The sequence below is a fragment of the Kineococcus sp. AC630 genome (assembly GCF_979255925.1).
Map to the genome: position 1 here is coordinate 56,131 of NZ_CEEDMJ010000001.1, position 57,671 is coordinate 113,801.

48 protein-coding genes (2 of these 48 only partly in view) are annotated in these 57,671 nt (G+C 72.7%); 23 read left to right on the forward strand and 25 right to left on the reverse strand.

What is annotated here, in order from left to right:
- Together AC0I8G_RS00295 and AC0I8G_RS00300 are read right to left on the reverse strand one after the other, a co-directional pair.
- A protein-coding gene (locus AC0I8G_RS00295) for a sensor histidine kinase (protein WP_471728181.1) crosses the window boundary here: on the reverse strand, window positions 1–1,614 show its 5' portion. 900 nt of this gene lie to the left of the window's left edge; the window shows 1,614 of its 2,514 coding nt (coding positions 1–1,614); its start codon is at window positions 1,612–1,614; its stop codon lies off the left edge, out of view.
- A gap of 170 nt (window positions 1,615–1,784) precedes the next feature.
- Window positions 1,785–2,948, reverse strand: a complete 1,164-nt coding sequence (locus AC0I8G_RS00300) for an ROK family transcriptional regulator (RefSeq protein WP_471728182.1) — start codon at window positions 2,946–2,948, stop codon at window positions 1,785–1,787.
- A 207-nt stretch (window positions 2,949–3,155) separates the two neighbouring features.
- On the opposite strand from AC0I8G_RS00300, the gene AC0I8G_RS00305 reads away from it, so the two are divergent.
- From AC0I8G_RS00305 to AC0I8G_RS00335, 7 genes are all read left to right on the forward strand, one after another.
- Window positions 3,156–4,208, forward strand: a complete 1,053-nt coding sequence (locus AC0I8G_RS00305) for an ABC transporter permease (protein ID WP_471728183.1) — start codon at window positions 3,156–3,158, stop codon at window positions 4,206–4,208.
- A 29-nt stretch (window positions 4,209–4,237) separates the two neighbouring features.
- Entirely contained in the window at window positions 4,238–5,221 is a 984-nt protein-coding gene (locus AC0I8G_RS00310) for a sugar ABC transporter substrate-binding protein (protein ID WP_471728184.1), read from the forward strand.
- A gap of 135 nt (window positions 5,222–5,356) precedes the next feature.
- A complete protein-coding gene (locus tag AC0I8G_RS00315) occupies window positions 5,357–6,856 on the forward strand; it encodes a sugar ABC transporter ATP-binding protein (protein ID WP_471728185.1) in 1,500 nt (499 codons plus the stop codon).
- A 13-nt stretch (window positions 6,857–6,869) separates the two neighbouring features.
- Complete coding sequence (locus tag AC0I8G_RS00320) at window positions 6,870–7,865, forward strand: ROK family protein (protein ID WP_471728186.1); 996 nt, start codon at window positions 6,870–6,872, stop codon at window positions 7,863–7,865.
- Complete coding sequence (locus tag AC0I8G_RS00325) at window positions 7,862–8,848, forward strand: Gfo/Idh/MocA family protein (RefSeq protein WP_471728187.1); 987 nt, start codon at window positions 7,862–7,864, stop codon at window positions 8,846–8,848. The genes AC0I8G_RS00320 and AC0I8G_RS00325 overlap by 4 nt, the downstream gene beginning before the upstream one ends.
- Complete coding sequence (locus tag AC0I8G_RS00330; RefSeq protein WP_471728188.1) at window positions 8,845–9,897, forward strand: Gfo/Idh/MocA family protein; 1,053 nt, start codon at window positions 8,845–8,847, stop codon at window positions 9,895–9,897. Before AC0I8G_RS00325 ends, AC0I8G_RS00330 begins: the two co-directional genes overlap by 4 nt.
- Window position 9,898: 1 nt before the next feature.
- Complete coding sequence (locus AC0I8G_RS00335; RefSeq protein ID WP_471728189.1) at window positions 9,899–10,354, forward strand: 6-phosphogluconolactonase; 456 nt, start codon at window positions 9,899–9,901, stop codon at window positions 10,352–10,354.
- A gap of 383 nt (window positions 10,355–10,737) precedes the next feature.
- On the opposite strand, the gene AC0I8G_RS00340 is transcribed toward AC0I8G_RS00335, so the two are convergent.
- Complete coding sequence (locus AC0I8G_RS00340) at window positions 10,738–12,306, reverse strand: ROK family protein (RefSeq protein WP_471728190.1); 1,569 nt, start codon at window positions 12,304–12,306, stop codon at window positions 10,738–10,740.
- A gap of 430 nt (window positions 12,307–12,736) precedes the next feature.
- Window positions 12,737–13,339, reverse strand: a complete 603-nt coding sequence (locus AC0I8G_RS00345) for a hypothetical protein (RefSeq protein WP_471728191.1) — start codon at window positions 13,337–13,339, stop codon at window positions 12,737–12,739.
- Window positions 13,340–13,496: 157 nt separating this feature from the next.
- On the opposite strand from AC0I8G_RS00345, the gene AC0I8G_RS00350 reads away from it, so the two are divergent.
- Together AC0I8G_RS00350 and AC0I8G_RS00355 are read left to right on the forward strand one after the other, a co-directional pair.
- Window positions 13,497–16,559 carry a DEAD/DEAH box helicase gene (locus tag AC0I8G_RS00350; RefSeq protein WP_471728192.1) on the forward strand — a complete coding sequence of 1,021 codons (3,063 nt, stop codon included), beginning with the start codon at window positions 13,497–13,499 and terminating at the stop codon, window positions 16,557–16,559.
- Window positions 16,559–17,353, forward strand: coding sequence for an SWIM zinc finger family protein (locus AC0I8G_RS00355; protein WP_471728193.1), 795 nt, complete (start codon window positions 16,559–16,561; stop codon window positions 17,351–17,353). The genes AC0I8G_RS00350 and AC0I8G_RS00355 overlap by 1 nt, the downstream gene beginning before the upstream one ends.
- Here the strand turns inward: AC0I8G_RS00355 and AC0I8G_RS00360 are convergent.
- The 4 genes from AC0I8G_RS00360 to AC0I8G_RS00375 all read right to left on the reverse strand — a co-directional run bounded on the left by AC0I8G_RS00360 (window position 17,317) and on the right by AC0I8G_RS00375 (window position 22,370).
- A complete protein-coding gene (locus AC0I8G_RS00360) occupies window positions 17,317–18,072 on the reverse strand; it encodes a glutamine amidotransferase (RefSeq protein WP_471728194.1) in 756 nt (251 codons plus the stop codon). The genes AC0I8G_RS00355 and AC0I8G_RS00360 overlap by 37 nt on opposite strands.
- A 91-nt stretch (window positions 18,073–18,163) precedes the next feature.
- The gene (locus AC0I8G_RS00365) at window positions 18,164–19,870 is read right to left on the reverse strand and encodes a glycerol-3-phosphate dehydrogenase/oxidase (RefSeq protein WP_328292560.1); all 1,707 of its coding nucleotides are present in this window, start codon (window positions 19,868–19,870) and stop codon (window positions 18,164–18,166) included.
- An 88-nt stretch (window positions 19,871–19,958) separates the two neighbouring features.
- Window positions 19,959–21,491, reverse strand: a complete 1,533-nt coding sequence (gene glpK / locus AC0I8G_RS00370) for a glycerol kinase GlpK (protein WP_471728195.1) — start codon at window positions 21,489–21,491, stop codon at window positions 19,959–19,961.
- Between the two features lie 36 nt (window positions 21,492–21,527).
- Window positions 21,528–22,370 (reverse strand): MIP/aquaporin family protein, encoded by an 843-nt coding sequence (locus tag AC0I8G_RS00375; RefSeq protein WP_471728196.1) that lies wholly within the window; start codon window positions 22,368–22,370, stop codon window positions 21,528–21,530.
- 161 nt (window positions 22,371–22,531) lie between these two features.
- On the opposite strand from AC0I8G_RS00375, the gene AC0I8G_RS00380 reads away from it, so the two are divergent.
- The 4 genes from AC0I8G_RS00380 to AC0I8G_RS00395 all read left to right on the forward strand — a co-directional run bounded on the left by AC0I8G_RS00380 (window position 22,532) and on the right by AC0I8G_RS00395 (window position 27,995).
- The gene (locus AC0I8G_RS00380; RefSeq protein ID WP_471728197.1) at window positions 22,532–24,163 is read left to right on the forward strand and encodes an EAL domain-containing protein; all 1,632 of its coding nucleotides are present in this window, start codon (window positions 22,532–22,534) and stop codon (window positions 24,161–24,163) included.
- Between the two features lie 64 nt (window positions 24,164–24,227).
- Entirely contained in the window at window positions 24,228–25,454 is a 1,227-nt protein-coding gene (locus AC0I8G_RS00385; protein ID WP_471728198.1) for an MFS transporter, read from the forward strand.
- An 11-nt stretch (window positions 25,455–25,465) separates the two neighbouring features.
- Window positions 25,466–26,296, forward strand: coding sequence for an SDR family NAD(P)-dependent oxidoreductase (locus AC0I8G_RS00390; protein ID WP_471728199.1), 831 nt, complete (start codon window positions 25,466–25,468; stop codon window positions 26,294–26,296).
- Between the two features lie 49 nt (window positions 26,297–26,345).
- Window positions 26,346–27,995: an ATP-binding SpoIIE family protein phosphatase gene (locus tag AC0I8G_RS00395; RefSeq protein ID WP_471728200.1), complete on the forward strand. Its 1,650-nt coding sequence runs from the start codon at window positions 26,346–26,348 to the stop codon at window positions 27,993–27,995.
- Here AC0I8G_RS00395 and AC0I8G_RS00400 read toward each other — a convergent pair.
- A complete protein-coding gene (locus AC0I8G_RS00400) occupies window positions 27,992–28,783 on the reverse strand; it encodes an aminoglycoside 6-adenylyltransferase (RefSeq protein ID WP_471728201.1) in 792 nt (263 codons plus the stop codon). The two genes, AC0I8G_RS00395 and AC0I8G_RS00400, sit on opposite strands and share 4 nt — an antisense overlap.
- Before the next feature lie 59 nt (window positions 28,784–28,842).
- Between AC0I8G_RS00400 and AC0I8G_RS00405 the strand changes: the two genes are divergently transcribed.
- Complete coding sequence (locus tag AC0I8G_RS00405) at window positions 28,843–30,423, forward strand: S53 family peptidase (protein ID WP_471728202.1); 1,581 nt, start codon at window positions 28,843–28,845, stop codon at window positions 30,421–30,423.
- 66 nt (window positions 30,424–30,489) lie between these two features.
- Here the strand turns inward: AC0I8G_RS00405 and AC0I8G_RS00410 are convergent, their stop codons facing one another.
- Window positions 30,490–32,154 carry an FAD-binding oxidoreductase gene (locus AC0I8G_RS00410; RefSeq protein WP_471728203.1) on the reverse strand — a complete coding sequence of 555 codons (1,665 nt, stop codon included), beginning with the start codon at window positions 32,152–32,154 and terminating at the stop codon, window positions 30,490–30,492.
- 47 nt (window positions 32,155–32,201) lie between these two features.
- On the reverse strand, window positions 32,202–32,642 hold the full coding sequence (aroQ, locus tag AC0I8G_RS00415; protein WP_380161246.1) for a type II 3-dehydroquinate dehydratase: 441 nt from the start codon (window positions 32,640–32,642) through the stop codon (window positions 32,202–32,204).
- Between the two features lie 50 nt (window positions 32,643–32,692).
- Between aroQ and AC0I8G_RS00420 the strand changes: the two genes are divergently transcribed.
- The 6 genes from AC0I8G_RS00420 (at window position 32,693) to AC0I8G_RS00445 (ending at window position 36,537) form a co-directional block, all read left to right on the forward strand.
- Window positions 32,693–33,280 (forward strand): DNA-3-methyladenine glycosylase I, encoded by a 588-nt coding sequence (locus tag AC0I8G_RS00420; protein ID WP_471728204.1) that lies wholly within the window; start codon window positions 32,693–32,695, stop codon window positions 33,278–33,280.
- A complete protein-coding gene (locus AC0I8G_RS00425; protein WP_471728205.1) occupies window positions 33,277–33,741 on the forward strand; it encodes a VOC family protein in 465 nt (154 codons plus the stop codon). The genes AC0I8G_RS00420 and AC0I8G_RS00425 overlap by 4 nt, the downstream gene beginning before the upstream one ends.
- An 81-nt stretch (window positions 33,742–33,822) precedes the next feature.
- Entirely contained in the window at window positions 33,823–35,205 is a 1,383-nt protein-coding gene (locus AC0I8G_RS00430) for an NAD(P)/FAD-dependent oxidoreductase (protein ID WP_380161243.1), read from the forward strand.
- An 11-nt stretch (window positions 35,206–35,216) separates the two neighbouring features.
- A complete protein-coding gene (locus AC0I8G_RS00435; protein WP_471728206.1) occupies window positions 35,217–35,729 on the forward strand; it encodes a hypothetical protein in 513 nt (170 codons plus the stop codon).
- Window positions 35,730–35,734: 5 nt separating this feature from the next.
- Complete coding sequence (locus tag AC0I8G_RS00440; RefSeq protein ID WP_471728207.1) at window positions 35,735–36,115, forward strand: VOC family protein; 381 nt, start codon at window positions 35,735–35,737, stop codon at window positions 36,113–36,115.
- Window positions 36,112–36,537: a hypothetical protein gene (locus tag AC0I8G_RS00445; protein ID WP_471728208.1), complete on the forward strand. Its 426-nt coding sequence runs from the start codon at window positions 36,112–36,114 to the stop codon at window positions 36,535–36,537. The genes AC0I8G_RS00440 and AC0I8G_RS00445 overlap by 4 nt, the downstream gene beginning before the upstream one ends.
- Before the next feature lie 3 nt (window positions 36,538–36,540).
- Here the strand turns inward: AC0I8G_RS00445 and recD are convergent, their stop codons facing one another.
- Genes recD through recC form a run of 3 tightly spaced genes read right to left on the reverse strand, consistent with a single transcriptional unit; the run spans window position 36,541 to window position 45,139 of the window.
- Entirely contained in the window at window positions 36,541–38,385 is a 1,845-nt protein-coding gene (gene recD / locus AC0I8G_RS00450; RefSeq protein WP_471728209.1) for an exodeoxyribonuclease V subunit alpha, read from the reverse strand.
- Window positions 38,382–41,735, reverse strand: a complete 3,354-nt coding sequence (locus tag AC0I8G_RS00455; protein ID WP_471728210.1) for a UvrD-helicase domain-containing protein — start codon at window positions 41,733–41,735, stop codon at window positions 38,382–38,384. Before AC0I8G_RS00455 ends, recD begins: the two co-directional genes overlap by 4 nt.
- Complete coding sequence (gene recC / locus AC0I8G_RS00460; protein WP_471728211.1) at window positions 41,735–45,139, reverse strand: exodeoxyribonuclease V subunit gamma; 3,405 nt, start codon at window positions 45,137–45,139, stop codon at window positions 41,735–41,737. Before recC ends, AC0I8G_RS00455 begins: the two co-directional genes overlap by 1 nt.
- 57 nt (window positions 45,140–45,196) lie before the next feature.
- On the opposite strand from recC, the gene AC0I8G_RS00465 reads away from it, so the two are divergent.
- Window positions 45,197–46,156 (forward strand): MsnO8 family LLM class oxidoreductase, encoded by a 960-nt coding sequence (locus AC0I8G_RS00465; protein WP_471728212.1) that lies wholly within the window; start codon window positions 45,197–45,199, stop codon window positions 46,154–46,156.
- Here the strand turns inward: AC0I8G_RS00465 and AC0I8G_RS00470 are convergent.
- From AC0I8G_RS00470 to AC0I8G_RS00520, 11 genes are all read right to left on the reverse strand, one after another.
- Window positions 46,140–47,537 carry a threonine/serine exporter family protein gene (locus AC0I8G_RS00470; protein ID WP_471728213.1) on the reverse strand — a complete coding sequence of 466 codons (1,398 nt, stop codon included), beginning with the start codon at window positions 47,535–47,537 and terminating at the stop codon, window positions 46,140–46,142. The two genes, AC0I8G_RS00465 and AC0I8G_RS00470, sit on opposite strands and share 17 nt — an antisense overlap.
- Window positions 47,538–47,583: 46 nt before the next feature.
- Window positions 47,584–47,964, reverse strand: coding sequence for a hypothetical protein (locus tag AC0I8G_RS00475; protein ID WP_471728214.1), 381 nt, complete (start codon window positions 47,962–47,964; stop codon window positions 47,584–47,586).
- 121 nt (window positions 47,965–48,085) lie between these two features.
- On the reverse strand, window positions 48,086–49,879 hold the full coding sequence (gene ggt, locus AC0I8G_RS00480) for a gamma-glutamyltransferase (RefSeq protein ID WP_471728215.1): 1,794 nt from the start codon (window positions 49,877–49,879) through the stop codon (window positions 48,086–48,088).
- A 51-nt stretch (window positions 49,880–49,930) separates the two neighbouring features.
- Window positions 49,931–50,545, reverse strand: a complete 615-nt coding sequence (locus tag AC0I8G_RS00485; protein ID WP_380259081.1) for a nucleoside/nucleotide kinase family protein — start codon at window positions 50,543–50,545, stop codon at window positions 49,931–49,933.
- Window positions 50,545–51,219 carry a histidine phosphatase family protein gene (locus AC0I8G_RS00490; protein ID WP_380259082.1) on the reverse strand — a complete coding sequence of 225 codons (675 nt, stop codon included), beginning with the start codon at window positions 51,217–51,219 and terminating at the stop codon, window positions 50,545–50,547. The genes AC0I8G_RS00485 and AC0I8G_RS00490 overlap by 1 nt, the downstream gene beginning before the upstream one ends.
- Before the next feature lie 40 nt (window positions 51,220–51,259).
- On the reverse strand, window positions 51,260–51,673 hold the full coding sequence (locus tag AC0I8G_RS00495) for a hypothetical protein (RefSeq protein WP_380259083.1): 414 nt from the start codon (window positions 51,671–51,673) through the stop codon (window positions 51,260–51,262).
- Window positions 51,674–51,836: 163 nt separating this feature from the next.
- The gene (locus tag AC0I8G_RS00500) at window positions 51,837–52,274 is read right to left on the reverse strand and encodes a nitroreductase family deazaflavin-dependent oxidoreductase (protein ID WP_471728216.1); all 438 of its coding nucleotides are present in this window, start codon (window positions 52,272–52,274) and stop codon (window positions 51,837–51,839) included.
- Between the two features lie 10 nt (window positions 52,275–52,284).
- Window positions 52,285–53,286 carry a Gfo/Idh/MocA family protein gene (locus AC0I8G_RS00505; RefSeq protein ID WP_471728217.1) on the reverse strand — a complete coding sequence of 334 codons (1,002 nt, stop codon included), beginning with the start codon at window positions 53,284–53,286 and terminating at the stop codon, window positions 52,285–52,287.
- Window positions 53,287–53,304: 18 nt separating this feature from the next.
- The gene (locus tag AC0I8G_RS00510) at window positions 53,305–54,246 is read right to left on the reverse strand and encodes a ribokinase (protein WP_471728218.1); all 942 of its coding nucleotides are present in this window, start codon (window positions 54,244–54,246) and stop codon (window positions 53,305–53,307) included.
- Complete coding sequence (locus AC0I8G_RS00515; RefSeq protein ID WP_328292601.1) at window positions 54,243–54,941, reverse strand: metal-dependent transcriptional regulator; 699 nt, start codon at window positions 54,939–54,941, stop codon at window positions 54,243–54,245. The genes AC0I8G_RS00510 and AC0I8G_RS00515 overlap by 4 nt, the downstream gene beginning before the upstream one ends.
- Window positions 54,942–55,282: 341 nt before the next feature.
- A complete protein-coding gene (locus AC0I8G_RS00520; protein WP_471728219.1) occupies window positions 55,283–56,089 on the reverse strand; it encodes an NAD-dependent epimerase/dehydratase family protein in 807 nt (268 codons plus the stop codon).
- Window positions 56,090–56,160: 71 nt separating this feature from the next.
- Here AC0I8G_RS00520 and AC0I8G_RS00525 point away from each other — a divergent pair, with 71 nt between their 5' ends.
- Entirely contained in the window at window positions 56,161–57,282 is a 1,122-nt protein-coding gene (locus AC0I8G_RS00525) for an aminotransferase class V-fold PLP-dependent enzyme (protein ID WP_471728220.1), read from the forward strand.
- A gap of 63 nt (window positions 57,283–57,345) precedes the next feature.
- Window positions 57,346–57,671: the 5' portion of a YtxH domain-containing protein gene (locus AC0I8G_RS00530; protein WP_471728221.1), read on the forward strand. It continues 7 nt past the right edge of the window; 326 of the gene's 333 nt are visible here — the first part of the coding sequence; the start codon lies at window positions 57,346–57,348; the stop codon falls past the right edge of the window.

The window sequence follows — 57,671 nt, forward strand, 5'->3', positions numbered from 1 at the left end:
GGCGGACGTGGGTCCCTCGCGTTCGAGCAGCGACACCGAATCGACGGCGAACGTCTCGCGGGTGTGGCGCAGGGCCTCGGTCAACGGATCGGCCGCGAGCAGCGCGGTGCGGGTGAGCACGGACAACGCCTCCGACTCCGCCCGGCTGCGGGTCGCGTCCCGGGTGCGGCGCGCGGCCGTGTCGACCGTGCTGGACACGGCGACGGCAACCAGCAGGAAGACGACGAGGGCCACCGCGTTGGTGGGCTGGGCGATGGCGAGCTGGTGGTAGGGCGGGGTGAAGAACCAGTTCACCGCGAAACTCCCCAGCAGGGCCGCGGCCAGCGCGGGCAGCAACCCGCCGACCAGGGCCGCGGCGACCACGACGACCAGGAAACCCAGCAGGTCCGTCGCGAGGTCCTGCGTGGGGACGGCGAGCAACAACCCGGTGACCACCACGGGCCCGGCCACGGCGAGCACCCACCCCCACGCCCGCCGCCCCGCGGGCAGCGTCGCGCGGGGGCGTCCGGGCAACCGCAGCGGCCGGGCCTGCGCCTCGTGGGTCACGACGAGCACGTCGATCGCCCCCGAACCGCGCACGACGGCGTCCCCGACCCCGCGACGGACGAGCGAGGCGATCGGCCGGTGCCGACTGGCCCCCACGACGAGCTGGGACGCGTTGACGCCGCGGGCGAACTCCAGCAGGGACGCGGCGACGTCGTCCCCGACGACCTGGTGGTAGGTCCCGCCGAGGCTCTCGACGAGGGTCCGCTGATCGGCGAGGCGCGCCGGCGAGGTCCGCACGAGTCCGTCACCGCTCGCGACGTGGACGGCGTGCAGTTCCCCACCGGCGCCCCGGCCCGCGATCCGTGCGGCCCGCCGCACCAGCGTGGCCCCCTCGGCCCCGCCCGTGAGGGCCACGACGACCCGTTCGCGAGCGGACCACGTCGCCTCGATCCCCTGCTGGGCCCGGTAGCGTTCCAGCCCCTCGTCGACCCGGTCGGCCAGCCAGAGGAGCGCGAGCTCGCGCAGCGCGGTGAGGTTCCCCGTGCGGAAGTAGTTCGACAACGCCGCGTCGACCCGGGCCGGGGCGTAGACGTTGCCGTGCGAGAGCCTGCGCTGCAACGCCTCGGGGGTCATGTCGACCAGCTGGACCTGTTCCGCGGCACGCAGGACCGCGTCGGGCAGGGTCTCGCGCTGCTGGATCCCCGTGATGTTCTCGACGACGTCGTTGAGGGACTCGAGGTGCTGGATGTTCACGGTGGAGACGACGTCGATCCCCGCCTCCAGGAGTTCCTGGACGTCCTGCCACCGTTTCGGGTTCCGCGAGCCGGGGGCGTTCGTGTGGGCCAGTTCGTCGACGACCGCCACCTGCGGGTCGCGGCGCAGGACGGCGTCGACGTCGAGTTCCCCGCACTCGACACCGCGGTGCACGACGGTCCGGCGGGGCAGGACCTCCAGGCCGCGCACCGCCGCCGCGGTGTGCTCGCGGCCGTGGCTCTCGACGAGGGCGACGACGACGTCCGTCCCCCGCGCGGCGCGGCGGTGCGCCTCGTCGAGCGCGGCGTAGGTCTTGCCCACGCCCGGCGCCGCGCCGAGGAAGACCCGGAGTCGTCCCCGGCGGTTCTCGTCCACCCCGACAGTGTCACCGACACGGCGGTGCTCACCACCCTCTCCACCGCCGGCGACCGGCGCGAGCACCCGGGTGGGGGTCTGCCCCGGAACGCGTTCAGGTGGACCACGGTGAACACGTGCTCGTCACCGTCGTGCGGGCTCGTCGGCCCGGACTCGAGCGACTCCCGAGCCTAGGCCACGACCTGCGTGAAGATCTCCTGTTCGACCCGGCTCCGCGCCTGCACCAGAGCCCCGGTGACGACGGCCTTGTCCCCCAACGCCGACAGCCGCACGTCCGGCGGGAAGAGCAGGTGCTCCTCGAACTCGGCTTCCAGCGCTTCCTGCAGGACGGGACCCGCCAGCGACATGCCGCCGCCGACCACGACGGTGGCCGGGTTCAGGACCAGCAGGGCGGGAGCGATACCGGTCACCAGAGTGCGCGAGATCCTCCGGACCGCTGCGATCGCCGCGACGTCGCCGGCGCCGGCCGCCTGAGTGATGATCTCGGCGGTCACCGGGACGGCACCGTCCGCGTAGGCGGCACCCAGTCGCGACTCGGGGTGCTGAGCGACCGCCTGACGCCCCGCCTCCACCAGCGCGGGAGCGTTGACGGCAGCCTCCAGCGGGCCGTAGCCGGCATCGTGCGCTCCTCCTCCGCGCACCGCTCCGTAGCCGACCTCGCCACTGGCGCCGTGGTGGCCACGAACGAGCTGACCGTTGGCGATGACCCCGGCCCCCATGCGCTCGCCCAGCAGCAGGTAGAGCAGGTCCTCGGACGGTCCCTGGGTCAGATCACGCTCGGCGAGGGCAGCGAGGTTCGCGTCGTTCTCCAGCTCGACGTCGCAGTCGATGACATCGCGCAGCGACTCCAGCAGGTCGAAGTTCGACCACCCGACCAGGCCCGGGGACTTGACCACGTGTCGCCGCTGCCGGTCGAGGATGCCTGGCGTCCCGATGGTGCAGGCCAGGGGGTCGGCTGCACCGATGCCCGCGGAACGAAGGGCAGCCGTGATCGACTGCCGCAGGACCCTGAACCTGTCCGAGGCCGACGTGGTGGTGGTCACCTTCTCCCGGTCGGTCGCCAGGACGATCCCCCGCAGGTCACTGATGCACACCGTCAGGGTGTGGGCCCCAACGTCGGCCCCGAGGAGGAACCCGGCCCGGGCGTTGAACTGGTACGTACGGGCAGGACGCCCCAAGCGCCCTCCCCCTTCAGCCGGATCGCTCAGGCTGAGCCAGCCCTGCTCGAGCAGTCCCTCCGAGAGGGTTTCGACCGTCGGGCGTGAGAGGCCCGTGACCGCGCCGATCTCCGTCACCCGCAGCGGGTCCGCCGCGCGGTACAGCGCGCGCAGCACAGCGCAGGAGTTGCGCTGTCGCAGTGAGGCGCCCGATCCCCCCGAGGGCAGTTGAGCGGACGACGTTGACACGGCCACACCCCGACCCTATGGTCCCTGACATACGAAAGGCAATTGCCTTTCGGAAAGGCCCGGGCCACGGTCCCAGTGAAGGAGCCTCCCTTGCCCGCTTCTGCCTCCCCCCACGCGGACCGCGCACCAGCCGGCGTGACGTCCCGCAACCGCACACCGTCGCGCTCGACCGCGCTCAGGCGACTGGGCCTCTGGCTCGTTCTGGCGATCATCGTCCTGCTCTTGTCGATCGCCTCCCCGACCTTCCGGTCGACCTTCAACCTCCAGAACATCCTCGAGCAGAACGCCCTCATCGGCGTCGTCGCCTGCGGCATGACGATCATGATGATCGCCGGCGGCTTCGACCTCTCCGTAGGAGCCACCGGAGCCACCGCAGCCGTCACCGGCGCGGCGGTCGCCAACCTCGGATGGGGGACCGTGCCCACCGTGGCAGCAGCCCTGCTGGTCGGCCTGGTGATCGGCCTGGTCAACGGCTTCCTCATCGCGAGGCTGAAGATCAACGCCTTCGTGACCACTTTCGCGATGGCCAGTGTCGTCCTCGGTCTCCTCTTCGTCGCCACCGGAGCCCAGTCGATCCCCGGAGGCTCTCCCGCCCTGCAGTGGGCAGCGACCGGCCGGCTGGGCCCCCTCCCGGTCAGCTTCGTCCTGTTCGCCCTCTGTCTCCTCGTCGTGTGGGTCCTGCTGACCCGCACCAAGTTCGGGCACTACGTCTACGCGGTCGGCGGCAACGCCCAGGCCAGTCGTCTCTCAGGTGTCCCCGTCGAGTTCGTCCAGGTCGCCGCCTTCACCCTGGGGGGCGTCCTGGCCAGCGCCGGCGGGTTGATCCTGCTGGGGCAGACGAGCGTGGGCCAACCCTCCGCCGCCGCCGACTGGCCGCTACGGGCCATCGCCATCTGCGTCGTCGGCGGCGTCGCGCTGACGGGAGGCATCGGGCGCATCGAGGACGTCCTGGCCGCCACCTTGCTGCTGGGAGTCATCGCCAACGGCATGAACCAGCTCGGCATCGCCAGCGACTGGCAGCCCATCGTCACCGGCCTGGTCATCCTCTTCGCCGTCGTCCTCGACCAGTACAGCCGACGCAAGCGAGCCACAGCCCCGGCACCGACGCCGGCGACTGCAGGAACCGCAGCACGAGGAGAGATCGCCGGCCCGCCGGCCTCCGCCTCCACCTCCCGCAGTGCTTCCTGACCTCCCCTGACCTGGAAAGCGAGCAGCTCATGAACCAGCACCTGACCCGCCGCACCCTCCTCCGCTCGGCGTCCGGCGCCTTGGCACTGGCCGCCGCCACCACGGCCTCCGCCTGCGGCAACTCCCAGGCCGGCACCGGCGACAAGCGCCTGCTCATCGGCGTCGCCCAGGCCGACACGACCGTCTCGTTCCTGGCCACGCTGGACAAGGCCATCGAAGACGAAGCCGAGAAGCTGGGCATGGACACCGTCATCCTCAACGGTGAGTACGACAACGCCATCCAGGCCGCCAACGTCAACCAGCTCGTGGCCCGCAAGGTCGACCTCATCCTGGTCATCTCTTCCAGCCCCACGGCAGTCGTGCCCGCCATCGCGAACGCCAAGAAGGCCGACATCCCGGTCATCGCGGTCAACGCCCGCCTCGACGACGCCGCCGAGATCGTCACCTTCGTCGGCGCGTCCGACTTCGACTACGGCAAGGGCGAAGGCGACATGCTGGCCCAGGCGCTTCCCCGGGGCGGAAAGGTGGCCGTGATCCTGGGCCCTCTGGGGTCCACTCCTCAGGTGCAGCGCTTGAACGGCCTGAAGGAGGCCATCAAGACTCGCCCCGACATCCAGATCATCGCGACGCCCAGCGACGACTTCGACAGCAGCAAGAACCTGGCCGTCACCCAGGACCTGCTGACGAAGTACCCCGAGGGCCAGCTCGCGGCGATCGTCGCCCAAGGTCCTCAGATGTACGTCGGCGCCGACTACGCGTCCAAGAACGGCCGGAACGACATCACGTTCATCGCCGGGGACTACTCCAAGCAGGTCGAGGAGTCCATCAGGACCGGGTCCATGTACGGCACCGTCAACCAGAGCCCTGAACTCGAGGGGCGATTGGGAGTCCAGTACGCCCACGCGTGGTTGACGGGCAAGCAGAGTGAGGTGCCTCGGCCGGAACACCTCATCCCCCTGCCTGCCATCACCCAGGAGAACGTCGCGGGCACCCCGTCGACCTGGAGCAACTGATGAACGCCATCGACGACGGAGAAGGGACGGAGTGACACGGTGTCCGATCGAAGAGCGCCCTCGGAACCCCTGCAGCACGACCTTCCAGAACCGCTACCCGGTGGACCTCGGACGCACCGCGCACCGCGCCTGACGATGACCGGGATCTCCAAGAAGTTCGGCACGACCACCGTCCTGAACGCCGTCGACCTCACGGTCGATCGAGGCGAGATCCATGCGCTCATCGGTCAGAACGGCGCCGGGAAGTCGACCCTGGTCAAGACCCTCGCCGGTCTGTACCCCGACTACTCCGGTGAGATCCGTGTCGATGGACGACCGGTGGTCATGCGCAACCCGCGTCAAGCTCGACGAGACGGCGTGGCCGTCATCCACCAGGAGTTCAGCCTCGTCTCCAGCCTGTCGGTCGCCGAGAACCTGCTGCTGGGACGCGAACGCTCCGGGCCCGGATTCAAGCTCTCGCAGGTGCAGAAGGACGCTGCAGAGCTCGTGCAGCGGATCGGCATCGACATCGGGGCGGACCTGACCGCTCCCACCGAAGGACTCAGCCCGGCTGTCCACCAGCGCATCGAGATCGTCAAGGCGCTGGCCGAGAACGCCTGCGTCCTGGTGATGGACGAACCGACGGCTCGTCTGTCCGAAGCAGAACGCTCCTCCCTGTTCTCACTCGTGCACGACCTGGCTCGACGCGACGTGGGCATCGTCTTCATCTCCCACTACCTGGACGAGGTGCGGGAGGTGTGCAGCAAGGTCACCGTCATGCGGAACGGTTCCGTCGTCGACACCAGGACGACGCAGGCACTGACCGTCTCGGCCATGGCGACCCTCATGCTCGGGGAGGAGCTGGCGCACGACCTGCACACGGATGCCCCGGACGGTCACGGAGGCGACGGGGAAGAACTCCTCGCCGGTCACGGCCTGACGTCTGCCGGCTACCTGCACGACATCGACGTCTCCCTGCGGCGGGGAGAGGTCCTCGGCATCGCCGGCCTGGTCGGATCGGGGCGCACCCGCCTGTGCCGGCTCCTGGCCGGAGCCGACCGACCGACGTCCGGGAACCTGTCCCTGCGCGGCCAGCCCGTCGACTTCCGATCGCCCCGGGCAGCCATCCGACGAGGGGTCGTCCTCATCCCTGAAGACCGCAAGCACCAAGCGCTGAGCATGGAGGCCTCACTGTCACAGAACGTGGTCCTGATGGCCATCCAGCGCGGCATCGGGCGCTGGGGCTTCGTTTCGCGCCGATCGGTGCGGCGTTTGAGCACGGAGCTGATCCAGAGTCTCGAGGTACGTCCGGGCAACATCAACGCTCCGGCGGGCACGCTCAGTGGCGGGAACCAGCAGAAGATCGTGCTCGGCAAGGCGCTGCTGGCCAATCCCGAGGTCCTGATCATCGATCAGCCGACGGCCGGGGTCGACGTCGGCACGAAGGTGCAGATCCACCGTCTGATCAAGGAGCGAGCCCGGGCCGGTGCGGCCGTGGTCGTGGTCTCCGACGATCTCGAAGAACTCCACGGACTCGGCGACCGGTTCCAGGTGCTGCACCGAGGTCGCACGATCTGGACCGGCAGCTCCCGCGAGGTCACGTACGACCAGTTGGTGCACGCGATCGCCAGCGGCGAGGCGCCCCGTGCCGCCTGAGCCCCCACCGCCGATGACCTCGACCCGAGGTGCCTTCCTGGCCCTCGACATCGGCGGGACCACGGTCAAAGGCGCTGCGGTCTGCGACGACGGAACTGTCGTGACCGAGGCCGCGGTCAGCACCGGACGGGGGGCGGACGCAGTGCGCACGGTTCAGGTCCTCGCGCACCGGCTCGTGGCCGCGGCTCAGGCGGACACCGTCCGGAGCATCGGTGTGTCAGTGCCCGGCCTCATCGATGCCACCTCAGGAACGGTCTCCTACGCCGCGAACCTGGGGTGGCGCGACCTGCCCCTGGCCCACCTGCTCCGCCAGGAGTTCACCACCCCCGTGCGCCTCGAGCACGACGCCCGCGCCGGCGCCATGGCTCACCTCGACGACCGCACCATGGGACCGTCGCCCACCTTCCTCTTCGTCCCGGTCGGAACCGGGATCTCGGCGGGCGTGGTCGTCGAAGGGCGGCCGGTCGGCGGGGCAGCAGGTGAGTTCGGTCATGTCCCCGCTGTCCCCGGGGGGGACCTCTGCACCTGCGGCGCAGACGGCTGCGTCGAAACGTACGCGTCGGCGGCCAACATCGTCCGCAGGTACCGGAACCGGGTCGGCAGCAGACGCAGCCCTCACAGCGCCGCTGACATCATCGCGAGGACCGAGAGTGACGCCGATGCGGCAGCCGTCTGGTCCGAGGCGATCGATGCCCTGGCCACCGGCTTGATCGGTGTCACCGCGTTGCTCGACCCCACGCGCATCGTCCTGGGCGGCGGAGTCTCCAGGGCCGGTGAGAAACTGCTGGAGCCCCTGACCGGCGCCATGCGGCGACGGATGCCGTGGCGCCCGGTGCCGCAGTTGCAGATCAGTCCCTACGCCGACAGGGCCTCGCTCATCGGCGCCGGCAGTCTGGCTCTCCGCGACCTGGTGGACTCCGACACCCACCGCGACCTCGTCCAACGGCTCAGTGGACACGTCGCCCACTCCGGCAGCACGACGACTGAACAGGTGACCACAACCTCGTGAACCACGACTCCTCCGCCCTGCGCGTCGGTTTGATCGGCGCCGGCGGCATCAGCCACCACCACCTCCCCCACCTCCTACGTCTTGGTGCCGACGTGACGGTCTTCTCCGGGAGCGGCGCCCAGGAGTTGGTCCAGCGGTACGGCGGATCGACCGCGGCCTCGCTCGAAGAACTGCTCGAGCGCGTCGACATCGTCACTGTCGCGACTCCCACCCACACGCACGCGGACATCATCCGCACCGCTCTGTCCCACGGAAAGCACGTCATCTCGGAGAAACCGCTGACCCGTCACTACGCCGATTCGCTCAGCGTCCTCCGAGCCGCCGAGGACAGCGGCCGGATCCTCCTGCCCGCGCACGTCGTGCGCTTCTTCCCCGAGTACGCCCGGCTCAAGGCGGCGGTGGACGAAGGCCTGCTCGGCGACCTGGCGGTACTGCGTTTCACTCGATCCGGCGCTGCACCGACCACCACCGCTCCGTGGTTCGCCGACGAATCCTCGTCCGGAGGCATCATCGTGGACCAGATGATCCACGACCTCGACATCGCGCGGTGGGTGGCCGGGCCGGTGCACACCGTCTCGGCGGCCGCCACCCGCAGGGGTGGGGCACGTTCGGCTCACGTGACCCTCAGCCATCACAGTGGCGCCATCACCCACGTGTACGGCGAATGGGGCGCCCCGCACCTCACGTTCACGACCTCCTTCTCGGCGACCGGAACCAACGGCCAACTGCGGCACAGCAGCCGCGGGGAATCGACCGTCTCCGAAGACCTCGATCGATCCACCACCGGCGGTTCCCTGGTGCCGGTCGTCGACGCCACGGCCAGTCCCTACTTCCTCCAGGTCGAGGAGTTCCTGCGGCAGTTGAGGACGGGCGAGCCGGGTCGCGTCACGGCACGCGACGGCGTGGAGGCCGTACGACTGGCCGTGACAGCCCTCGAGTCCGCCACCTGCGGCCAACCCATCCACCTCGGGGAGCCCGGATGACCACCACCGCTGACCGTCCGCTCCGCATCGGCCTCTTGTCGCTGGCCCACGTGCACGCGGAGACCTACGCCCGGATCCTCAGCCGCCGGGACGACGTCCACCTGCTGTCCTGCGACCCGGGCCCCTACCGGGACCCCGAGCACACGCGAGGCTCCGCCCTGGCGCGAACCCTCGGCGTGAACTACGCGGACAGCTACGACGACGTGCTCCGGTGGAAACCGGACGGGGTCGTCGTGACGGCCGAGAACACCCGTCGGCCGGCGCTGCTGGCTGAGCTGGCCACCCTGGGCATCCCCGTCCTGACCGAGAAGCCCCTGGCGACCACGAGCGTCGACGCGTCCGCGGTGCGCGAGACCGTGCGGGAGCACCAGCTCCCGTTGATGCTCGCCCTCCCGGTGCGCTACGCGTCCGACTTCGCCCGCCTCAAGAGGGACCACCTCAGTGGTGCCCTGGGCGACATCGTGTCGATCCAAGCGGTCAACACCGCTCGCCTACCCGATCGACGCAGCTGGTTCACCGACGAGGAACTGTCTGGTGGCGGTGCACTCGTGGACCACCTCGTCCACGTGCTCGACCTCGTCGACCAACTGACCGGTGACACTCCGCTCGACGTGCAGGCCGTCGGCAACACCATCCTCCACCCTGCAGCAGGTCCGGTGGAGACCGCCGCGCTGGCCACCATCAGGTACGCCTCCGACATGATCGTCAGCATCGACTGCTCGTGGAGCGAACCGGAGAGCGCCCCCACCTGGGGTGGGCTGCACCTGCGAGTCGCCGGCACTCGCGGGGTGATCGAGATCGACTTCTTCCGCCCGAGGTTGCGGGGACTGAACCGGCTCGCCGGGACGCCTCTGGAGCTGCCGTACGGCCCCGACCTCGACGAAGTCATGCTGGACACCTTCCTGAGGCGCGTGAGAGGCCTCGAGGACCACACCACCGAAGCAGACCTGGCGTCCGCATCCCGGGTCGTCGCCGTCATCGAGGCCGCTCAGGAGTCTCTGCGCACCGGCGCCACCACCGGTGTGGCGTCGCCGTCGTGGGACGTGTGATGTGGAGGTCGTCATCGACGAGCGACGCCGACTCGGTGATCTCGCAGCCGAACTGATCCTGCAGCGTCTGCGGGCCGGACAGCTGAAGGTCCCGGGTGTGGCGACAGGGTCATCGCCTGTGCCCGTCCACCGAGCACTCGCGGCCAGCGGGGAACCTTCCCTGTCCTCGCTCCGCGTGTTCGCTCTCGACGAGTACGTCGACCTGCCCCACGACCACCCGGAGAGCTACCACGCTGTCGTCGACCGCGAGGTGACCCGGACACTGCGTCTGGAACCGGACGACGTGCACGTTCCCGACGGGGTAGCTGCTGATCTGGACCTGGCCGCCGATCACTACGAGGAGGTCATGACGCGCGCCGGCGGTGTCGATCTGCAGATCCTGGGGTGGAAGACGTCCCCAGTTCCTGTCTCACGCAGGGCCTGGGCACGATCCTCGACGCACGTGAGATCGTTCTGACCGCTTCCGGGTCGGCCAAGGCGCGTGCCGTGGCAGAAGTGGTGGAAGGGGCGATCACCGGCCTCTGTCCCGCTTCGGTCCTGCAGCAGCATCCCGGAGTCACCGTCTTCATCGACGAGGAAGCCGCTGCAGAACTTCGCCCTGCGCGAGGCCCCCGAAGCCTCAGATCGAGGTTCCGCACGTCGTGGGTGAACCAGCTCCCGACTCCTTCGCACGGGGGCGGCGCGAGAGACTGCTCATCGTCGTTGCGCCTCGCTCCGATCTGGTACGTGGACCACCACGCAGAGCCCACGGGTGCGGAACACGCTGAGGAGGCGCCCGAGCGAGCCGCCGCGTGGAGTCCCTCCTGAACACCGCGCGGAAGGGTCAACAACCATCTGCTGTCATGCGACCACCCGAGCGAGCACCTCTCGCTCGACCTTGGCGCGTCCCTGCAGAACGGCTCCGTCCAAGATGGCGTCGACTCCCAGAGTCGAGAGGACCACATCCGGTGGGTAGAGGACGAGGTCACGCAATTCACCGACCAGCGCCTCCTGGAGCGCGGGCCCCGCGTCGCCCATGTGGCCACCCAGCACCACGATCTCGGTGTCCAAGGCCAGCAGGACAGGAGAGATGCCCCGGGCCAGCTCCCGTGCCATCTCGTCAACGCTGCGCACTTCGGCGGGACTCACGCCGTTTCGTTCTCCACGACCGACCGCCCGTGCTGACGACGACCGGAGATCCCGCTGTTGCCCGAGGTCTGCAGCCGCCACCAAGTTCGGTGCGTTGACGATCGAACCCAGCGGGTGGACGTCCTCGCTCCGAGGCTTCGACACGCCACTGCGCACGTGCCACAGTTCGCCGCTGGCCCCGTTGTGCCCACGAACCAGCTGGCCGTTGACGATGACTCCTGCCCCCAACCGCTCACCCAGGAGGAGGAAGATCAGATCACCAGGCTCCGCCGGTCCGCCACCGCGGTGCACGGCACGTTCGGCGACAGCAGCCAGGTTGGCGTCGTTCTCCAGCTCCACCTCGCAGGCCACCAACTCCTCGAGTGAGCCGCGAAGATCGAAATCCGTCCAGCCAGACAGGCCGGGAGAGGTGAGGATCCGCTGACGAGCGAGGTCCAGGATGCCTGGGGTTCCCACCGTGACGGCGAGGGGATCTTTCGGCGTGAGGCCGGCCGTCGTCAAGCAGGAGCGCAGAGCTCGCTCCAGGACGGCGAAACGCCGGGTGGCCGGGGTGTCGGGGGCGACAGCCTCACGAACGACAGCGACCTGAACGCCGAGCAGGTCGGCGACGCAGACAGCCACCTCCTCGGCGCCCACATCGACACCGACGACGTGACCAGCTCCAGCGTGGAACTTGTACGTCTTCGCCGGCCGACCCAGCCGTCCCCCACCCCCGGCAGGCTCGACCAGAGTCAGCCACCCTTGAGCTGTCAGCCCTTCGGCGACGGTCTCGACCGTGGGGCGAGACAGGCCGGTGTTGCTCATGATCTCCGTCACACGCAAAGCCGGTACCACCTCACGGCACTGCCCGTACCGGTACAACGTCGTGAGGACGGCTTGAGAGTTCTGCTGACGCAAAGACGTCCCGGAGCCAGCGCCTGGCTGACCACCAAAGGCTGACAGGTCCACCCGGCGACCGTACCCCCAGCCGTCGGCAGACACAAATGATTCACATCTCAGCCGCGAACCCGTGCACGCATTCAATTTCATCGAGCACTTCGCAACAGCAATGCGGTCGTCGCGATTCATCGTGTCGTGCGCCGTGGTCGAGGTGTTGCGGGACAAGGCCTGCGGCGGCGAGGAATCCGATCCGCCATGGACAGGAATGACTTCTTCTCGAACGCGGTAGTTCTCCAACCAGGCGTTGCCCTGCTCGGCGCGGGCTCTGGCGTGAACGCAAACGAGGTTGAACTGTCGCTGATCAGCGGTGAGTTTCGTGGTGGTGGAGGTCTCGAACGGCAAGAACCACCCCGCGATCGAGGGTGGTGGACCAGCGACGATCAGTGCCTCTCGTGGCGCGGTGACAGAAGCACAACACGTGCAGAAGGTGAGTGCGTGCTCCGAAGGCATCGCGGCGCACACCTCACGGGGCCCGTCCGGAAGACCTGGAAGCGTTCACCAGCTCGGTGGCCGGGCCAGCCGTCGTCGACCACGACGCGAGCGAGCTCCGGGCGTCCGACGGGAGTGGGAGCAGCGTCGCGAGGCACGGAGACTTCCGATTGCTGGTGCGGTTCCTCGAGCGCTCCGCACCCCGCTCGGAGGACTTCCTCACGTCACGGACCCGGTGGCCTTCGGCGTGTCACCAACGTCGGCGGTCAGGACACCTGACTGGTCTTCGAAGCCGTGGAAGCCCCCGCAGCCGACCGGCTGCGGGGGTGGACGTGCTGCGCGATCAGGCGGGCAGCGGGACCCGGTGCGTCCCGCGCAGGCGGAACACCCGGTCGGGGGCGCCGTTGGTCCCGTCGAAGCCGAGGCGGACGTCGCTCACCCAGGCGGCGCGGATCTTCAGGTCGTCGCAGGTGCTGCGGGGGTTCGGGAACTGGAAGCCGGCGTTGAGCCTGGCGGCGTTCGTGCCCTGCCGGGTGTAGCGGTTCGTGGTGCCGCCGTAGCCGCCCCAGATCCCGGACGGGGCGAGGGTGGTGCTCAGCCACCGGACCCGCGTGCTCGTCCCGCACGTGTACCGCTCGGTGAGGCGGGCCGAGGAACCCGGACCGCCGAAGCCGCCGAGCTGGTTCTGGCTCGACGGGTCGTCGCTGAGGCCGCCGTAGGCGTCGAAACCGGAGACCGTCGCGGTGACGTAGACGTAGCCGCAGTCCGAGGACGGCGGGTGGATCGACTGGCAGCCGAAGAAGACCGGGTTGGTGGCCGGACCGTAGACGCCGACGTCCACGGCCGACAGCGTGAGACCGGACCGTGGGCCGGCGGACGCCGCCGGCGCCACCCCGACGAGCAGGACGAACGTGGCCGCGAGCGCGGCGAAGACCTTGCGGTACATGGGATTCCCCCCGAACCAGAGACGTGTGGACGACAGGCGACCACTCCCCCCGGCGGTGGCCGTGGCGAACAGCCTGCCACGTCCACTAGGCCGAACGGGTGACTTCCCCGGAATCCGTCCAGCCGTCGCGGACCTGCCGTGGCCGTAGGCTGCCCCGGTGCTGGTCGTCCACGGGCTCTGGACCCGCGCGCAGACGCTCGCCCTCTGGGTCGAGGTGCCGCGCCGGCGTCCCGGCACCGCCCGGCCCGCCGACCTGGCGGCCCTGGCCTCCCTCGCACCCCGCGCCACGGCGCTGGCCGACGCCCTCTCCCGCCCGAGCAGCCGGACGGTGACGCTGCTGCTCCCGTGCACCCCGGCGGGGCGTCCGGCCGCCTCCACGGGGCGAGCGCGCGAGGACCTGCGGCTCGCCCCGGTGGAGGTGGACGTCGTGGAACTCCCGGGGGCCCGGGCCGTCGAGGTCCTCACCGAGGTCAGCGCGCAGCAGCCGCCCGTCTCCGACGGGTTGCGCTGGATCGCGCACGTCGCGGCGGGCGCCCGGGCGGCCGTCGACGCGGGGCACGTCGTCCCCGACCTCAGCGGCGACGGTGAGCGGTTCACCGCCCGCTGGATCCCCCTCCCGGACCGCGCGTTCCACCGCTGGCGCGCCGCCGTCGCCGAAGCCTGCCCGCCGGTGCTGCGCGCCGAGCCCGGACCGGGACGCCACGACGGACCGCCGGCGGCCACCTCGGTGCTCGACGACGTCTGCACGCTCGTCGTCGACGTCCTCACCGCCGAGCGCACCGAGCGGGTCCGGCTGCACGAGGTGCCGGAGGGCCCGAGCGTGCAGGCGTGGATCGGGGCACTGCAGCGGGGGGAACCTGTCCCGGACGCCGGGAACCTGCGGGCGCTGTCGCGGCGGGTCCGCGAGTGGCACCGCAGCGGTGACGACGCCGGCTACGACGTCGTCCTGCGCGTCGTGGAACCCGAACCGTGGGAGGACGTCCCCGAGGAACTGGCCGACGGGAAGCTCGACACCCGCGAGTCCGACCGGGTCGCGGACCTGAACTGGCGGATCCAGACCCGGCTGCGCCCCTTGGACGACCCCAGCCTCACCCTCACCCTGGATCAGGCGCGGGCCGAGGGGGCGAGTTCCCCCGACGGCGAGGACCCGTTGCTGCTGATGCTCACGGGGACCGCCCGCGCCGGTGCCGTCCACCCGCCGTTGCGGCGCATCCTCGGCGGAACGTCACGACGCGGGGACGCGGCCGCCGAGGCCGGGGTGGAACTCTCGATCGAGGAGCTGCTCGACCTCGTCGAGAACGGTGGTCCGAAGCTCGCCGCCGCGGGGATCCCGCTGCAGCTCCCCCGGCACTGGACGAAGAAGGCGCTGTCGCTGTCCCTCAACGCCTCCGCCACCCACCCCGGGATGATCACCGATCCGCAGGTGCGCAAGGACGACCTCATCGCCTTCCGGTGGCAGGTCGCCCTCGGGGACTCCCCGATCACCGAGGCCGAACTCCTGGCCCTGGCCGCCTCCAAGGCCTCGCTCGTCCAGTTCCGCGGGGAATGGGTGCAGGTCGACCTCGAGACGCTGCGGCGCAGCGCGACGTTCCTCCGCACCCGGGGCAACGGCAAGGCGTCGGTGCTGGACGTCCTCGCCATGGTCGGCGCCGGACGTGACCTGCCGGCCCCGGTCACGGGGGTCGACGCCCGCGGGATCCTCGGGGACGTGCTCTCGGGTGACGCCGCCCAGCGGTTGCCGGAACTCCCCGACCCGCCGGGGCTGCGAGCGGTCCTGCGGCCCTACCAGCGCCGCGGTCTGACCTGGCTCGCGACGATGTCCGACCTCGGCCTCGGTGCCGTCCTCGCCGACGACATGGGGCTCGGCAAGACGTTGCAGCTGATCGCGTTGCTGCTGCACGAGAAACCCCGCGAACCGGGACCGACCCTGCTGGTCTGCCCGATGTCGGTCGTCGGGAACTGGGCCGCGGAGGCGTCCCGGTTCGCGCCGGGGCTGCGGGTGCACGTCCAGCACGGGACGGGACGGCCCCGGGGTACGGAGTTCGCCGCGGTCGCGGCGCAGCACGACCTGGTCGTCACGACGTACGGGCTGCTGGTCCGCGACGTGGCCGACCTCGCCGCGGCGACGTGGCACCGGGTCGCCCTCGACGAGGCCCAGTACGTGAAGAACGCCAACACCCGACAGGCCCGCGCCGTGCGCGCGATCCCGGCCGCGCACCGGGTCGCCCTCACCGGGACCCCCGTGGAGAACCGGCTGGAGGACCTGCGGGCCGTGCTCGACGCCACGAACCCCGGACTGCTGGGCAGCGCCGCGAGCTTCCGGGACACCTTCGCCGTCCCCATCGAGAAGCTCGGCCACGAGGAACCGGCCCGCCGGCTCGCCGTCGTCACCCGCCCGTTCGTGCTGCGCCGGGTCAAGACCGACCCCACCGTCGCCGGCGACCTGCCCGAGAAGATCGAGATGACCGTCCGGGCCAACCTCACCCCCGAGCAGGCGGCGCTGTACCGGCGTGTCGTCGACGAGCTCGTGAAACGACTCGCGGACAATGACTCCGACCCGGGCGGGATGTCCCGTCGCGGCTTGATCCTGGCCACGCTGACCCGGTTGAAGCAGATCTGCAACCACCCCGCGCACTACCTCGGCGACTCCTCCGGGGTCCTGCACCGCGGGCGGCACCGGTCGGGGAAGCTGGAACTCCTCGACGACATCGTCACGTCGGCGCGCTCCGAGGGTGAGAAGGTCCTCTGCTTCACCCAGTTCGCCGAGTTCGGCCACATGCTCGGTCCGCACCTCGCCGATCGCACCGGGGAACCCGTGCCGTTCCTGCACGGCGGCGTCTCGCGACGGGGCCGCGACCGGATGGTCGCGGAGTTCTCCGAGTCCGGCGGTCCGGGGGTCATGCTGCTCTCCCTCAAGGCGGGCGGCACCGGGTTGAACCTCACGGCGGCCAACCACGTCGTGCACGTCGACCGCTGGTGGAACCCCGCCGTCGAGGACCAGGCCACCGACCGGGCCTACCGGATCGGGCAGCACCGCCAGGTCCAGGTGCGCAAGCTCGTCAGCGTCGGAACGGTGGAGGAACGGGTGGACGCCGTCATCACGCGGAAACGGGACCTGGCCGACTCCGTCGTCGGCAGCGGCGAGGGCTGGATCACCGAACTCGACGGGGACGCCCTGCGCGAACTCATCAGCCTCGGCGAGAACGCGGTGGGCGACTGATGCCCGACTGGGAGCAGTACGGCCGGCGCCGCGCGGGCGGGGGCCCGAAGCTGCGGTCGCAACGCGGCCGGATCGCGCAGAACTGGTGGTCCCAGCGGTTCACCGCCGCGCTCGAACGCACCGGTGACGCCGGGAGGCTGGCCCGGGGCCGGACCTACGCGCGGGCGGGGCAGGTCGTCGAACTGACCCCGCGACCAGGGGCGGTCGGCGCCCGGGTGCAGGGGTCCCGGCCCCGGCCCTACCTGGTCGAGATCCTCGTCCGCCGGTGGTCGGCCTCCGAGGTCGAGGCCGTCGTCGCGACCGTCGTCGAGAACCCGCTGCTGCTGGCCCCGCTGTTCGAGGGTGACGTCCCGCCGGGACTGGTGGACCTGCTGTCCGGCATCGGGATCGAGCTCCTGCCCGAGGACGCCGAGGTCGAGTACGACTGCAGCTGCCCCGACGACGGGGAACCCTGCAAGCACGCCGCGGCCGTCGTCTACGCCCTGGCCGAACGGCTCGACGCCGAACCCGCCACGACGCTGACCCTGCGCGGGGTGGAACTCGGGGACCTCGTGCGTCGCATCACCACCGCCGCCTCCGGACCCTCCGAACCCGTGGAGGACCTGTCCCGCCACGTCGCGACGTTCCACCGCAGCGGCGGGCCACTGCCCGAACTGGGGGTCCGACGCCGGATCCCGGGCCGGACCGTGGTCGACGACCTCGACGACCTCGTCCTCGGTCCCGGCGCGGCGGGGATCGCCGACGTCCTGCGGCCCTACTACGTGGCCTTGAGCTCCCGCTCGTCGCGCCGGTAGCGCCGCACGAAGCCCCGGAGCAGCGCCGTCGCCGCCGTGGCCTGGGAGCGGCGCAACTGCGCGACGACCTCGTCGTACTCCGCCGGGTCGAAGTACCCCTCGTGCCGGTAGACCGCGACCCGCTCCAGGATGCCCTCGACGTCGAGTTCGGGGTGGAACTGGGTGGCGTACTGGTGGTCCCCGACGCGGAAGGCCTGCACCGGACACGTCGGGGAGGACGCCAGGACGACGGCGTGCGGGGGGACGTCCCGGACCGCCTCCTTGTGACCGACGAAGGCGTCGAACGTCGACGGCAGGGAACCGAAGAGGGGGTCGGCCCGACCGGCCGCGGTGAGCGTCACCGGGACCGTGCCGATGGGTTCGCCGTGGGTGTGGTCGACGGTCCCGCCCTGGTGCACCCCTAGGGTCCCCACGCCGTAGCAGGCGCCGAGGAACGGCACGTCCTCCTCGATGACCCGGTCCATCAGCCCGGAGAGTTCGCGCTCCACCCGCCGCTGGACCGGGGACTTCGTCTCCTCCGGGTCGCTCGTGCAGAACGGGCTGCCGCCGAGGAGGATCCCGGAGAACTCCGCCAGGTCCAGCTCCGGCAGCGGGTCGCGTTCCAACCGGATCCGGCGCAGCTCCCCCGGCCCGAACTGCCCGTAGCGCAGGAACGCCTGGATCTCCGACTCCGCGACGGCGTCGTCGGCGCGGGTGGCCAGCAGCAGGAACGGTCTCACGGACGTGACCCTAGATCGCGCTCCCGCCCGGCGCAGGGTGAACGCCGCAGGCCCCCACCCCGTCGGGGTGAGGGCCTGCGGGCTCAGCGGATCAGACGGGGACGATCTCCGGCGCCTGCAGCCGCACGGCGTCGGCGGAGGCGTCGTCCGGCTGTTCCTGCGAGGCGCGTTCGGCGGCCACGCGCTGCTGGTAGGTCTTGACCTCGGTGGAACGACGTTCGTCGTCCCAGCCCAGCGGCCCGGCCATCAGGTCGGCCGCGAGTTCCGCGGTCTCGGTGCCGCGGTCGTAGGTCTCGATCGAGATCCGGGTGCGGCGGGCGAGGACGTCGTCGAGGTGACGGGCGCCCTCGTGGGTCACCGCGTAGACGACCTCGGCCTTCAGGTAGTCGTCCGCGTGCGGCAGGGCCTCACCCAGCGTCGGGTCCGCCGCGACGAGCGCGAGGACCTCGTCGATCGCCGAGCCGTAGCGGTTCAGCAGGTGCTCGACGTGGTCGACGTGGATGCCGGCCTGCGCCGCCAGGGCGTGGCGACGGTTCCACATCGCGTGGTACCCCTCGGCCCCGACGAGCGGGACGTTCTCGGTCGTGGAGACCGGGATCTTCCCGTCGAGACCGTCGACGGCCACGTCCACGGCGTCCTTGGCCATGACGCGGTAGGTCGTGTACTTGCCGCCCGCGACGACGACGAGACCCGGGACGGGGTGGCCGACGACGTGCTCGCGGGAGAGCTTGGAGGTCGACTCCGACTCCCCCGACAGCAGCGGACGGAGGCCCGCGAAGACGCCCTGGACGTCCTTGCGGGTCAGCGGGGACTTCAGCACCGAGTTGGCGTGCTCGAGGACGTAGTCGATGTCGGCGCTGGTCGCGGCCGGGTGGGCCTTGTCCATCGTCCAGTCGGTGTCGGTCGTCCCGATGATCCAGTGCCGGCCCCAGGGGATGATGAAGAGGACGGACTTCTCGGTCCGCAGGATCACACCGGTCTTGGACTGGATGCGGTCGCGCGGGACGACGAGGTGGATGCCCTTGGACGCCCGGACCTTGAACTGCCCGCGGGCGTTCACCAGTTCCTGCGTCTCGTCGGTCCAGACACCCGTCGCGTTGATGACCTGCTTGGAGCGGACCTTGATCTCGGCCCCGGTCTCGAGGTCCACGAGGACCGCACCGATGACGCGCTCACCCTCGCGGATGAACTCCTTCACCCGGGTGCGGTTGGCGATCATGGCCCCGTAGGTCGCCGCGGTGCGGGCGATCATCATGGTGTGGCGGGCGTCGTCGACCTGGCCGTCGTAGTACTGGATCGCGCCGACCATGGCGTCCTTGCGCAGACCGGGGGCCTCCTTGGCGACACCGCGCCGCGTGAGGTGGCGGTGCAGCGGGAAGCCCTTGTTGTTGCCCCCCGAGATCGCCATGCCGTCGTAGAGCGCGATGCCCGAGCCGATGTAGGGGCGCTCCACGAGGCGCTTGGACAGCGGGTAGAGGAACGGCACCGGCTTCACCAGGTGCGGGGCGAGCTTGTTGCGCAGCAGACCGCGCTCGCTCAGCGCCTCGTGCACCAGCGCGAAGTCCAGCATCTCCAGGTAGCGCAGGCCACCGTGGATCAGCTTCGAGGACCGGCTCGAGGTACCCGACGCCCAGTCCCGTGCCTCGACCATCGCGGTGCGCAGACCGCGGGTCACCGCGTCGAGCGCGGCTCCCGTCCCGACGACGCCGCCACCGATGACGAGGACGTCGAGTTCACCTTCTGCCATCTCGCGCAGCGCGTCTTCCCGTGCCTGCGGTGACAGTGCCTTGATCTCCACGTCCTGCTCCTCAACCTCTTCTTGCGGGTTCTGCTCCATGGTGTGCGCCGGGCGCGCATCGCGCGCGCCCGACGCGTTCAGGGGTGGGTCAGTCGACGTCGACCCAGTTCAGCGTGCGCTCCACGGCCTTCTTCCAGCCGGTGTAGCCGTCCTTGCGCTGCTCCTCGTTCCAGGTCGGCTCCCAGCGCGCGCCCTCGTTCCAGTTCTCGCGCAGCTCGTCGAGGTTCTTCCAGAACCCGACGGCCAGACCGGCGGCGTAGGCCGCGCCCAGCGCCGTCGTCTCGGCGACGACGGGCTTGGAGACGGGGACGCCGAGGATGTCGGCCTGCAGCTGCATGCAGAGCTGGTTGGCGGTGATGCCACCGTCGACCTTGAGCACCTCGACCTCGACGCCGGAGTCGGCGGTCATGGCCTCGGTGACGTCGCGGCTCTGGTAGCAGATCGCCTCCAGCGCGGCCCGGGCGATGTGCGCGTTGGTGTTGTAGCGCGAGAGCCCGACGATGGCGCCGCGGGCGTCGGAGCGCCAGTACGGCGCGAACAACCCGGAGAAGGCCGGCACGAAGTAGCAGCCGCCGGAGTCCTCCACCTGGCGGGCCAGCGACTCCGACTCCCCGGCACCGGAGATGATGCCGAGCTGGTCGCGCAGCCACTGGATGGCCGAGCCGGTGACGGCGATCGAACCCTCGAGGGCGTAGACCGGCTTCTCGTCGTTGAACTGGTAGCAGACCGTCGTCAGCAGCCCGGCCTTGGAGCGCACGAGCTCCTCACCGGTGTTCAGCAGCATGAAGTTGCCGGTGCCGTAGGTGTTCTTGGCCATGCCGGGGTCGAAGCAGACCTGCCCGACCATGGCGGCCTGCTGGTCGCCGAGGATGCCGGTCAGCTTGACCTTGCCGCCCAGGGGGCCGGTCTCCAGGGTCTCGCCGTAACCCTCGGTGTAGGAGGACGGCTTGATCGTGGGCAGCATCTGGCGGGGGATGCCGAAGATCGCGAGCAGCTCGTCGTCCCAGTCGAGGGTCTCGAGGTCCATCAGCATCGTGCGGCTGGCGTTGGTGACGTCGGTGACGTGGGCACCGCCGCGCGGGCCGCCGGTGAGGTTCCAGATGAGCCAGGAGTCGGTGTTGCCGAAGATGGCGTCACCCTTCTCCGCGGCCTCGCGCACCCCGTCGACGTTCTCGAGGATCCACTGGATCTTGCCGCCGGAGAAGTACGTGGCGGGCGGCAGCCCGGTCTTCTGGCGGATCTTCTGGCCGCGCTCGTCGCGGTCCAGCGCAGAGGCGATCCGGTCGGTGCGGGTGTCCTGCCAGACGATCGCGTTGTAGTACGGGCGACCGGTGGTCTTGTTCCAGACGACGGCGGTCTCGCGCTGGTTGGTGATGCCCAGGGCGGCGAGGTCCTTGTACGTCAGGTTGGCCTGGCGCAGACCGGACTGGATGACCGAGCTGGTGCGCTCCCAGATCTCGATCGGGTCGTGCTCGACCCAGCCGGGCTTGGGCATGATCTGGGTGTGCTCGAGCTGGTACTTGGCGATCTCGTTGCCGCCGTGGTCGAAGACCATGAAACGGCTGGAGGTGGTGCCCTGGTCGACCGCGCCGACGTACTGAGGTCCGCTGGTGTCCGTCATGTCTTCTCGTCCGTCTCTCTGCGTTGAGTGGTCGGGTCAGTCTTCGGTGAGGACGCGGCCCTCGGGCTCCGGGGCGTCCTCGTCGGGCAGGTGGCGCTCGACGAGCACCTTGTACAGCGCACCGCCGATGAGACCACCGAGGATCGGGGCGACGATCGGGACCCAGAAGTAGAACGCCCCACCGGGTTCGCGCATGGCGGTGGAGTACCCGGTCACGAACGAGGCGAGCCGGGGGCCGAAGTCGCGGGCCGGGTTGATGGCGTAGCCGGCGTTGCTGCCCCACGCCATCCCGATGCCGACCACGATGAGGCCGACGATGAACGGCGTGAGGTTCGCGCCCGGGGGCATGGCCTTCGCCTGGGAGACCGCGAAGATCAGGAACACGAGGATCGCGGTGCCGAGGACCTGGTCGAGGAACGCGCCACCGACGCTGACGTCGGCGCCGGGCAGGGTGGAGAAGATGCCCTGGCTGGTGTACGTGTGACCCGGGTCGAGCGCGTCGATCGGGCCGGCGTAGACCCAGCGGACCAGCAGCGCGGCCACGAACGCCCCGAGGAACTGCGCCACGCTGTAGGGCAGGACCTTCTTCCAGGAGAAGCCCTGGAACACGGCGAGCGCGATGGTGACCGCGGGGTTCAGGTGGGCACCGGTCGTGCGGCCGGCGACGTAGATGCCGAAGGTGACCCCGAGGCCCCAGGCCCAGTGGATCGAGTCGGCGCCGCCGTTCTTGCCGGCCACGACCTGGGCGACGACACCGACGCCGAACAGGATGAGGATCGCGGTACCGGCGAACTCGGCGAGGAGCTCACCGACGAGCGTGGGTTTGCGACGGATCGTCGCCGCGGGCGCGGCGGACTCCGTCGAAGAACTGTGGGACATGGGAACTCCACGTTGAGTCGGGCGTGCAGACGGCGAAGTTGCCGTGGTCTGGAAGGTAGGAGGGGGCAGGACCGGCGTCAACGCGTCCGGTTCGACCATGTCGAACGATCTGCGCCGGTAGCGGACGGTGCGTCACCGTTCACCCGTTCGGGCTCAAGCTCGTGGCCCAACGTGCCGACGTCGACCGGGTGACCCCGCTGCGCACCGACCCCACGAGCGCGCCCGGCCCTGCGCTCGGGCAGGTGCTGCGCGAGAACGCCCTCCGCTCGGTGTTCCAGACCGTGGTCGACCTGGCCACCGGCGAACCCGTCGCCGTGGAGGCCCTGGTCCGCGGTCCGCACGGTTCCGCCCTCGCTTCCCCGGAGCAGTTGTTCACGGCGGCTGCGGACGCCGGCCGGCTCGCCGACCTGGACGCCGCCTGCCTGCGCACGGCGCTGAGCACGTCGACGGGCGCGGCCACCCTCTTCGTCAACGTCTCCACGGACCTGGTGGAGGTCCCGTCCGGAGACCACGCCCACGTCGTGGCGGACCTGACCGAGCGGGCCCTCACCACGCGGCCGGGTGACGTCTTCCGGCTCGCGGCCCGCCTGCGCGAGCGCGGGTGGGGGATCGCCCTGGACGACCTGGGCGCGGACCCGGCGGCGCTGGCCCTGCTGCCCGTGCTGCGTCCCGACGTCCTCAAGCTGGACCTGCGTCTGCTGGCCGCCCGACCCGAGGCCGAGGTGGCCACGATCGTCCAGGCCGTCGGCGCCCAGGCCGAACGGGACGGCTCGCTCGTGCTCGCCGAGCGGATCGAGAACGCCGCGGACCTGCGGACCGCTCGCGCCCTGGGCGCCACGCTGGGGCAGGGGTGGTTCTTCGGTCGGCCGAGCGAGGACGCCACGGCTGCGGCCCGCGAGCCGCTGCGGCCGGCCGCGCGACCGGCACCCCTCACCGGGTCGCCCTTCGCGGCGGTCGCGTGCCGACGGGCCGCGCGACGCGTCGACGCGGACGTCGTGGAGGACACCCTCCGGCACCTGGAACGGCACGCGCTGCGCAGCGTCGAACCCACCGCGGTCGTCAGCCTCGGGACGGCGTCGGCCGAGCGCGTCGCCCGGCACGAGCAACTGGCCCGGCGCGCCGGGTTCTCGCTGTCCCTGCCCGGCGCCGACGAGGTGGGCGCGGTCGTGCTGGGGCCGCACTTCGCCTCGATCGTGCTCGCCCGGCCCGTGGGCGCAGAGTTCGACCTCGTCGTCTCCCACGACCGTGACCTCGTGGTCTCGGTCCTGGCGGGGCTGCTGGAGCAGGCACCGGAGCGGACCCCCGAGCGCACCGGCGAGGCGTCCCCCGCGGTCGTGGACCTGGCCCCGGCCGGGCAACGGGACCTGGTGGCCACGGTGTCGCAGGCGATCGACGACGACCGGCGGGTCGGCACCGGGACGGGTCTGCTGGTGGTCGGCGTCGACGGCTCCGAGGGCTCCTCGACGGCGTCGCGCGCCACGGTCGTGGCCCGGATGCGCCGGGCGGTGCGCTCGGTCGACCGGTGGATCCCGGTCGGCCCCGACCTCTTCGCCGTCCTCCTGACCGGGTTGCCGCGGGCGGGCAGCGAGGGTGTCGTCGAACGCGTCGCCGACGCCCTGCTCATGGCGGTGGAGACGTCGATGGACACCCATCCCGACGTGTCGGTGAGCATCGGCGCGAGCCTCGCCCCGACGCGGGCGGCCACGGGTGCGGAGGCGCAGCGGCAGGCCGTCGCGGCGCTGGACGCGGCCCGCCGCGCCGGTGGGCACTGCGCGCGCATCTGGCCCGTCTGACAAGCTCGACCCCAAGGCTGGTGCGGTCGCGGTGCAGCGAGCGCCGAGAAGGAACTTGGTGGGGATGTCGGGGTACTTCGCGCTGTTGCGCGATCCGTTGGTGGCACGTCCGTTCATCTCCTCGGTGGTGGCCCGCATCCCCATCGCCACGGCCCCGCTGGGGCTGGTGCTGCTGGTGCGCGACCAACGCGACTCCTACTCCCTCGCCGGGATCGTCACGGGGCTGTTCGCGGTCGGGCTGGCGCTCGGTTCGCCGTTCTGGGGCCGGGCGCTGGACCGGCTGGGGCAACCGCGCGTCCTGGTCCCCACCGCGGCGGCGAGTGGTGGGCTGCTGCTGCTCCTGACGGGAGCGACGGTGTGGCAGGCGGTTCCGGAGCCGGTCCTGCCCGTGCTGGCCCTGCTCGCCGGGACCGCGTTCCCGCCCCTGAGCCCGGCGATGCGTTCGACCTGGCGGGTGGTGGTCCTGGAGGAACGACCGCGTCGGCGCGGGTACGCCCTCGACGCGGCGGCGGTGGAGACGATCTTCGTCGGCGGCCCCCTGCTGCTCAGCGGGTTGCTGCTGCTCGGGGTCGCCGCGCTGCCCCTGCTGGTGACGGTGCTGCTGCTGTTCGGCGGGACGATGGCCTACGTCCGCTCCCCCGGCGCGCGGCGGCCACCGGCCACCGTCGGGGAGGGTGGGTCGCACGGTGCGGGAGCGGCGCTGCTGCACAGCCCGGGGTTCGTCCTGCTGCTGGTCGTGATGGCCGTCATGAGCATCGGCTTCGGCATCCTCGACGTCTCGATCGCCGGACTGGCCGAGCACCTGCTGGGGTCGGCGGACCGGCTGGGGGTGCTGTTCGCGCCGATCGCCGGCGGGTCGGCCATCGGCGGTCTGCTCTACGGCAGCCGGGACTGGCGCAGTCCGGACCGGCGTCGGCTGCTGGTGACGCTGGCCCTGTTCGGGGTCCTGCTCCTGGCCGTCGCGACGAGCGCCGGGGCGGACGTGCCGCTCGTCGTCCTGATGGTGGTCCTCTTCTTCGCCGGGCTCTTCATCTCCCCGAACCTCATCGCCGCTCAGGGGTTGGTGGACCAGCTGGCCCCGGCCCACCGGCTCGGGGAGGCGCAGGCGTGGCTGTCCACGGCGATCACCGCGGGCGCGGCGCTGGGCAACGCGGCCGCCGGCCTGATCCTGGACGCCGCGGGCCCGCGGGAGGCCCTCACCACGGCCTCCTGCGCGGTGCTCACGGCGGCGGTGGTCTGCCTGGCGGCGCAACGCGTGTGGGGTCGGCGCCCGGTCGCCGTGGCCCCGTAGGCTCCCCCCTCGTGACCAGCTCCACGCCTGCCCGCGCTCCGCGTCCGACCGCCCTCGTCACGGGGGCGACCGCCGGTCTGGGGGCGGGGTTCGCGCACTCGCTGGCCCGCCGTGGTCACGACCTGGTGATCGTCGCGCGCGACGAGACCCGGCTGGAGTCGTCGGCGGCCGCACTGCGGGCCGAGCACGGGGTCGACGTCGAGGTCATCGCCGCCGACCTCTCCGTGCGTGCGGACCTGCAGCGGGTGGCCGAGCGGGTCGCCAGCCCCGAGGCCCCCGTGGACGTCCTCGTGAACAACGCCGGCTTCGGCTTGAAGCAGCGCTTCTTCGACGGTGAGGTCGCCGACCACGAGCGCATGTTCGACGTGCTCTGCCGGGCGGTGATGGTCTTGTCGCGGGCGGCGACGGGGGCGATGGTGCCCCGCGGTCGCGGTCGGATCCTCAACGTCGGCTCCGTCGCCGGTCTGGTCCCGGGGGGCGGGCACTACTCCGCCGCCAAGGCCTACGTGATCGTGCTGACCGAGACCCTCGCGGGTGAGCTGAAGGGCAGCGGCGTCAGCGCGACGGTCGTGGAGCCGGGCTACGTGCGCACCGAGTTCCACGCCCGTTCGGGGATGCGCTCGGGCGGGGGGTCGGGTCTGACCAACCGGATCTGGCTGGACATCGACGACGTCGTCGACTCCGCGTTGGACGACCTCTTCGCCGGCCGCACGGTGAGCATCCCGACGCGTCGCTGGAAGCTCGTCTCGACGGCCCTGGACGTGGTTCCGCGTCGGCTCGTCAGCACCGTCTGGAACGCCATGCCGTCCGGGGCGAAGCGCCGCCACCCCGATCGGCACTGACTGCAGGTTTCTAGAACACGGAGGGTAGTCAGGTAGTAACGTAAATGACATGAACGGTGCTACCTCGGCACGGTCCACCGAGGTGGCTCCGGTCGACGACGAGAGTGCGCGCCTCGCGGCGCTGCGCGAGTACGTGGACGTCGCGGCGGCGCCACCGCACGAACTGCAAGCGGTCGTGCGGTTGGCCCGGAAGGTCACGGGGATGCCCAACGCCGTCGTGAACATCATCGACGACCAGCTCCAGCGGCAGTTGGCCACCGAGGGGTTCGACCGCGCGGACTGCGCCCGCGAGGACTCGATGTGCTACTACTCCCTCGGCTACGGCGGGCTCGTCCACGCCCCCGACGCCCGCCGCGACATCCGGTTCGCGGCCAACCCGTGGGTCGACGGTCGCCTCGGTCGGATCCGCAGCTACGCCGCCGCCCCGCTGCTCACCCCCGAGGGCCTGGCCCTGGGCACGCTCTGCGTCTTCGACGAGGTGTCCGCGGAACTGAGCGACCACCAGCGCACCGACCTCGCCGACCTCGCGCAGCTCGTCGTGTCGATCTTCGACCGCGAGCGCCGGGCCCGCCAGACGGCCTCGCGCGAGGAGCAGCTGCTGCACGCCAACCAGGCCGCCGAGACGGCCCGGGCCATCCAGCTCGCCCTGCTGCCGCACCGGCTGCCGGAGACCGAGGCGGTGCGCCTGACCTCGCGCTACCTGCCCGGGACCGACGGGGCCGAGGTGGGCGGGGACTTCTTCGACGCGATCCCCACGGACCGTGCGTTCGTGCTGTCGATGGGCGACGTGCAGGGCCACAACGCGGCCGCCGCGGCGCTGATGGGCCGCGTCCGCACGGCCGTGCGGGCCTACGTCAGCGAAGGCCACGACCCCGCCGCCGTGCTCGAGCGGACGAACCGGTTGATGCAGAGCTTCGAGGGCGATCTGTTCGCGACGTGCTGCCTGATGTCGTTGGACGAAGGCACCGGTGAGGTCGTCGTCGCCAGCGCCGGTCACCCCGTCCCGCTGCTCTTCGCCCCCGGCCCGGTCCGTGAGCTCGACGTCGAGCCGGGTCCGCCGCTGGGGGTCCTGCCCGACGCGACGTTCCCGCAGGCCCGCCACCGGCTCGTCGCCCGCAGCCGGTTGCTGCTCTACACCGACGGTCTCGTGGAGTGGCCGCGTGACGGCGACGCCGGCGAGGAGACCCTCGAACTCGCGCTGGCCGAGATGGCCGGGGCCCCCGCGGAACTGCTCGCCGACCACGTCCTGGCCCCGGCGCGGCGCACCAAGAACGACGACGCCGCCCTGCTCGTCGTCGACTACGCCGGCCCGGCTCCGGGGACCAGGGAGACGAGCCTGGTGCTGCCTGCGGACGGCCGCGCCGTGCGCACCGCCCGCGACCACCTGCGGTCGACGCTGCAGGCGTGGGACCTCGTCGACCGGGCCGACGAGGCCGAGCTCGTGGTCTCGGAGCTGGTGACGAACGCGTTGCTGCACACCGGCTCCCCCGCCACCCTGACCCTGCGTCACGACCTGGCCGAGTCCCTGCTCTGCGTCGGCGTCGAGGACACCTCCACCCAGCACCCCCAACCCCGCGAGACCGCCGACGACGCGACGGGTGGGCGCGGGATGCTCATCGTCCAGATGGTCGCGGAGCGCTGGTGGGTGGCACCGCGCGGGGACGGCAAGACGGTCTGGGCCGACCTGCTGGTCGCCTAGCCGAGGATCGCCTCGATCTCGGCGTGCAGGCGCTCGTGGTCGAAGGGCGCGAACCCGGACCGCGCCGCGAGGCGCTGCGCGAGCCGCGCGAACAACCGCACGCCGGCCCGCAGCGCCCGTGCGGTGTCCGCACCGTCGAAGCGGCCCCAGCAGTCCTCGAGCTCGCGTTGGACGTCCGGGTCCATCCACTCCCGCATCCGGGACCCGAGGAAGCGGACGTCGACCGCCGCCCCGTACCTCGCCCGGTGGTCCCACTCGACGAGCCGCAGCAGCTGCTCCTTCAGGTCCCGGTCCCGGACCTTGGCCGACCACGGTTCGTCGCGCACGACCGCCTTCGCGCACATCAACGCCGCCGCGTAGCCCCAGTTCAGGGCCTGTTCGACGTCGGCCGCGCTCGGCGGCTCCAGGACCGGCGGCGCGGGTTCGAGACCGGCCGTCAGCCCGTCGGCGTCGACCAGGACCGTGAACGGGCGGTCGCGCACGACGGCCGTCAGCTCCCCCACGGGCACGATCGTGAGGTCCAGCTTGCCGTCGGCGTAGTAGACGATCCGTGACGGGTACCAGCCGGGTGCGTGCAACCTCTCGACGACGAGGACCTCACCCAGCTCCGACCACCACGCGTCGTCGTCCAGCAACGGGGTCGGGTCGTCCACGTACACCTCGAGGTCGCGGTCGGAGAGCGGGTGCGTGGCTCCGGCCGCGGCCGAACCGGTGAGGAGGAGCGCCCGCACGTTCGGGTCGCCACCGGCCCACCGCGTCAGCCGGTCGAGCACGTCGTCGTAGTCCACGCACCGACCGTGCCAGGTCCCACGGGCAGGTGTCAGGGCCGGGTGGCACAGTCCACGCCATGACGGACCAGACGCCCCGGCAGAGTCAGTCGCACGACCCTCGCCGCCCCCTCTCGGGCAGCTCCCGGGCCGCCGCGCCCCGTGCGCGCGACGCGGTCCCCCTCGCCCCCGACGCGTCGATCGACGTGACGCTGGTCCTGCGCCGGCGGGCACCGCTGCCCGCGGAGGTCGTGAACACCCCGCGGGCCCTCTCCCGCGAGGAACTCCGGTCCGGGTTCGGGGCGGACCCCGCCGACGTCGCGACGGTGCGCTCGATCGTCGAGGACGCGGGGCTGCGCGTGGACGCCGTCGACGAGGCCGGGCGGCGGGTGTCGGTGAGCGGTCCGGTCACCGCCGTCACGGCCCTCTTCGACGTCGACCTGCGCGAGGTGGTCTCGCAAGGTCTTGCGGGAGAGGACGTCCGCCATCGGCAGCGGGAGGGTTCGGTCAGTCTGCCGGAGGGGCTGGACGGGATCGTGACCGCGGTGCTCGGCCTCGACGACCGGCCGCAGGCGCGGGCCCAGTTCCGCGTGGCCCGGGCCGAGGCCGTGACGAGCAGCTTCACCCCGCTCCGCCTGGCCGAGGTCTACGACTTCCCCCCGGACTCCGACGGTTCGGGGACGGAGGTCGCGATCCTCGAACTGGGCGGTGGGTTCCGCCCGGAGGACCTCGACACCTACTTCCGGGGCCTGGGCCTCGCGACCCCCGCGGTCCGTGCGATCGGTGTCGACGGAGGGTCGAACTCCCCCGGTGCGGCCGACGGCGCCGACGGCGAGGTCATGCTGGACATCGAGGTCGTCGGGGCGATGGCCCCCGGCGCCGGGCTGGCGGTCTACTTCGCCCCGAACACCGACCGCGGCTTCCTCGACGCCCTCTCCACGGCGGTGCACGCCGACCCCACCCCGGCCGCGGTCAGCATCAGCTGGGGCGGCCCCGAGGACTCCTGGACCGCGCAGGCCCGGGCCGCCTTCGACGACGCCCTCGCCGACGCGGCGGCCCTCGGAGTGACGGTGACGGCCGCCGCCGGCGACAACGGCAGCGGCGACGGGGTCGACGACGGCGCCCCCCATGCGGACTTCCCGGCCTCGAGCCCGCACGCGCTGGCCTGCGGGGGAACGAGTCTGCGCGTCGGCGCGGACGGCGCCGTCGAGCGCGAGGTCGTGTGGAACGGGCGCGGCGCCACGGGCGGCGGGGTCAGCGCGGCCTTCGGACTGCCCGACTGGCAACGGGACGCCGGGGTGCTCGACCGGGTCGGCGGCGGGGCCGGGCGGGGGGTTCCCGACGTCGCGGCCGTGGCCGATCCCGAGACGGGCTACGAGGTCCTCGTCGACGGCCGGCGTCAGGTCATCGGCGGAACCAGCGCCGTGGCCCCGTTGTGGGCGGCGCTGGTCGCGCGGATCGTCCAGGCCCGCGGCTCGGGACTCGGTCTGCTGCAACCCCTCGTCTACGCGGGGGCCAGGGCCGGGAACAGTCCCGAGGGGTTCCGCGACATCACCGTCGGGGACAACGGCGACTACTCCGCCGGTCCCGGGTGGGACGCCTGCACCGGGCTCGGGGTACCCGTCGGGACGACGCTGGCCCGGCGCCTGACGAGCGCCTGAACGTGCGCGGGGCGAGGACGCGACCGGCTCGGGTCGTGTCCTCGCCCTACGGACGTGACTGAGTCCTCAGTCGACGATGGCGCCCGGGTTGAGGTTGCGGCCGGGGTCGACTCCCGTGAACAGCGCACCGATGATCTCGGCCCCCGCCGGCGACACGTCCTCGTTCACCCAGCGCTTGTGCTCACGCCCCACGGCGTGGTGGTGCGAGAGGGTTCCGCCGTTGTCCATGAAGGCCTGCTGGATGGCGCCCTTGACGGCGTCGTAGGCCTCCAGACCGTCGCGGTCCGTCGGCGGCTGGAAGGCGAACGTGAAGTACTGGCACGCCCCGGAGTGGTAGCTGTGGGAGAGGTGGCAGAACACGAAGCCGTTGATGCCGACCTCGGCGAAGGCCTTGTTCGCCGCCGCGACCACGTTGTCGTGCAACGTGTTCAGCGTCGTCCACGACGAGGAGGTCTCGGACACGTCGCCGTAGGCGCCGCGGTCGAGGATGAAGTCGCGGATGTAGGGGGTGTCGAACTTCTTCTGGTCGTAGAGGCTCCCCGGGTTCGAGCCGACCCCGAAGCCGCCGTGCTTCTTGACGATGTCGCCGACGAGGGACTTGTTGCGGCGCACCGACAGGGACGATCCCTCGAACCCGATGAACGACAGGCACATCTGCTCGAGGTCGATGCCCTTGCGCTTGCTCGCGTAGAGCTGGACGCCCTTGTTGAGCAGCTGCCCCAGCGCACTGCCCTTCTTGGAGGTGGCCAGGGTGAACTGGGTCTCGTTCGCGTCCGAGACCCGGGTGATGCTGGGCGTCGCGTCGGAGGCGGCGATGTCGTGCATCGCCTTCAGACCGCTGGCGTAGTCGGGGAAGAAGTAGGCCTGGATGACCCGTTCCTCGGCGATCCGGTGCACCTGCACGGTCGCCTCGGTGATGATCCCGAGGCGACCCTCGCTGCCGAGGATCATCTCCCGCACCGACGGTCCGACGGACTGCACCGGTACCTCGGAGGTCGCGACGATCCCCTTGGGGGTCACGGCCCGCACGGCCCGGGTGATGTCCGCGATGTCGCCGAAGCGGTCGGACTGCATGCCGGAGGACCGGGTGGCGATCCAGCCGCCGAGGGTGGAGTGCTTGAAGCTGTCCGGGAAGTGGCCGATCGTCCAGCCGCGGGCGTTGAGCTGCGCCTCCAGGTCCGGGCCGAGGGCGCCGGCCTGGATGCGCGCGGTCTGGGACGTCTCGTCGAGGGAGAGCACCGAGCGCATGCGGCCCATGTCCAGGGAGAGCACCGGACGCGTCTCCTCGCGCGGGGCCTCCAGCGAACCCACGATGTTGGACCCGCCCCCGAAGGGGATGAGGACGGCGTCCGCGTCCAGGGCGATCCGCAGGGCGGTCTCCACCTCGGCCTCGGTGCCGGGGTAGAGGATCAGGTCGGGCACGCGGCCGAAGTCCCCGCGACGGATGCGGACGAGGTCGCGCATGGACTTGCCGTAGCAGTGCACGACGCGGTCCATGTCGTCGTCGTGGACGTGCTCGGCACCGAGCGCCTCGACGAAGGCGTCGCGCAGCTCCTGCGGGGCACGGGATCCGGGGACGTCCAGCTCGGACAGCTCCGGGACCTGCGCGGGCGGAGCGTTGAAGTCGATGCCGGAGACGCGCTTCACGAACGGCGCCAGGTTCGGCTTGTCCTCGTGGTGGAAGGCCACGCCCTCCTGGCCCCAACCCCACCACTTCATGTGCTCGACCACGACGACTCTCCCCAACTGTCCACACGGCACCTCGGTCGCGGGCGAGCCTACGCGCCACCTCCGACACGCGTGGCCAGGAACCGCAGCGCCAGCTCGTAGCCCTGCGTGCCGAGTCCCGCGATCACACCGGTCGCGATCGGCGTGATGTGGGAGTGGCGCCGGAAGTCCTCCCGCGCGTGCACGTTGGAGATGTGCAGCTCCACCAGTCCGGCCGACAGCTCCGCGCAGGCGTCGCGCAGGGCCACCGAGGTGTGCGTCCACGCGGCCGGGTTCAGCACGACCGGGAGGCGGGCGTCGGCGGCGTCGTGGATCCAGGCGAGCATCTCGTGCTCGGCGTCGGTCTGGCGCAGTTCGACCTCCACCCCGAGCTCGGCGGCCAGGCGCTGCAGCCGGGCGTCGACGTCGGCCAGGGTCGTCGTCCCGTAGACCTCCGGCTGGCGCTTGCCGAGCCGGCCGAGGTTGGGACCGTTGAGCACGAGGATCTTCACCCGGTGGACGGTAGCGACCCCGTGTCGGAGCCGGGTGCCACGCTCGGCGGGTGAGCGTGCAGACCGCCGGACCGTTCCGGTGCTTCGGTGACGGTGATCCCCTCTACTCCGCCTACCACGACGAGGAGTGGGGCCGTCCCGTCCACGGTGACCGGGAGCTCTACGAACGGATCAGCCTCGAGGCGTTCCAGTCCGGGCTCAGCTGGATCACCGTCCTGCGTCGCCGCGACACCTTCCGGACGGCCTTCGCCGGGTTCGACCCCGAGGTGGTCGCGGCCTACGGCGAGGACGACGTCGCCCGGCTCCTGGCCGACCCGGGGATCATCCGCAACCGGCTCAAGGTCGAGGCGACGATCGCCAACGCCCGGACGCTGCTCGCGCTCGCCGAGCGGGGCGGGAGCCTCTCCGACCTCGTGTGGTCCTCCGCCCCGCGACCACGTCCGGAGGTTCCGCGCAGCCCCGGCGACGTCCCGGCCCTCACCGCGGAGTCGAGCGCCTTGTCGAAGGCGCTGAAGGCGGAGGGTTTCCGCTTCGTGGGACCCACGACGGCCTACGCCACGATGCAGGCCTGTGGGATCGTGAACGACCACCTGGCGCAGTGCCCGGCCCGGAACGAGATCGAGGCGGATCGACGATGACCAGCACGACCCCCTGCCTGTGGTTCGACCACGACGGCCTCGCGGCCGCACAGCTGTACGTCTCCCTCTTCCCGGGCTCGGCGATCACGTCGACGTCGCCCGGTGGTCCCGACGGGGCGCCGCTGACGGTGTCCTTCGACCTGGACGGCCGGCCCTACACGATCATCAACGGCGGGCCGCTCTACCCGCAGTCGGAGGCGTTCTCGATCCAGGTCGCCTGCGCCGACCAGGCCGAGGTCGACCGCTACTGGGACGGGCTGGTCGCCGACGGCGGTACGGAGGGCCAGTGCGGCTGGCTGAAGGACCCCTGGGGCGTCTCCTGGCAGATCGTCCCGAACCGGCTGTACGAGCTGCTCGGCGACCCCGACCGCGCACGGGCCGGGCGGGCCACGAACGCCATGATGGGCATGAAGCGCCTCGTCGTCGCCGAGCTGGAAGCAGCCGCCGACGCACCCGCGTGAACGTTCCCGCCCGCGCGGGTGGAAGACTGAGCACCGAAGCGGGAACCTGTCCCGGCGAGTCCAAGAACAGAAGGTGTTCACATGGTCGATCGACAGCGAGTCGTCATCGTCGGGGGTGGCTTCACCGGCCTGTACGCCGGCAAGAAGCTCGAGAAGCTCCTTCCGGCCTCCACGGCGGAGCTGGTGATCGTCAGCCCGACTGACCACCTGAGCTACGCGCCGCTGCTGCCGGACGTGACCGCGTCCGTCATCGAACCGCGTCACGTCGCGGTGTCCCTGCGCCAGGTCCTCCCCCGTCACAAGCTGGTCATCGGCCACGCCACGTCGGTGGACCCCGAGGCCAAGACGGTCACCATCTCCCGGTCCGAGCGCGGCGTCGTCACCGACGACACCCAGGTGCTGTCCTACGACAAGCTGCTGCTCGCCCCCGGTTCGGTGACCCGCCGGTTCCCGATCCCCGGCGTCTCCGAGAGCGCCCGCGGGGTCAAGACGATCAGCGAGGCCGCGTTCGTGCGCGACCACCTGCTCTCCCAGCTCGACGCGGCCGACTCGCTGCCCGACGACCCCCGCTTCGACGCCGAGCGCGCCGAGCGCATGACCGTCGTCGCCGTCGGTGCCGGCTACACCGGCACCGAGATCGTCGCCCAGACCCACCGCTGGCTCTCCCGCGTCGCCGACCGCTGGTCGAGCATCGACGTGCGCGACGTCCGCTGGCTGCTCATCGACGTCGCCCCCGCCGTGCTGCCCGAGCTCGGGCCGCGTCTGGGCCAGTACGCGCTGTCCGCCCTCAAGGGCCGTGGCATCGACGTGCGCCTCGGGGTCTCCGTGGCCTCCGTCGAGGGCAACGTCATCAACCTCACCGACGGGACCCCGATCCCCTCGCGCACCCTCATCTGGGGCGCGGGCATCATGGCCAGCCCCCTCATGGGCACCATGGGTCTCCCGCTGGACCGCGGTCGCCTCATCGTCGACGCCAAGATGAAGGTCGCCGGCGCCGAGGACGTCTGGGCCGCCGGCGACGCCGCCGCCGTCCCCGACCTCGCCAAGCCGAAGCCGGCCGACGGCCCGCAGCCGATCACCCCGCCCACCGCGCAGCACGCGCAGCGCCAGGGGACCGCGGTCGGCAAGAACATCGCCGCCAGCTTCGGGATCGGCCAGGCCGCCGACTACGTCCACAAGGACCTCGGTCTGGTGGCCGACCTCGGCGGCGGCACCGCCGTCGCCAAGCCGCTGGGCATCGAGATGACCGGCCTGCCGGCCAAGATCGTCGCCCGTGGGTACCACCTGTACGCCCTCCCCGCGATGAGCAACCGCATCCGCGTGCTCACCGACTGGGCGCTGCACCTCGTCCTGCCGCCGCAGGCCGTGGCGCTGAACCAGACCCGTCCGGAGGACGCGCTCATCACCCCGGCGCAGAACACGGACATCTACCCCAAGGCCGCCGAGAAGCCCAAGGTCGGCTGACCACTGCTGTCGTGATCAGCGAGGAGGCGGTGGCGCACGTCGCCGCCTCCCTGCGGATCAGCACGAACCGGGCCCGTCGGCTGGCGCACACCGCGCTGCCGGCGGGTTTCGTGCGTTCGGTGTCGCTGACCTCCGAGGCTCTGCTCGTCGAGGGCCCGACCGACGTGGCGGTGTTCTCCGCTCTGGTGGACGTCCCGGTGCTCGCCGTCGGCGGGAAGAACGTCTTGCCGTTGGCCGTGGCCGTGGCCCGCGCCCACGGGTGCGAACCGCGCGTCGTGCTCGACGCCGACGCCCACCACTACCGGGCCCACCGCGGCAGCGAGCGGTTGCTCGACCTGCTCTCCGGGACCGTCGTCCACGTGCTCCCCGTCGACCTCGAAGCGGCGCTGCGCGGCTGGCCCTCCTTCCTGGCCGCCCTGCACCGCACCGGGTCGGGACTGGGAGCGAAGGACCCGGCGGCCTACGCCGCCGCGGTCGGGGAGGCTCGACACGATGACCTGCCGGCGGCGCTCGTCCTAGTCTGAGCGCCATGGCCTGCCACCTGAGCGAACTCGTGCTGGAGTGCCACGACCCGGCGAAGCTGTCGGAGTTCTGGTGCGCCGTCCTCGGCTACGTCGAACTCGACGTCGACGACGGCGCGATCGAGATCGGCCCCGCGAGCGGTTTCGGGGGGCCGGCCCCGACGATCGTCCTGTCCCCCACGACCGAGCCGCGGACCGCGAAGTCGCGCCTGCACTTCGACGTCAACGCCACCGACCGCGACCAGACCGAGGAACTGCAGCGCCTGCTCTCGCTCGGCGCCCGCCCCGCCGACGTCGGCCAGGACGGCACCGAGGGCTGGCACGTCCTGCAGGACCCCGAGGGCAACGAGTTCTGCCTGCTGCGGACGCGGTTGGACGGCGTCGGGTGAACGGATCCGGCGACCCCGTGCGCCTCGCCCTCGTGGGGCTGCCCGTCGTGGGCGCGCTCACGACGCTGGTGGTCGCCGCCCGGTTGACGACCTGGGACCTCGTCACCGAGGACGTCGGCTCGGTCCTCTTCGTGATCGTCTTCGTCGGCTGGGCCTTGCTGCCCTTCGCCGCGGCGGCCGCCGTGGGGATCTCGGTGCGCCGCCACTGGTCGGGGGGTGTCCCCGCGGCGCTGATCGGCGGTCTCGCACTGCCGGTCCTGACCGTCTGGTGGCTGAGGAGCGTCCTCACCTCCGACTCCTCCACCGCGGTGATCGGGCTCCTGTTCGCACCGTTCCTGCAGAGCGCCCTCGTCGGGGTGACGCTGGGCGTCGCCGTCCTGCTCGCGCGACGTCGCCGGGCGGGATCGGCTGCGGGACGCTGAGCCCTACCCTCGCAACCGGTCCGCCAGCCCCGTCGCCCGGGCCAGCGGACGGCCGACGGCCGCGGCCACGGCCTCCGCGGACCCCACCACCCGGACCCGGACCTTCGCACGGGTCAGGGCGGTGTAGAACATCTCCCGCGTCGCCAGCGGGGAACGCTCCGGGGCGGCCAGCACGGTGACGGTGTCGAACTGCGAGCCCTGGCTGCGGTGGACGGTCATGGCGTGGACGGGTTCGACGGCCGCGAGCCGGGCGAGCGGGACGATCAGCGGTCCCTCGCCGCGGGCGATCGCTGCGACGAGGGTCTCCTCGCGTTCCAGGACCACCCCGGTGTCGCCGTTGTAGACACCGACGCCCGCGTCGTTGGCGGTGACGATGACGGGGAGGCCGACGTAGCGGCCGTCGGTGCGGGGCTGCACCCCGAGTTCCTCGACCGCCCAGCGCTGGGCGAGCCAGCTCCAGTGCGAGACCCCGCGGGTTCCCCGCCGGTGGGCGCAGAGCATCCGGTGGGTGTCCAGGGCGACCAGCGCAGCCCGGGCGTCGCCCGCCCGGGCGGCCTCCACGACGGCGCGGGAACGCAGGAGCACGTCGGCGCGGATCGTCTCCAGCGCGGCCCCGGAGACGAGTTCCTCGTCGGGCACCTCCAGGAACTCCACGTCCGGCCCGCCGGCCCGCAGCAGGTCGACGACCTCGTCGGCGGCCCCGGCCCGGACGGCCGCGGCGATGTTCGCGATCCCGCCGCGGTCGACGAACCGGTGGGTCCGGGTCAGCATCGCGACCCCGTGGGGGGCGCTGCCCGACCCCGCGGGTGCGACGAGGTCGGCGAGGACGGCGCCGACCTCGACGGAGGCGAGTTGCTGCGGGTCGCCCACGAGCACCAGCCGGGCTCCGGGCCGCAACGCCGCGAGGAGTCGCGCCATGACCCCCAGCCCGACCATCGACGCCTCGTCGACGATGACCACGTCGTGCGGCAACCGGTGCTCGGCGTCGAAGCGGGCCCGCACCGAACCGGGGCGGATCCCCAGCAGCCGGTGCAGGGTCGAGGCGCTGGACCCCTGCAGGAACTCCCGCTCGGCGGCGGTGAACACCTCGGTGCCGGCCGCCTGCACGACGGCCTCGGTCAGGCGGGCAGCGGCCTTGCCCGTGGGCGCGGCCAGCGCGACCCGCGGGGTTCCCGGCGAGAGCGCGTGGACGGCGGCCAGCAACCGGGCCACGGTCGTCGTCTTGCCCGTCCCCGGCCCCCCGCCGAGCACGGAAACCCCGTGCGAGAGGCACAGCGCCGCCGCGACCCGCTGGTCGTCGCCCGGGTCCCCCGGCCACAACCGGTCGAGGACCTCTACGACCAGCGCCGGGTCGTAGTGGGCGACGGCGGTGCTGCGGTCGCGCAGGTCGCGGGCGACGGTGAGTTCCTGGCGCCAGTACCGGTCCAGCCAGATCCCGTCCCCGACCAGGTGCAGCGGTGCGGCCGTGTCCTCGTCGGCACCGGCGGCGTGCTCGACGGTCAACGCGCTGCGCCGCACCGCCTCCAGCCACGCCTGCGGTTCGGGCCACTGCACGGGGACCGCGGCGACGGCACCGGAGTCGTCGACGTCCTCGGGGACGACGGTCTCCGGTGCCGTCCGCAGGTGCAGGACGACGGAACCGTGCCGGACGGCGCGGACGGCGAGGGCGACGGCGAGCAGGACCCGTTCGTCCTCCTCCCCCGTCACCGCCCCGAGCCGGCGCGCGACGTGGACGTCGGCGGCGCGCAGGAGCCCGAGGTCGTTGAACTCCCGCAGCAGGCCGGTGGCGCTGCGGGCGAGCGTGACCGAGCGGTCGGGTTCCCCGTCGGTCACGGCGGGGCTGGTCACGCGTGCCTCCCGGCGAGCAGTTCGGACAGGGCGACGACGAGCTCGGCCGGTGGCCGCCACGACCAGACGCCGGGCGGCACGCCGTCCGGCCCCACGGGGACGTCCGCCCCGCACATCCCGCGCAGGAACAGGTACAGGACCCCGCCGAGGTGGACGGCCGGGTCGTACCCCGGCTGGCGCCAGCGCAGGAAGCGGTGCAGCGCGACGCAGTACAGCAGCGCCTGCAGCGGGTAGTGCGCGGCGAGGACGGCCTCGTCGAGGGCCTCGCGCCGGTAGTGCCAGGCGGTCAGGACCTCCCCCGGCCCGGCGAGGCGGTTCGTCTTGTAGTCGACGACGAGGAACCGGCCGTCGGCGCGCAGGACGGCGTCGATGGACCCGGTGAGGTAGCCGCGCAACCCCTCGGCCGCGAGGACGGGGTCCGCCAGCAGGTCCGCGTAGCGGTGCACGGGGTCACCGACCGGCAGGTGGCGGCGCAGCAACCCGGCGACGTCACCGAGGCGGGAACCCCCGCCGGTGGACTCGTCGCCCCCGGCCAGCGGGAGTTCGAAGTCGAGTTCGGCGAGACGGTCCGCCACGCCGAAACCGTCCAGGGCACGACCACCGGCCAGCGGTCCCATCCCCGTGCGCAGCACCGGGTCGAGGGCGAGGGCCAACGGTTCCGCCAGGTGCGGTGCGAACTGCTCGCGGGCCAGCGCCGCGAGGTGCGCCGGGCGGTCCGGGGAGGAGGGGTCGAAACCCTCCAGCACCGAGTGGACCAGGGTCCCGAACCCCGTCCCCGCCGGGAGGTCGGCCATGGGTGATCCGATCTCCTTCCAGCCCAGCGGGTCACCGGCGTCGACCGGTTCGGCGGACTCGGCGTCGACCTCGTCGGTGGTGACCCCGACCTCGGGTTCGGAGAGCACCGACCGCCCGCTGCCGTGGTCCTCGTGCACACCCCGGGTCAGGCCGGAGTACGACGTGCGCCGCCAGCCGAGGTCGACGTCCGCCCGGAACGTGGCGACCGCGAGGTCGGTGTGCGCCGTCGTCGTGCTCGGCAGCCGCGTCAGCGCCCCGCGGGCGGGCACGTCCTCGACGGCCACCCCGGAACCGGGCGGGAAGAGCACGCCGAGCCGGTCGCGCAGCACCGGGTCGGTGGGCAGCGACACCTTCTCGGGCACGTCGAGGACGTCGTCGGCCACCAGCAACCGGTGCAGCGCACCGCGCTGGGTGTTCGTGCTGGGCGCCCACCACACGAGGAGGCGGGAGATCGCCCGGGTCACCGCGACGTAGAACAACCGCAGTTCCTCGCCGAGGTCCTCGGTGTCCGCGGCGCGGCAGGCCGCGTCGTAGCCGGGTGCGGAGGCGCCGCCCACGTGCAGGGCGCGCGGCCCGTCGGGTGCGTGCGCGACGGGGAGCCGGTCCTTGGAACCACCTCCGGTGGAGTCCCAGCCGAAGGGCACGCAGACGACCTCGAACTCCAGGCCCTTGCTGGTGTGGACGGTCGCGATCTGGACCGAGGCGCGGTCGGTGTCCAACCGCCGCGACCGTTCCTGGTCGACGTCGCCCGCGGCCTCGTCGACGCGGCCGCGCAGCCACGACAGCAGGCTCGACACCCCACCGCCGGGGTTCAACGCGGACTCGGCGTGCAGGACCTCGGCGATGTGGCGCAGGTCGGTGAGGCGGCGCTCGCCGCCCTCGATCCCGAGGAGTCGACCGGCCAGCTGGTGCTGCTCGCTGAGGACGGCGAACATCCCCGACACCCCGCGCTCGGCGAGCACGCCACCCCAGGCGCGCAGGTCGACGGACAACCGGTCCGTCGCACGGTCCCCCTGCTCGTCGAGCTCGGCGGCGCCGAGACCGACGAAGGCGGACAGGGCGACGCGGCGCACCCGCAGCGCGCGGTGCGGCTGCTCGACGGCCTCGAGGAGCGAGACCCACTCCCGGGCGGCGGGGGTGGCGAAGACGCTGGGACCGCGGGAGAGCACGCACGGCACGTTGCGCCGCCGCAGTTCCTCCTGGACCAGCACCGCCTGCGCCCCGGTCCGGACGAGGACGGCGACGTCGCCGGCCGCCAGGGGTCGCGGTGCACCGCCCGTGCGCGCTCGCACCTCGAGCCCCTCCGAGAGCACCGCGACGACCTGTTCCGCGACGTCGCGGGCCACGACCTTGCGCACGTCGGCGACGGCGGGGACCCCCGTCCGGGCCGTGGTGGGCAGTCCGTCGCGCGCCACGACGCGCAACCGGACGGGGGCGGGATCGTCGGTGCCGTCCGCACCGACGAGCGCCGCCGACGCCCAGCGCGGGCTCACCGGCCGCACGACGATCCGCCCGTCGCCGAGAGCGGCACCCCGCAGCAGCGCCGCCGTTCCCCGCAGCACGGCGGGGTCGCTGCGGAAGTTCGTCCCCAGCGTCGCCGTCCGTCCCGCGACACCGGCGGCCTCGAGGTAGCTGCGGACGTCGGCGCCGCGGAAGGCGTAGATCGCCTGCTTCGGGTCGCCGATGAGCACCAGCGGGCAGTACCCGTGGAACGCGGTCCGGAGGATGTCCCACTGCACCTGGTCGGTGTCCTGGAACTCGTCGACCAGGACGACGGAGTACCTGCGCCGCAACCGCTCGCAGGCGACGGGACCGGCGACGTCGGCGGTCAGCGCGTCCCTCAACCGGGTCAGCAGGTCGTCGAAGCCCATGATCCGGCGCGAGCGCTTGCGCTGCGCGACCTCACGGCGCACCCCTTCGGCGAAGCGGACCCGGAGGTTCTCCGGCGTCTCGGGGACGGTTCCCTGCGGTTCGATCCGCGCGTCAGGACGGTGCACGGCCTCGCGGGCGATCCGCAGGGCGACGGCGCGCGGGAACGGCGGCGGGGTGGCTCCCGGCCGCACGGCGAAGCGGACGTAGAGGTCGTCGCAGACCTCCTCGACGAGGTCGTCGACGTCCTCGACCAGCGTCGCCGTCGGGTCGACGTCGGCGGCGGTCCCCAGGCTGGTGAGGACCTGCCGGCAGAACTCGTGCAGCGTCGCGACCGTGGCCGAGTCGAAACCCGCGAGGGCCGCGCTCAACCGGGCCCGGCGTCGTGCGACGTCAGCGGTGGCCAGCTGGGCGATGACGGCGTCCTCGGAGCGCAGCGCCGCGGCGGGGTCGGCGAGGGCGTCGCGGGCGGCGACGAGGCGTTCGCGGACACGTTCGCGCAGTTCCGCCGTGGCGGCCCGGCCGAAGGTGACGACGAGGAGCTCGTCGACGGCGGCGATCCCCTCGGCGACGTAGCGGGTCACCAACCCGGCGATGGTGTACGTCTTGCCCGTGCCCGCGCTGGCCTCCAGGACGGTGGTCCCGCTCGGCAGCGGGCCGGTGAGTGCGAAGTCCTCGACGGGCATCAGCGTTCGTCCATCCGGTAGGCACCCAGCAGCGGCTCCCAGACCCGTTGCGCCGCAGCGGCGAAGGTCTGCGGACTGCCCGGCGGTGCGCCGGGCGGCGGGGTCCAGTCGAGCAGGACGTCGACGGGCGCACCCTCCCCCCACACGGTGACGTTCTCCTCCTGCTTGTCCTCCTTGTCGAAGGCGTGCTCCGACACCCAGCTCCGGGAGGCGTCGCGGCGGCACACCTCGTCGGGACGCCGGTTCCAGGCGGACTGGGCCCAGGCGAAGGTGGTGTCCACGGGCAGCGGCAGCGGGAACCGCAGACCGTGCGAGCGCAGTTCCAGCAGGTCGACGAGCAGGTCGCGGGCCACCTGCGCCGGGACCGGGCCGAGGGTCAGCAGGCCGACGCTGCCGCCGCCGCCGCGGCCGACGACGACGCTGCGGAACTCCGTGCCGGGGTCGGCCGCGGAGAGGGCGAGCAGCTCGAGCCAGGCGCGCAGCGTCTGCTTGGCCCGGACGCGGGAGAAGGTGGTGGTGACGGCGACGTCACCGGTGGCGCGGCCCCCGGCGCGCACCGGCCTGACCCCGCGGACGTTTCCGGTGAGCCGGACCTCCCCGACGCCGGGGACGGTGAGGTCGAGTTCGACGTCGACGCTGCGGGGGTGGCCGGTGTCGAACTCCGCGGCCACCCCGGCGATCTGGTCCACCACCGGCCCGACGTCGCGCAGGACGGCCGTCCCGAGCGGGCCGGGCGGGAGGTCGCCCCGCGCGGACTCCAACCGGATGATCTCCCCCGGGTCGGTGCCGCGCAGCCGGGCCGCGAGCGCCCGGTCGCCGACGGCCCACTTCTGCAGGGCGTCGAGCTCGACGGGCAGCGCGTCGGCGGGTTCCTCCTCCCGGGTCGCGGAGGCGACCTCGAGGCGTTGGCGCAGGAACCCGCGGGCGGGGTGCTGGAAGAACTGCACGAGCTGGTCGAGGTCGAGGTCGGCCGGCGGGGCGGGCGGCAGGCCGACGGGCAGGAACTCCGGGGGCGCGACGGGCTCCCGGTGGCCCGTCGCCGCTCCGCCGAAGGCGGTGCGGTCGTAGCTGAACGCGCCGGGGCGCCCCAGGGCGTGGGCGGTGAAGTTGCGGGGGTCGGTCGGCTGCAGCGGGTGCTGGACGACGATGCGCTGCTTGACGCCGGGGGCCGCCGCCTCGAGGGTGTCGAGGAGCTCACCGACGGGGACGGCCGGGGGCAGCTTCGCGCCGGTGCGGACGTCCTTGCCGGAGTAGGTGAGCACGAGGGTGTCGCGGGCGGAGCAGATCGCGTCGAGCAGGACCTGGCGGTCCTCGCTGCGCGGGTCGCGGTCACCGAGGTGGGGATCGCGGGAGAGGACGTCGTCGGCGTCGGGGAAGGTGACCCGGGGGAAGGCGCCGTCGTCCATGCCCAGCAGGCAGACCACGCGGTGCGGGACGGAGCGCATCGGGGTGAGGGTGCAGACGGTCAGCGCTCCGGTGCGGAAGTTCGCGCGCTGCGGGCGGCCGGCGAAGCGTTCGGCGACGAGCGCGGCGACGTCGGCGAGCCCGACGGTGGCCGTCCCGGCCCGCGCGGCGTCGGCCGCGACGACCCCGAGCTCGCGGCGCAGCTGCGTGGCCTGCCAGGTGGTGTCCGCGGTGGTGTCGGCGAGGTCGAGGACCCCGTCGAGCAGCGCTTCGCACCAGGCGGCGACGCTGCGGCGACCGGACAGGCGGGTCACGGCCCCGTCGAGGCGGTCGACGAGTTCGGCGAAGCGTCCGGCGAGGTCGATCCGGCTGGACTCGACGTCGGCGAGCGGGACGACGGCGGCGTCGAGGGGCCCGACGAGGTCCTCCTCGTGGGCACCGCCGACGGCGACCCCGACGAGGAGGCGGTCGAGCCCGGCTCGCCAGGACCCCTGGGCGAGGTTGCCCAGCGCCCACGCGCTGCGGTGCCGGGCGCTGAGGCCCCAGTGCACGCCCGCGTCGACGGTCCACTCGCGGATCTGCTCCAGCGCCTCGTCGTCGAGGTCGAAGCGTTCGCGGACGGCGGCGGAGCCGGCGAGGTCGAGGACGTCGGTGGCGGTGAGCCTGCTCTGGGCGAGCACCAGCAGGCGGGCGGCCAGGCCGAGCAGCGGGTTGGTCTGCAGCGCGGAACGGTCGGCCACCGAGACCCGCAGGCCGCCGCCGGGGTGGGAGTCGGTGGAGAAGACCGCGGACACCAGCGGCGCGTAGGTCTCGACGTCGGGGCACATGACGAGGACGTCGCGCGGCTGCAGGGTGGGGTCGGCGTCGAGGAGGCCCAGGACGACCTCGCGCAGCACCTCGACCTGGCGGGCGCGGCCGTGGCAGGAGTGGACCTGGACCGAGGTGTCGCCCGGACCCGGATCCGGCCGCGGGAGGGGGACCTCGTCGTGGGCGAGGGCGTCCTGCAGCCGTCCGAGCAGGGTGTCGCGCGGGGTCGGGGCGGGGTGGTGGACGTCCCCGTGGCCGGGTGCGGCCTGACGCAGGCGCGCCTGCAGTTCGCGCACGTCGCGCGACATCGACTGCAGGAGCGGGTGGGTGACGAGGTCGTCGACGTCCGGTCCCCGGCGGACCCCGGTCGGGCCCCGACGGGCGATCGCGTCCCACACCGCGGGGCTCGGGTGCTGGAGGAACAGGTGGACCTCGCGGTGCTCGGCGAGCGCGGAGAGCACCTGCAGCCGGCTCGCGGCGAGGCGCGTCACGACGAAGACCCCGAACCGCGATCCGACGCCGGTCAGGGACGGGTCGGCCCGCAGCGCCGTGCAGACGTCGTCGAGCAGTTCGGCGGGGGCGGGCAGGCCGACGTGCTCCCGCACGGCGCGGAACACCTCCGGCTGCCAGGCCAGGTCGGCGGCCACTCCTCCGTCGCCTCCCGCGGCCCAGTCGCGCAGCAGCTCCGGCCGGGCCCCGCCGTAGCGGGCGAAGAGGTCGGCGAGGCGCGAGGCCGCGGCCGTGCGCCGCACGCGGGGCGTGTCCTCGCCCGGTGCGGTCCCGAGGTGGTGGCGCAGGACGGCGAACCCGGGGCGGTCGTCGGGGGCCGGGCCCTCGAGCGGGGCGATGTCCTCGAGGACCTCGAGGACGTTCCAGGTGAGGGCCTCGGGCGCCCAGCGCTCGACGGCGTCGGCCACCTCCGGGCGGATCCGGGCCACGACGTCGGCGAGGACGCCGTCGAGCAGGGCGGCCGGGGAGGAGAAGTCGACGCGGGCGCAGATCCCGTCGTCCCCGCCCGGCCCGGCGCCGAGGTGGTGGGAGAGGCGTTGCGCGATCCAGCGTTCCGTCCCGCGCGCGCCGACGGCCAGCACGTCGGGGGCGAAGGGGTCCGCCCCGGGGGCCGGGTGGCGCAGGACGTCGGCGAGGCCGGCGACGAGGGCCGTGGCGCTTTCGGAACGGTGGACGTGGAGCACGCCCCCTGTCTATCCGATGGGAACGACACGGCGGCACACGCGTGGTCTGCTGAGGGCGTGCTGCTGTCGCTGCTGGACCGTTCGCGGACCCGGACCGGCCGCTCCGACGCCGACGCGCTGCAGGCGACCCTGCGCCGGGCCCGGCGGGCCGAGCAGCTCGGCCTGCACCGGTTCTGGGTGGCCGAGCACCACGCCGTCCGCGGAGTGGTGGGTTCCGCGCCCACGGTCCTGATGGCCTCCGTCGCGGCGGTGACGTCGCGGATCCGGGTCGGGACGGCCGGGGTGATGCTGCCCAACCACACCCCCTTCGTGGTCGCCGAGCAGATCGCGACCCTGGCGGCGCTGCACCCGGGGCGCATCGACGTCGGGGTCGGGCGGTCGGTGGGCTTCACGGCGCCCGTGCGCCGGGCGCTGGGGGTGAGCAGCGCGGACGGTTTCGAGGACCGCCTCGCGGAGCTGCTCGACTGGTTGCACGGGCGGGGTCCGGTGACCCTGCGTCCGCTGGTCCCGCCCCCGCCGGTGTGGTTGCTCGCGACGGGCGGTGGGCTGGAGGTCGCCGCCCGGGCCGGGTTGCCGGTCGTCGTGGCGGGGCCGGTGCTCACCGATCCCGAGCCGCTGCACCGCTACCGCGCTGCCTCCCCGCCGGGGCGGGCCCGGGTGACGCTCTCCGTGGACGTGCTCGTCGCCCACTCCGTGGCGGCGGCCCGGCGCGAGCTGCTGCCGCAGGCGGTGGCGTTGGCCCGCACCCGCAGTCGCGGGGAGTTCGGCGCCCTGCCCAGCCCCGAGGAGGCCGCCGCCGCACAGCTCAGCGCCCGGGAACGCGCCGACGTCGAACGGAACCTCGCGTCGACGGTGCACGGCGACGAGGCCGAGGTCCTCGACCGCCTGCAGGACCTGGTGCAACGGACCGGCGCGGTGGAGCTGATGACGAGCACGACCCTGCACGACGAGGCCGCGGAGGCCGAGGCGGACACCCGCCTGGCGCGTCTGCTCGCGCGCCTCAGAATTGGCGGTTGAGGCTGCGCCGGCGGACACGGCGCTCGATGCGGTCGAACTCGCGGCGCAGCGGCTGCGAGCAGAACTCCCCCAGCGTGACCCCGGCGGCGAGCGCCAGCGCCGTCCCCAACGCGGTCACGAGCTGGGCGAGTCCGGCCGACGTGCCCCCACCCACGATCGCGAAGATCGCCCGGTAGATCGCGAGACCGGGCAGCAGCGGCACGATGCCGCAGATCGACACCACCAGGCCGGGGACGTTCCAGCGCCAGGCGGTGCCCTCGGCCATGAACCCCACGAGCAGCGCGGCGACCCCGGCGGCGGCCACCGGCCCCATGCCGAGCAGCACGCAGGCACCCGAGGCGCCCGTCGCGGTGGCCCCCGCCAGGGCGGCCAGCCCGACGGCCCGGCCGTCGGCGTAGCCGGAGACGGCCCACGTCACGGCCGCGCAGGTGCCGGCGAGCACCTGCACGAGGTACGGGGTCGACGTGGCGGCCGAGAAGCTGAGGCTGAGCGAGATGCCGGCGCGCTGGCCGAGGTCGAGGACGCCGGCGATGCCGAGGACCAGGCCCGTCGTGAGCAGCACCGTCTCGAAGGCCCGGGCGCCCGCGGTGACGTAGAACCCGGAGATCGCGTCCTCGGCGGAGCCGACGAGGGACAGCCCGGCGAGCAGCACGACGATCCCCGACCCGACGACGAGCGACGGCGGCAGCTGACCGATCCAGTCGGGCAGGTAGGGCTGCCACTCGAGCAGGGCGAGGGCGAACCCGGTGGCGATCCCGGCCCCGGCGACCTGCTGGAAGAACGCGGGCAGCCCGCGCCGGTTCAGGGCGGCGAGGACGAGCTGCAGGACGGTGGTGACGAGGCCGGCACCGACGGCGACGGCCCAGCTCCCCCCGAGCAGCACCGCGACGGAGACGGCGAGCCCGATCGCCCCCGCCCCCGACATCCAGGGCCGGTAGGGGCGGCGTTGGGTCAGCAGCCGCTTGAGCCGGGTGTCGACCTCGTCGGGGGCCAGGCCGTCGGCGGCGGCGTGGGCGAGGTCGTAGAGCGCCGAGAGCCGCGAGTAGTCGTTGGCGCGGACCTTCACGACGCGGACGGCCGTCAGCGGCTGCCGGTCGTCACCGGCGGTGGAGACGATGACCGCGGTGAAGGTGATGTCGACCTGGGTGTGCTGCAGGCCGGCGCCGTCGGCGGCGCGCAGGGTCAGGGCGGTGACGTCGGCGGCGGAGGCCCCTGCGGACAGCAGGGCCTCGGCCATCCGTGCCATGGCGTCGAGGACCTCGAGGGCCTCGGCCCGGGTCAGTCCCCCCTCGACGAGCGGCTCGGGGTCGGGCAGGGACTCGCCCGCGATGAGGTCCGCCAACCGGGCACGCAGGTGTCGCACGGTTCGCAGCGCAGGCACGCGCCGACGCTATCGAACCCCCGGCCCCGGCGGCCTCAGCAGGAGATCAGCAGGAGAGGGCGAGCTCCCTCTGGACAGCCGGGGTCACCAGTCCGCAGCCGACCTGGGCGGTGCCGAGGTCGACGACCTGCCAGGTGCCGCCGACCTGCTGGAGGACGACGGTGGCGGGGTCGAGGACGTCGGCTCCGGCCACGGTGGGGGTGAGCTGCGCGGCGGCCCACGTGGGGTCGCTGTCGGCGAGGCGGACGTCGGTGACGGAGTAGTCGGAGGCGGGCACCCCGGCCACGGCGGGACTGGTGGTGACGGCGGTGCTGATCTCGGCCGGAGCGCTGGTGGTGTCCGCGCTGGCCGACCCGGTGGTCATCGCGGCGATCGTGACGGCGAGGGCCGGCGCGGCGAGGAGCAGTGCGGTGGTGCGGCGGGCCATGGTCGAACCTCCTGGTCGATCGACCGCACGGTCGTGTGGTCGAGGGTGGGACGCACCGCACCCTCGACCCGTTGCACGATCCGTCGTCCGATCACCTGGAGGTGGTGTGGAGGTCGTGTGCTCACCCCAGGGGGTGGACGACCCCGGCGGCTCCGCCTCCGCGGCGCACGGGTTCCGCGACGGCCTGCACGCTGCCGTCGGCACGGAACTCCAGCGCGACCGCGGCGCCGATCTCCTCGGTGGGGGTGAACACGTGGCCCATCGCGGCCAGCGCCTGACCCCGCGGGGAGTCGACGTAGGCCGGCTCGGCGGAGGTGGCGGCACCGTTCTGCTCCGAGACCCGCGGGTTCGCGACGGCCGTGGGCAGGTCGACCCCCCGGTCGAGGCGGTCGACGAGGATCCCGAGCGTGGTCCCGATGATGGTCGCCCCACCCGGGGAACCGGTGGCGAGGAAGGGACGGCCGTCCTTCAGCACGATCGTCGGCGCCATCGAGGACCGCGGTCGCTTGCCCGGGCCGGGCAGGTTCGGGTCGGGCTGGTCCGCCACCGCCGGGGTGGCGGAGAAGTCGGTGAGTTCGTTGTTCAGCAGGAACCCGCGTCCGGGCACGACGATCCCGGAACCTCCGGTCTGTTCGATGGTCAACGTGTAGGACACGACGTTCCCGGCGGCGTCCGCGGTGACGAGGTGGGTCGTGGACGTCCCCTCGTAGGGTTCGGGGGTTCCCGTCCCACCGGTGGTGCACCCCTCGGCGGGTGCGACCGGCCGGGGCAGCACCGAGCCCGGGTCGACGAGACAGGCCCGCTGCGCCGCGAACTCCGGGGACAGCAGCATCGACTGCGGCACGTCCTGCACGTCGGGGTCACCGACGTAGCGGTTGCGGTCGGCGAACGCGAGCGCCGCCGCCTCGAGCTTGCGGTGTTCGGACTGGACGGGGTCGGAGGTCGCTCCGCGCTGGGCGTCGACGGCGTCGAGCACGTTCAGCGCTTCGCCGACGGTGGTCCCACCGGAACTCGGGGCGGGCATGCCGTAGACGTCGACCGGTCCGCCGGCGCCGGGCGCCTGGTGCACGACGTGGGTCGGGACCCGTTGCCGCGCCTGGTAGGAGGTCAGGTCGTCGAGGGTCATCCCGCCGCGCAGGACCTCGCGCGTGACGCCGTCGGCGAGGGGCGGTGCGGCGACGGTGTCGACGACGGCACGGCCGAGCTCGCCGCCGTAGAACGCCCCGGAACCCTGGTCGGCGAGCAGTTCGTAGGTGCGGGCCAGGTCGGGGTTGGTGAACACGTCGCCGACCCGGGGGGCGTTGCCGTCGGCGAGGAACAACTGCGCGGTGGAGGTGAAGTCGCGGAACCGTTGCGCGTTCTCGACGGTCTGGTCGTGGAACTCCTGGTCGACGACGAAACCCCGTTCGGCCAGCGACCGCGGCCCGGACAGGACGTCGGCGAGGCTCATCGTGCCCTGGTCGGCCAACGCCCGCTCCCAGGTGGCGGGAGTTCCCGGGACACCGACCGACAACGTGGAGTTCACGAGGTCGGCGAAGGGCAGGGGTTTCCCGTCGGCCCCGAGGAACGCGTCCTGCGTCATCGCCGCGGGAGCGGTCTCGCGGCCGTCGAGGGTGTGGACGGTCCCGGTGCGCGCGTCGTAGCTGACGAGGAAGCCCCCACCCCCGACGCCCGCCGAGTACGGTTCGGTGACCCCGAGCGCGGCGGCCGTGGCGATCGCCGCGTCCACCGCGTTCCCGCCCCGCCGCAGGACGTCGAGGCCGATGGCCGTCGCGTCCGGGTCGACGCTCGCGACGGCGCCCCCGAACCCGGTGGCCACCGGTTCCCGGGGCGGGGAGCCGGCGTGCGCCGGGCTCACGAACCCGAACGTCAGGACGGCGGAGAACACCACGGCAGCACCAGCGCGACGTCGCATGCCGCGCACCCTCTCAGCAACCCCACAGTCCCGCCACCGGAACCGGACGGGTCAGAAGGTCGGTACGACCAGGTCGGCGCGGTCCCGGGTGGCGGCGATGACGCGCGCGTTGGCCTCGTCGCTGCCGAGGGCCCACGCGCGGGCGGCGTCGGGGTCCTTGCCGAAGGCGACGTGGCGGGCGATCAGCCGGTCGTGACGCAGGGTCTCCCCCGGGTCGACGAACCAGGTCTCGTCCAGGAGTCCTTCGAGCGCGGCCCACGGCCCCTCGCGCAGCAGCAGGTAGTTCCCCTCGGTGATGACCAGGGGCACCTCCCGCGGCACGGGCAGCGCCGAGCCGATCGGTTCCTCGATCTCGCGGCGGAACTCCGGAGCGTGCACGACCGCCTCCTCGCCGGAGCGCAGCCGCCGCAGCAGCGACACGTACCCGCCGGCGTCGAAGGTGTCGTGGGCTCCCTTGCGCTCGCGGCGGCCGAGCGCTTCGAGCACGACGTTGGCGTAGTGGTAGCCGTCCATGGGCACGACGACGCACAGCTGCGGACCGAGGGCGGCGGCCAGTTGCGCGGCGAGGGTGGACTTCCCCGAACCGGGCGCTCCGACGAGGCCCAGCACGCGGCGCGGTCCCGTCGTCATCGAACGGGCACGTTCCACGAGGTCGGCGAGGTCCATCAGAACACCGTCCCCGGTTCGGCGGCGGGACCTTCGCCCGCCGCCTCGGCGGCGGCGGCGTCCACGACGGCACCCATCCAGCTCTCGCAGGTCCAGCCGTCCTCGGGTGACCCGGTCAGGGCGACGACCCCGGTGTTCTCCAGCCCGGTCGAGATGACGAACTGCGCGGACAGGTTCAGCGCACGCTCGCCCGCCCAGCAGCGGATCGCGGCACCGTGGCTGACGAGGGCGAGGGTGTCGACCCCGGCGGCGCGGGCGGCCGTGACGGCGTCGAGCACGGCGCGGTCGTAGCGGGCGAAGAACGCGTGCCCGTCCTCCGCGCCCGGTTCGGCGGCGTCGAGGTCGCCCTCGAGCCAGGCACCGACGACGCCGAGGTAGCGCATCACCGACGGTTCGTCGCCGAGCATCTCCAGGTCGCCGGCCTGGACCTCGCGCAGACCGTCGGCGACCTGCACCGGGAGGCCGAGGTGGGCGGCGAGCGGGGCCGCGGTCTGCTGGGTGCGCACCAGGGTCGAGGCCGTGATGGCACCGATCCCCTGCTCCCCCAGCAGGTCCACCAGCGCGGCGGCCTGGTCGCGCCCCAGGGCGGTGAGGTCCGCACCGGGTACGGCGGTGTCGAGGAGGTGCTCGACGTTGGAGGAGGTCTGACCGTGTCTCACGAGGTAGAGGCGCACGCCTCACCCTCTCAGAGCGGGAGAACCCTCAGAGCACCCCTCAGAGCACGACGTCCAGGCGCCCCTGGGTGCTGCCGTTGAGCATCGTCATGAGGCGCAGCTGCACCTCGACCGGGACGGGCTCCTTGGCCGCGAAGGTCATGCGCCCGATCATGCGGCGCAGGTCCTCGGCGGTCAGGTCGCGCTGGTCGGAGACCATGCCGGCCGCGCGTTCGCGGTTGATCTCGCGGGCCAGGGAGGAGACCTGGGTGGAACCGATCTCGTGGGCGACCCCGGTCTCGTCCTGCCCGTAGAGGTGGCCGAGCAGGGTGCGGTCGGACTGGGTCAGCTCGTCCAACGGGTCCTCGTCGACCCAGTCCGGGCTGATCCGCTGGACGGGGGTGATGCCCGCCGTGCCGTCGAGGCGGGACGCGTTGCGCACCGCGGGTGCCGAGGTCACCGTTCCGATTCGCATGACCGTCTCCATTCGTAGCCCAGGGTGTCTGCTGTGTGACTCCCAGTGTTACCTGGGGCCATGATCGACCTGAGGGTCAGTCACCCGGATGGAGCAGTGGACGTCCGGGTGACCCCTGGATGGGCCACCCGGACGATCCGCTCACGCTGTGCTCACGTGGGCTTCAGGACACCGGCTCGAGCACGAAGACCGGGATCTCCCGGTCGGTCTTCTGCTGGTAGTCGGCGTAGTCGGGGTAGGCCGCGACGGCACGCTCCCACCAGAGCGCCTTCTCCTCGCCGGTGACCTCGCGGGCGGTGTAGTCCCGCCTGACCGCCCCGTCCTGCAGCTCCACCAGCGGGGTCGCGACGATGTTGTGGTACCAGACGGGGTGCTTCGGGGCGCCGCCCAGCGACGCCACGACGGCGTAGCGCCCGTCGTGCTCGACGCGCATCAGGGCCTGCTTGCGCAGCTTCCCGGACTTCGCCCCCTTCGTGGTCAGGACGACGACGGGCATGCCCCGCAGGTCGCCCGCCTCCTGACCGCCGGAGGCCTCGTACTTCTCGACCTGCTCGCGCACCCAGGCTTCGGGACTCGGTTCGTACTCACCAGTCAACGGCATGTGCGGCAGGCTAATCGGTGCCCGTGAGCTCCGCCGCGCGGGCCACCCCGAGCCGGGTCACGGCTTCCTCGAAGACGCCGGCCAGGTCGAGGCTGAACTGCGGGGACAGCAGCGGGCTGACGGTCAGACCGGCGGCCAGGCACTCGTGCACGTGCTCGAGCATGAAGCGGTGCCCGTCGGCCACGGTGTGGTCGTGGACCTCGACGTGCTCGGCGCCGTCGAGGCCGCTGCGGTGCACGGTGAAACCCGGCGCCGCGGGCAGCACGGGATGGACCTCGATCCAGCCCTCGCTCGCCTCGATCCACGCCTTGGACGGCGTCCGCGCGGCCATCGTCGTCGACAGCGCGGCGATCGCGCCGGAGGGGAACCCCAGCGCCAGCGCGACCTGGCGGTCCACCCCCGTCGGCCCCAGCGACCCGGCGACCTGCACCTGGTCCGGGGTCCCCAGCAGGGTCAGCGCGAGGCCCACCGGGTAGGGACCGAGGTCGAAGAGGGACCCGCCGCCGATGGCCGGGTCGTGGAAGCGGGTCAGGGAGTCGGGAGCGGGGAAGCCGAAGTCGGCGTGCACCCCGAGCACCTCGCCGACGTCCCCGCGCTCGATCGCCTCCAGCAGCGCGATCGTCCCGGGCAGGAACCGCGTCCAGTACGCCTCGAGGAGGAAGACCGACCGTTCGCGGGCCAGGTCGAGCAGGTCGCGGGTGGCGGCGAGGCTCACGGTCATGGGCTTCTCCACGAGCACGGCCTTGCCGGCGAGCAGGGCGGCCCGGGCCGGGGCGTGGTGCTGCGGGTGGGTCGTCGCCACGTACACCGCGTCGACGGCGGGGTCGGCGAGCATGGCGTCCACGTCGTCGTAGGCGCTGATCCCCGTGCCCTGGTCCGCGGCGAACCCCTTCGCCCGCTCGAGGTCACGGGAGGTGACGGCCACCAACCGGCCCCCCGGAGCGAGCTCCAGCGCACGGGCCACCGTGCGGGCGATGCCCCCGGTCCCGACGAAACCCCAGCCGACGCTCACGCGCTTCTCCCTCGAACCTCAGGCAGGTGTCTCCTGCGGGACGTCAGCTTTGCGCGGCAGCGACTGCGACGCACCCGCACGGCTCACGGTCACGGCGGCGACACGAGCCGCCCAGTGCGCGGCGTCGAGCAGTCCGGCCCCGTCGAGGAGTGCGTCCGCGAGCGCCGCGACGAAGCTGTCGCCCGCCGCCGTGGCGTCGACGAGGTCCGCGCGGACGGCCGCGACCTCGGCGTGCCCGCCCGGGGTGATGACGACCGAGCCGTGCTCACCGCGGGTGACGATCGTGGTGCCGGCGGGCCGGACGCGGCGGGCCTGGGCGACGATCCCCTCGACGTCGCGGGCGGTGGGCTCGCCGGCCAGGACGGCGAGTTCACCCGCGTTGGGCACGAGCAGGTCGGCACGGGCCAGCAGGTCGGCCGGCAACGGCCGGGCGGGGGCGGGGTTGAGCAGCAGCAGACCGGTGCACAGCCGGGCCGCGGCGAGCAGGGCCTCGTCGGGCACCTCGCACTGCAGGAGGACGACGCGGGCGCTGCTGACGGCCTCGGCGGCAGCCTGCACCCGGGTCTCGTCCATCCGGTCGTTGGCCCCGGGGCTGAGCACGATCGTGGACTCCCCGCCGTGCACGAGGACGACGGCGACCCCGGTCGGGACGTCGAGCGCGGCGACGTGCTCGACGTCGACCCCTTCGCCGGCCAGCGCCGCACGCAGGCCGCGTCCCTCGTCGTCGTCGCCGACGGCGGCGACCATCGCGACGCTGCGCCCGAGGCGGGCGGCGGCGACGGCCTGGTTGGCGCCCTTGCCGCCCAATCCGCGTTCGGCGTCGGAGCCGCGGACGGTCTGACCGGCGGGCGGCAGCTCGTCGAGCCGGATCGCCAGGTCGGCGTTGACGCTGCCGACGACGGTGACGTCGTGCGTCTTCTCGGCGTGCGGCTTGCCGTGGCTGTCGTAGCTGATGCTCACGCGTGCTCCTGACGGACGGGGAGGACCCAGATGGCGGCGACGGCCGGGTCGCCGAGGTCGACGTCGCGCCCCTCGCCCACCCGGACCACGGTGGTTCCGGCGAACTCCCTGCGGTGCAGCACTTCCAGCGTCAGGTCGAGACCGATTCCGAGTTCGGCGAAGTAGCGCAGGACGTCCGGGTCGGCGTCGGAGATGCGGGCGACGACGCCCGTGCCGCCCTCGGGGACGTCGGAGAGGTTGTGCGCGCCCGGTTGCGGGACGGTCCCGTCGGGACGCGGGATGGGGTCCCCGTGCGGATCGCGTTCCGGGTGGCCGAGGCGGGCGTCGAGACGGTCGAGCAGGCGGTCGGAGACGACGTGCTCCAGGACCTCGGCCTCCTCGTGGACCTCGTCCCAGGAGTAGCCGAGGTCGGCGACGAGGAAGGTCTCGAGCAGCCGGTGCTTGCGGACGACGGCCAGGGCGCGCAGGCGGCCCTCGGCGGTGAGTTCGACCCCGCCGTAGCGCTCGTGGCTCAGCAGGCCCGCGTCGGTGAGCTTGCGCACGGCCTCGGAGGCGGTGGACGGCGAGACGCCCATGCTCGTCGCGAGCATCGAGAGGGTGATCTTGGCGTCGGACCACTCCCCCGCCGCGTAGACGGTCTTGAGGCAGTCCTCGGCCGCCGGGGTGGCCGCAGCGGTCGTCGAGGGGCGGGGCACGGGGAAAGCTTGCCACCCGGCGTATGCGGGCAGGGTCGCAGCACGTCGGCGGTTCCGAGTTCGGTGCGCCGAAAACGTGGTTACAGTGGACCGGTCAGCCGGAGGACCACCGGAGCAGCACCGACGGAGCAGAGGAGCGACCGTGCGCCGACCGTGGATCGACGTCGCCGACGTGGTGCTGAGCCTCGCCCTGCTGGTGGCCGCCGGTGCCGCCCTCGGCCGGGACCGCCCCCTCGACGCCGGGGCCGCACTCGTGCTGGCGCTGGCCTGGGGTGCGGTGGCCACCGTCCGGATGCGCGCCCGCCGGCGCGCTCGCCCCACCCCTCCGGCCGGCCCTGCGGTCACAACTCCATCGGTTCTCCCAGCGGGTGCTCCGGGAACCTCCCGCCCAGCCACTCGCTGACGGAGTTCAGGGCGGGCACCGACCCCGCGTAGCCCTCGGCGTCGTCGACGGGCTCGTAGCCCATCGCCCGGCCCTCCTCGAGGGACCACCACCGGCGCGTGTTGTCCGAGACGCCCCAGATGCAGCGGTACCCCACGGGCGGCGCCACCAGGAACGCCTCGACGAGGCGGGCCACGTCGTCCGGCGACATCCACGTCGCCAGGGCCCGCTCCCCGTTGGGTTCGGGGAAGCAGCTGCCGATGCGCACGGCGAGGACGTCGAGACCGGTCCGCGCGCCGAACAGCCGGCCCAGCGACTCGACCGCCGTCTTGCTCCACCCGTAGTAGGAGTCGGGCGGTGCGATGGCGTCCACGGCCAGGTCGGCCCCGGCGTCCAGGGTCGGGGCCATCCCGACGGCGTGGTTGCTGGAGGCGAGCAGGACCTTCGGGACCCCTGCGGCCCGGGCGGCGTCGAGCAGCACCCAGCTGCCGTGGACGTTGACCTCGAGGATCCGCTCCCAGGTGTCCTCCCCGGGGATCCCCGCGAGGTGGACGACCGCGTCGACGCCGTCGACCGCGCGGGCCACCAGCTCGCGGTCGACGACGGACCCGGTCAGGACCTCGGCGCCCGCGGGCACGAAGTCCGGGTCGTGGTCGAGGTCCAGCAGTCGCAGTCGGCGCCCCTCGCGCGCGAGCCGCGCCGTGAGCATGCGTCCGACGACCCCGTTCGACCCGGTGATGAGCAGTCGTTGCTCTCTCTGTGCCACGGCGGCAGCCTAGCCAGTGCGGAAAGCGCGTTCCCGGTCACCGCGCGCCCCGACGGTGCCAGGATCCCCGGGTGGCTCCCGACGCTCCTGACGCACCCACCTCCGACCTATCCTCCGACCTATCCTCGGCGTGGCGACGCACCCGCCCCCCGCGCACGACGCTCCACCTGGACTCCGCCGCCGCCGGCCGCAGCAGCTGGGCGGTGCTGGACGCGACCGCCCAGCACGCCCGTCGCGAGGCCGAGCGCGGCGGCTACGTCGCCGCCCAGGAGGTCTCGGACCTCCTCGACGCGACCCGCCGGCACGTCCTCGACCTGCTCGGCTGGGCGGAGGGGACCGTCGCCTTCGTGCACAGCGCCGAGGACGCGTGGCGTCAGGTGCTGCTGGGCTGGCCGGGCGACCTGCCCGTCACCGTCGCCCACGCCCGGGGCGAGTACGGCCCGAACCTCACCGTCCTGCGCCGTCTCGGCATCGGCACCAGCGAGGTCGCCGGCCCGCACCGCCTCGACCCCGCCGCCTTCGAGGCCTCCCTCGCCGCGGACCGTCCCGACCTGCTCCACCTGACCTGGCTCGGCAGCCACGTCGGGACGGTGCAGCCGGTGGCGGAGGTCGCGGCGCTCGCGCGGGCGGCGGAGGTACCCGTCGTCGTCGACGCCGCCCAGGCCTTCGGGCACGTCGACACGACCGGCGCCACCGACGTCGACGTCGTCTACGGGACCTCGCGCAAGTGGCTGGCCGGCCCGCGCGGGGTGGGTTTCGTCGCGGTCCGCGGCGACCTCGCGGACCGGATGGGCGGGCTGGAGCAGGCCGAGGCGCACGTCGCGGGCCGGGTCGGGTTCGCCGCGGCGGTCGCCGAGCACGTCGCCCTCGGTCCGGCCGCGGTGCACGCCGGGCTCGCGGCCCTCGGGTCGCGGACGCGGCGACGCCTGGCCGACGAGCTCAGCGGGACGTGGGAGGTCGTCGAGGACCTCGACGAACCCTCCGCGACGGTCACGCTGCGACCGCAGGAGGCGATCGACCTGGCCGGGTTGCGCGCCGAACTCATCGCGCGCGACGGCATCGTCACGACCTACGTCGGTCCCGAACGCGCCCCGGGTGAGATGACGACGCCGACCCTGCGGGTCAGCGGTCACCTCGACACCACCGACGAGGACGTCGACGCGCTGGCCCGGGCGTTGCTGCGCCGTTCCTGACGCGCGCCCGGCGGGCACCGCTGCCAGAGTGGGTGCCGATTCCACGCATCGAGGAGGTACGACGTGAAGGGCAAGATCATCTTCCTGGCCGCCGGGGCCACGGGCTACGTGCTCGGGGCTCGCGCGGGCCGGGAACGCTACGACCAGATCGCCTCGGCGGTCGGCCGCCTGTGGGGCAACCCGAAGGTCCAGTCCCGGGTCGGTGACCTCGAGGACAAGGCCGGCGACCTCGCGAAGCAGGCCGGTTCGCTGGCTCAGGAGAAGGTCGGCGCCGCCGCCGGTTCCGTCGCGGGTTCCGTGAAGGACAAGTTCAGCGGCAGCGGCGACAGCAGCAGCAGCGACAGCAGTGACGCTCCCCTCGGGGAGCAGCACCACACCCGCATGCCGAC

Bases quoted from the DNA above. Each gene is read 5' to 3' on its own strand.
- AC0I8G_RS00385 (WP_471728198.1), top strand. From the start codon at position 24,228: ATGTCGGGGTACTTCGCGCTGTTGCGCGATCCGTTGGTGGCACGTCCG.
- AC0I8G_RS00395 (WP_471728200.1), top strand. From the start codon at position 26,346: ATGAACGGTGCTACCTCGGCACGGTCCACCGAGGTGGCTCCGGTCGAC.
- AC0I8G_RS00475 (WP_471728214.1), bottom strand. From the start codon at position 47,964: ATGGCCCGCCGCACCACCGCACTGCTCCTCGCCGCGCCGGCCCTCGCC.
- AC0I8G_RS00315 (WP_471728185.1), top strand. From the start codon at position 5,357: ATGACCGGGATCTCCAAGAAGTTCGGCACGACCACCGTCCTGAACGCC.
- AC0I8G_RS00430 (WP_380161243.1), top strand. From the start codon at position 33,823: ATGGTCGATCGACAGCGAGTCGTCATCGTCGGGGGTGGCTTCACCGGC.
- AC0I8G_RS00330 (WP_471728188.1), top strand. From the start codon at position 8,845: ATGACCACCACCGCTGACCGTCCGCTCCGCATCGGCCTCTTGTCGCTG.
- AC0I8G_RS00455 (WP_471728210.1), bottom strand. From the start codon at position 41,735: ATGCCCGTCGAGGACTTCGCACTCACCGGCCCGCTGCCGAGCGGGACC.
- ggt (WP_471728215.1), bottom strand. From the start codon at position 49,879: ATGCGACGTCGCGCTGGTGCTGCCGTGGTGTTCTCCGCCGTCCTGACG.
- AC0I8G_RS00320 (WP_471728186.1), top strand. From the start codon at position 6,870: ATGACCTCGACCCGAGGTGCCTTCCTGGCCCTCGACATCGGCGGGACC.
- AC0I8G_RS00355 (WP_471728193.1), top strand. From the start codon at position 16,559: ATGCCCGACTGGGAGCAGTACGGCCGGCGCCGCGCGGGCGGGGGCCCG.
- AC0I8G_RS00310 (WP_471728184.1), top strand. From the start codon at position 4,238: ATGAACCAGCACCTGACCCGCCGCACCCTCCTCCGCTCGGCGTCCGGC.
- glpK (WP_471728195.1), bottom strand. From the start codon at position 21,491: ATGACGGACACCAGCGGACCTCAGTACGTCGGCGCGGTCGACCAGGGC.
- AC0I8G_RS00500 (WP_471728216.1), bottom strand. From the start codon at position 52,274: ATGCCGTTGACTGGTGAGTACGAACCGAGTCCCGAAGCCTGGGTGCGC.
- AC0I8G_RS00375 (WP_471728196.1), bottom strand. From the start codon at position 22,370: ATGTCCCACAGTTCTTCGACGGAGTCCGCCGCGCCCGCGGCGACGATC.
- AC0I8G_RS00425 (WP_471728205.1), top strand. From the start codon at position 33,277: ATGACCAGCACGACCCCCTGCCTGTGGTTCGACCACGACGGCCTCGCG.
- AC0I8G_RS00485 (WP_380259081.1), bottom strand. From the start codon at position 50,545: ATGGACCTCGCCGACCTCGTGGAACGTGCCCGTTCGATGACGACGGGA.
- AC0I8G_RS00440 (WP_471728207.1), top strand. From the start codon at position 35,735: ATGGCCTGCCACCTGAGCGAACTCGTGCTGGAGTGCCACGACCCGGCG.
- AC0I8G_RS00345 (WP_471728191.1), bottom strand. From the start codon at position 13,339: ATGTACCGCAAGGTCTTCGCCGCGCTCGCGGCCACGTTCGTCCTGCTC.
- AC0I8G_RS00495 (WP_380259083.1), bottom strand. From the start codon at position 51,673: ATGCGAATCGGAACGGTGACCTCGGCACCCGCGGTGCGCAACGCGTCC.
- AC0I8G_RS00405 (WP_471728202.1), top strand. From the start codon at position 28,843: ATGACGGACCAGACGCCCCGGCAGAGTCAGTCGCACGACCCTCGCCGC.